The organism is Oscillochloris sp. ZM17-4 (genome assembly GCF_019599295.1).
Lineage (GTDB): Bacteria > Chloroflexota > Chloroflexia > Chloroflexales > Chloroflexaceae > Oscillochloris.
This window is the reverse complement of sequence record NZ_JAIEWN010000037.1, coordinates 1-55,205: the sequence shown is the minus strand read 5'-3', so window position 1 is coordinate 55,205 and position 55,205 is coordinate 1. Positions and strand designations below refer to the sequence as shown.

35 protein-coding genes and 2 pseudogenes are annotated in these 55,205 nt (G+C 64.5%); 29 read left to right on the top strand and 8 right to left on the bottom strand.

What is annotated here, in order from left to right:
- Window positions 1-188 precede the first annotated feature (188 nt).
- The 13 genes from K2Z83_RS30110 (at window position 189) to K2Z83_RS21180 (ending at window position 26,749) form a co-directional block, all read left to right on the top strand.
- Complete coding sequence (locus tag K2Z83_RS30110; RefSeq protein ID WP_370650244.1) at window positions 189-1,490, top strand: DEAD/DEAH box helicase; 1,302 nt, start codon at window positions 189-191, stop codon at window positions 1,488-1,490.
- Window positions 1,491-2,212: 722 nt separating this feature from the next.
- Complete coding sequence (locus tag K2Z83_RS21230) at window positions 2,213-5,251, top strand: helicase-related protein (RefSeq protein WP_370650246.1); 3,039 nt, start codon at window positions 2,213-2,215, stop codon at window positions 5,249-5,251.
- 3 nt (window positions 5,252-5,254) lie between these two features.
- Window positions 5,255-8,131 (top strand): helicase-related protein, encoded by a 2,877-nt coding sequence (locus K2Z83_RS21225; RefSeq protein WP_220597191.1) that lies wholly within the window; start codon window positions 5,255-5,257, stop codon window positions 8,129-8,131.
- A 79-nt stretch (window positions 8,132-8,210) separates the two neighbouring features.
- Entirely contained in the window at window positions 8,211-9,245 is a 1,035-nt protein-coding gene (locus tag K2Z83_RS29275; RefSeq protein ID WP_255604375.1) for an ATP-binding protein, read from the top strand.
- 131 nt (window positions 9,246-9,376) lie between these two features.
- Entirely contained in the window at window positions 9,377-10,801 is a 1,425-nt protein-coding gene (locus K2Z83_RS30105) for a tetratricopeptide repeat protein (RefSeq protein ID WP_370650245.1), read from the top strand.
- Window positions 10,798-12,972 carry an AAA family ATPase gene (locus K2Z83_RS21215; protein ID WP_220597189.1) on the top strand — a complete coding sequence of 725 codons (2,175 nt, stop codon included), beginning with the start codon at window positions 10,798-10,800 and terminating at the stop codon, window positions 12,970-12,972. Before K2Z83_RS30105 ends, K2Z83_RS21215 begins: the two co-directional genes overlap by 4 nt.
- A 12-nt stretch (window positions 12,973-12,984) precedes the next feature.
- Window positions 12,985-14,628, top strand: a complete 1,644-nt coding sequence (locus K2Z83_RS21210) for a hypothetical protein (RefSeq protein ID WP_220597188.1) — start codon at window positions 12,985-12,987, stop codon at window positions 14,626-14,628.
- The gene (locus K2Z83_RS21205; protein ID WP_220597187.1) at window positions 14,625-15,998 is read left to right on the top strand and encodes a hypothetical protein; all 1,374 of its coding nucleotides are present in this window, start codon (window positions 14,625-14,627) and stop codon (window positions 15,996-15,998) included. The genes K2Z83_RS21210 and K2Z83_RS21205 overlap by 4 nt, the downstream gene beginning before the upstream one ends.
- 1 nt (window position 15,999) lies before the next feature.
- The gene (locus K2Z83_RS21200; RefSeq protein WP_220597186.1) at window positions 16,000-18,513 is read left to right on the top strand and encodes a hypothetical protein; all 2,514 of its coding nucleotides are present in this window, start codon (window positions 16,000-16,002) and stop codon (window positions 18,511-18,513) included.
- 15 nt (window positions 18,514-18,528) lie between these two features.
- Window positions 18,529-21,681 (top strand): P-loop NTPase fold protein, encoded by a 3,153-nt coding sequence (locus tag K2Z83_RS21195; RefSeq protein ID WP_220597185.1) that lies wholly within the window; start codon window positions 18,529-18,531, stop codon window positions 21,679-21,681.
- A 37-nt stretch (window positions 21,682-21,718) separates the two neighbouring features.
- Complete coding sequence (locus K2Z83_RS21190; RefSeq protein ID WP_255604378.1) at window positions 21,719-25,123, top strand: GAF domain-containing protein; 3,405 nt, start codon at window positions 21,719-21,721, stop codon at window positions 25,121-25,123.
- A 121-nt stretch (window positions 25,124-25,244) separates the two neighbouring features.
- Window positions 25,245-25,418 (top strand): hypothetical protein, encoded by a 174-nt coding sequence (locus K2Z83_RS21185; RefSeq protein ID WP_220597183.1) that lies wholly within the window; start codon window positions 25,245-25,247, stop codon window positions 25,416-25,418.
- Between the two features lie 17 nt (window positions 25,419-25,435).
- Complete coding sequence (locus K2Z83_RS21180) at window positions 25,436-26,749, top strand: nuclease-related domain-containing protein (protein WP_220597182.1); 1,314 nt, start codon at window positions 25,436-25,438, stop codon at window positions 26,747-26,749.
- Between the two features lie 28 nt (window positions 26,750-26,777).
- Here the strand turns inward: K2Z83_RS21180 and K2Z83_RS21175 are convergent, their stop codons facing one another.
- The 4 genes from K2Z83_RS21175 to K2Z83_RS21160 all read right to left on the bottom strand — a co-directional run bounded on the left by K2Z83_RS21175 (window position 26,778) and on the right by K2Z83_RS21160 (window position 29,313).
- Window positions 26,778-27,215: an aspartyl protease family protein gene (locus K2Z83_RS21175; RefSeq protein WP_220597181.1), complete on the bottom strand. Its 438-nt coding sequence runs from the start codon at window positions 27,213-27,215 to the stop codon at window positions 26,778-26,780.
- Entirely contained in the window at window positions 27,205-27,486 is a 282-nt protein-coding gene (locus K2Z83_RS21170) for a hypothetical protein (protein ID WP_220597180.1), read from the bottom strand. Before K2Z83_RS21170 ends, K2Z83_RS21175 begins: the two co-directional genes overlap by 11 nt.
- A 170-nt stretch (window positions 27,487-27,656) precedes the next feature.
- Window positions 27,657-28,097 (bottom strand): zinc ribbon domain-containing protein, encoded by a 441-nt coding sequence (locus K2Z83_RS30100; protein ID WP_370650242.1) that lies wholly within the window; start codon window positions 28,095-28,097, stop codon window positions 27,657-27,659.
- On the bottom strand, window positions 28,051-29,313 hold the full coding sequence (locus tag K2Z83_RS21160; protein ID WP_220597178.1) for an ISL3 family transposase: 1,263 nt from the start codon (window positions 29,311-29,313) through the stop codon (window positions 28,051-28,053). Before K2Z83_RS21160 ends, K2Z83_RS30100 begins: the two co-directional genes overlap by 47 nt.
- Before the next feature lie 100 nt (window positions 29,314-29,413).
- Between K2Z83_RS21160 and K2Z83_RS21155 the strand changes: the two genes are divergently transcribed.
- The 8 genes and pseudogenes from K2Z83_RS21155 (at window position 29,414) to K2Z83_RS30090 (ending at window position 40,270) form a co-directional block, all read left to right on the top strand.
- Window positions 29,414-30,664 carry a hypothetical protein gene (locus K2Z83_RS21155; RefSeq protein ID WP_220597177.1) on the top strand — a complete coding sequence of 417 codons (1,251 nt, stop codon included), beginning with the start codon at window positions 29,414-29,416 and terminating at the stop codon, window positions 30,662-30,664.
- Window positions 30,665-30,812: 148 nt separating this feature from the next.
- Window positions 30,813-31,931, top strand: a complete 1,119-nt coding sequence (locus K2Z83_RS21150) for a PglZ domain-containing protein (protein ID WP_220597176.1) — start codon at window positions 30,813-30,815, stop codon at window positions 31,929-31,931.
- Window positions 31,932-31,998: 67 nt separating this feature from the next.
- Window positions 31,999-33,677: pseudogene (brxL, locus tag K2Z83_RS21145) on the top strand (BREX system Lon protease-like protein BrxL); the annotation flags it as partial.
- A gap of 554 nt (window positions 33,678-34,231) precedes the next feature.
- Window positions 34,232-36,004: an AAA family ATPase gene (locus K2Z83_RS21140; RefSeq protein ID WP_220597175.1), complete on the top strand. Its 1,773-nt coding sequence runs from the start codon at window positions 34,232-34,234 to the stop codon at window positions 36,002-36,004.
- Window positions 36,005-36,048: 44 nt separating this feature from the next.
- On the top strand, window positions 36,049-36,426 hold the full coding sequence (locus K2Z83_RS21135) for a four helix bundle protein (protein WP_220597174.1): 378 nt from the start codon (window positions 36,049-36,051) through the stop codon (window positions 36,424-36,426).
- Entirely contained in the window at window positions 36,419-38,791 is a 2,373-nt protein-coding gene (locus K2Z83_RS21130) for a hypothetical protein (RefSeq protein WP_220597173.1), read from the top strand. The genes K2Z83_RS21135 and K2Z83_RS21130 overlap by 8 nt, the downstream gene beginning before the upstream one ends.
- Window positions 38,724-39,599 carry a DUF2726 domain-containing protein gene (locus tag K2Z83_RS30095; protein WP_370650241.1) on the top strand — a complete coding sequence of 292 codons (876 nt, stop codon included), beginning with the start codon at window positions 38,724-38,726 and terminating at the stop codon, window positions 39,597-39,599. The genes K2Z83_RS21130 and K2Z83_RS30095 overlap by 68 nt, the downstream gene beginning before the upstream one ends.
- Entirely contained in the window at window positions 39,566-40,270 is a 705-nt protein-coding gene (locus K2Z83_RS30090) for a hypothetical protein (RefSeq protein WP_220597171.1), read from the top strand. The genes K2Z83_RS30095 and K2Z83_RS30090 overlap by 34 nt, the downstream gene beginning before the upstream one ends.
- Here K2Z83_RS30090 and K2Z83_RS21115 read toward each other — a convergent pair.
- Complete coding sequence (locus tag K2Z83_RS21115; RefSeq protein WP_220597196.1) at window positions 40,223-40,456, bottom strand: hypothetical protein; 234 nt, start codon at window positions 40,454-40,456, stop codon at window positions 40,223-40,225. The genes K2Z83_RS30090 and K2Z83_RS21115 overlap by 48 nt on opposite strands.
- Before the next feature lie 478 nt (window positions 40,457-40,934).
- On the opposite strand from K2Z83_RS21115, the gene K2Z83_RS21110 reads away from it, so the two are divergent.
- The 7 genes from K2Z83_RS21110 (at window position 40,935) to K2Z83_RS21080 (ending at window position 51,533) form a co-directional block, all read left to right on the top strand.
- On the top strand, window positions 40,935-42,263 hold the full coding sequence (locus K2Z83_RS21110; RefSeq protein ID WP_220597170.1) for an ATP/GTP-binding protein: 1,329 nt from the start codon (window positions 40,935-40,937) through the stop codon (window positions 42,261-42,263).
- A 141-nt stretch (window positions 42,264-42,404) separates the two neighbouring features.
- Window positions 42,405-45,206, top strand: a complete 2,802-nt coding sequence (locus tag K2Z83_RS21105) for an AAA family ATPase (RefSeq protein ID WP_220597169.1) — start codon at window positions 42,405-42,407, stop codon at window positions 45,204-45,206.
- 47 nt (window positions 45,207-45,253) lie between these two features.
- Complete coding sequence (locus K2Z83_RS21100) at window positions 45,254-45,628, top strand: four helix bundle protein (RefSeq protein WP_220597168.1); 375 nt, start codon at window positions 45,254-45,256, stop codon at window positions 45,626-45,628.
- Between the two features lie 65 nt (window positions 45,629-45,693).
- The gene (locus K2Z83_RS21095; RefSeq protein ID WP_220597167.1) at window positions 45,694-47,952 is read left to right on the top strand and encodes a hypothetical protein; all 2,259 of its coding nucleotides are present in this window, start codon (window positions 45,694-45,696) and stop codon (window positions 47,950-47,952) included.
- Between the two features lie 297 nt (window positions 47,953-48,249).
- Window positions 48,250-50,139, top strand: coding sequence for a hypothetical protein (locus K2Z83_RS21090; protein ID WP_220597166.1), 1,890 nt, complete (start codon window positions 48,250-48,252; stop codon window positions 50,137-50,139).
- A gap of 57 nt (window positions 50,140-50,196) precedes the next feature.
- Entirely contained in the window at window positions 50,197-50,838 is a 642-nt protein-coding gene (locus tag K2Z83_RS21085) for a hypothetical protein (protein ID WP_220597165.1), read from the top strand.
- 131 nt (window positions 50,839-50,969) lie between these two features.
- Window positions 50,970-51,533, top strand: coding sequence for a hypothetical protein (locus K2Z83_RS21080; protein ID WP_220597164.1), 564 nt, complete (start codon window positions 50,970-50,972; stop codon window positions 51,531-51,533).
- Window positions 51,534-51,669: 136 nt separating this feature from the next.
- Here K2Z83_RS21080 and K2Z83_RS21075 read toward each other — a convergent pair whose 3' ends face one another.
- From K2Z83_RS21075 to K2Z83_RS21065, 3 genes are all read right to left on the bottom strand, one after another.
- Window positions 51,670-52,215 carry a hypothetical protein gene (locus K2Z83_RS21075; RefSeq protein ID WP_220597163.1) on the bottom strand — a complete coding sequence of 182 codons (546 nt, stop codon included), beginning with the start codon at window positions 52,213-52,215 and terminating at the stop codon, window positions 51,670-51,672.
- 93 nt (window positions 52,216-52,308) lie between these two features.
- A complete protein-coding gene (locus K2Z83_RS21070) occupies window positions 52,309-52,581 on the bottom strand; it encodes a hypothetical protein (protein ID WP_220597162.1) in 273 nt (90 codons plus the stop codon).
- An 89-nt stretch (window positions 52,582-52,670) separates the two neighbouring features.
- Window positions 52,671-53,153, bottom strand: a complete 483-nt coding sequence (locus tag K2Z83_RS21065) for a hypothetical protein (RefSeq protein ID WP_220597161.1) — start codon at window positions 53,151-53,153, stop codon at window positions 52,671-52,673.
- Window positions 53,154-53,357: 204 nt separating this feature from the next.
- Between K2Z83_RS21065 and K2Z83_RS21060 the strand changes: the two are divergent.
- Window positions 53,358-55,205: pseudogene (locus tag K2Z83_RS21060) on the top strand (hypothetical protein); the annotation flags it as partial.

The window sequence follows — 55,205 nt, the reverse complement described above, 5'->3', positions numbered from 1 at the left end:
TGGCGCGGTAGTCCCCAGGACGTAACGGCCTCCACACAATCAATGCGTAATTCATATCGGCGTGTTATACTTCCGGCAATCCGCTATCACCATTGCATTCACTCCCTATCATCCCCCAGATGTGGTGCGTATCGGCGGTAGTGGTGTGATCAGTCTCGACTCTGCCGCGTTATCTGGAAAGCACACCCGTGGATGTCTTTCAGCTTCGCTCACACATCGTCGACACCTACGCGGCCTACACCACGAGTTTCCTTACTATCGCCGACCTCACGATGCGCGCCTATGTTCAGGAGCGGCTGGAGGCTGGTGAGCTCTGGCCCGACGCACTGATCCAGCTCTCCCCAGCCTACGCCGCCGACCAGACCGTCGTGCAGTTGGCCCAGAGCCACGTTCTCCATCCGCTCTGCGCCAAGATCTTTGGCTGGAAGAAGGACGACTCTTTCAGCTCGCTCCGGCTCTATCGCCACCAGCGCGATGCGATCACCTTGGCACAGCAGCGGCGGCACTATGTGGTTACCACTGGTACCGGATCGGGCAAGAGCCTGACCTACGTGGTGCCGATCGTTGATCACATTCTGCGCGATGAGCCCGAGCGTGGCCAGGTGCGGGCGATCTTGGTCTACCCGATGAATGCGCTGATCAACTCGCAGGAATTGGGAATCAACGCCTTCCTTGATACCCTGCCGCCTGAGGATCGCCACCTGGTGCAGGTGCGGCGCTACACCGGTCAGGAAAGCGAGAGTCAGAAGCGTGAGATCCAAGAACATCCGCCGCACATCCTGCTGACCAACTATGTGATGCTGGAGCTGATGCTGACCCGGCCCGCCGAGTTTCGGTTCGTCGAGGCGGGGATGACTGGGCTCCAGTTTGTCGTGCTCGATGAGCTCCATACCTATCGCGGCCGCCAGGGCGCCGATGTGGCGATGCTGCTGCGCCGCCTGCGCGAGCGCTGCGGCAACCCGAACCTGACGTGCATTGGCACCAGCGCGACGATGATCTCGGCCGAGGGCGGCAGCGACCCCGGTGTGGCGGTCGCCCGGGTGGCCAGTACGATCTTCGGGGCTGAGCTTGGTGTCGATCAGGTGATCGGTGAGACGCTGCACCGGGCGATCCTGCGCTCCCCTCGCCCGACGGCCGACCAGCTGGCCGCGATGCTCACTGCGGAGCTGCCCGAGACACTCAGCTTCACCGCATTCCAGCAGCATCCGCTGGCGGCATGGATCGAGGACACCTACAGCCTGCAGGTTGACCCGCGTACAAATACGCTCATCCGGGCCCGGCCGCTGAGCTTACGCGAGGTGCGGCGAAGCTGGCCGCGTTCACCGGGGTGGATCTGGATCGCTGCGAAGCTGCCATCCAGCACTTCTTCCGGCTGGGCACGCGCAAAGACCCGACCACGAAAGCGCCCTTCGCCTTCAAGCTGCACCAGTTTATCTCACAGGGCGGGGCGCTCTACGCCACCGCCGCGTCGCCGCCGCGCCGTGAGCTGACCCTGGAGGGGCAGCACGCCCTCGGCGGCCCCGGCGAGCGACGCCTGCTTTACCCGCAGGTCTTCTGCCGCGAGTGCGGCCAGCACTACGCGCTCTGCGCGCTCGACCCGGCGCAAGATCGGCTGGAGCCGCGCCATCCGCTCTCGCGGGGTGAGGATGTGGAAGCCCCGGCGACGGCTGGCTATCTCCTGGTCGGTGACGAGGCCTGGACCGAGGATGATATCGACCGCCTGCCTGATACCTGGTTCCGCATCACCCGCCGCGGCCGCAGCATCCTCAAGGAGTACAAGCCGTATGTGCCGCGCCGCCTGTTTGTGCGGCCCGACGGCAGCCTGGCCGAGCGCAGCGACGATGGCGAGTCTTGTTGGTTCATCCCGGCACCGTTTCTGACCTGCCTGCGCTGCGGGGTGGTCTACACCCGCCGCGAGGACGATTTCCGCAAGCTGGCCCGCCTGAGCAGCGAGGGCCGGAGCACCGCGACGACTCTCCTCTCGGTGGCGACGATCGACGAGCTGCGCCGCTCGGATCTGGATCGCCAGGCCCAGAAGCTGCTGAGCTTCACCGATAACCGCCAGGATGCCTCGCTCCAGGCTGGCCACTTCAACGACTTTGCGACCGTGGCCACCCTGCGCTCAGCGATTGCGCGCACGATCACGGCCCGCGCCCCAGACGATCCGCTTGACCATGCGGCAATCGCCCGCGCAGTCTGCGCGACCCTTGCGATGCCTCAGGAGATCTATGCGAAAGACCCCGCCGACACGCCTGGGGCCACTCGGCGCAACGCCGAGGCGCTGACTCTGTTGCTGGAGTACCGCATCTACGAGGACCTGCGCCGCAGCTGGCGGGTGACCCAGCCGAACCTGGAGCAGTGTGGCCTGTTGGCCATCGACTACCTGGATCTCCACGAGATCTGTCAACTCCCGCGCTCCTGGGAGGGCCACGACATGCTGAAGCAGTCGTCGCCAGTGGTGCGCGAGCACACCATTCGGGCGCTGCTCGACCATATGCGTCGCGAGTTGGCAATCGACGCTCCCTGCCTCGATCCCGACCAGCAATCGGTCTGGGTGAGCCGCTTTAACGCGCGGGTAAATGATGACTGGCAGCTCGACGAAGCCGAGATCTATGCGTTGCGCAAGGCCAGCTGCTTTGTGTTACCCGGCGATGAGGCGCTGCCGCCTGGTGGGCGCAGTCTCTCGGTGCAGACGGCGGTTGGGCGCTTTCTGCGCTCGCCGCAGGCGTGGCCATCCCAGGAGGGCCGGCTCCGTGATGCAGACTACGAGGAGTTGCTCAAGGTGCTGCTGCAGGTGCTCGTCAGGGCGAATATTCTCACCGGGGAGTACACCGCCGACGGCGCGCTGCGGGCGGTGCAGATCCGCCACGATGCGATCCTGTGGTACCACGGTGCGGATCGGACGCCTGCGCCCGACCCGATCCGCTCGCGACGCCTGGCGGGTAGCACGCCGCTCGGCTTGCCGGTCAACACGTTCTTCCGTGACTTCTACCTGGGTGCGGCTGAGCGCCTGACGGCGGTGCAGGGCCGTGAGCACACCGGCCAGGTCGCGCAAGCTGATCGCATCAAGCGCGAGCAACTCTTTCGCGACGGCGATCTGAAAGTGCTCTACTGCTCGCCGACGATGGAGCTGGGCATCGATATCGCCGACCTGAACGTGGTTCACATGCGCAATGTGCCGCCCACGCCGGCCAACTACGCCCAGCGCTCGGGCCGGGCCGGGCGCAGCGGCCAGGCCGCCCTGGTGATGACCTACTGCTCGATGGGCAGCGGCCACGACCAGTATTTTTTCCAGCGGCCGAAAGACATGGTCGCCGGCGCGGTGGCAGCGCCGCAGATCGAGCTGGCGAATGAAGATCTGGTGCGGGCCCACGTCCACGCGATCTGGCTGTCGGCCACCCGCGTCGATCTCGAGTCGTCGCTGCTGAGCGTGATTGACACCGATGATGCGGAGTTGCCACTCCACAACGAGCTGCGGCGCCGGCTTACGCTCGACGCTGAGGCGGCCCGGCGCTGCCGGGAGGTCTGTGAGCGGGCGCTCGCAACGGTGATGCCGGCCCTGAGGGCAGTACGCTGGTTCGACGCCGACTGGCTCGACAACCAGCTGGCCGCAGCCTTGGACGTCTTCGATCATGCCTTCGACCGCTGGCGCGACCTGTATCGCCTGGCCGACCTGCAGCTCCAGGAGGCAATCGCGCAGCGCAGCCGCACCCACCGCCGCGGCTCGCTCTCACGCACCGAGATCGATGAGGCAGACCGCCGACACCGCGACGCGCTTAATCAGAAAGATCTGCTCTGCAACGTGCGGAACAACCGCACCAGCGAGGCTGAGTTCTACCCCTACCGCTACCTGGCCAGCGAGGGCTTTCTGCCGGGCTATAACTTCCCGCGCCTGCCGGTGCGGGCATTCCTCCACACCGGCGGGGACGATGGGGTCTACCTAGCTCGTCCGCGTTTCCTGGCGCTCAGCGAGTTCGGCCCGCAGAATATCATCTACCACGAGGGGCGTAAGTATCAGGTGGTACGCTCGCTCCTGCCTGCCGGCGGCGCTGCCCGCCAGCTACGTGCGGCCAAAATCTGCGCCCGCTGCGGCTACTTCCACGAGGGCCTTGGTAATGATCTCTGCGCTCAGTGTCGCGCGCCGCTCGATGCGCCGCCGGCCCTGCGCCTGGAGAACCTTTTCGAGATGACCACCGTGCGCACGCGGCGGATCGAGCGGATCACCTCCGAGGAGGAGGAGCGCCGACGCAAGGGCTACCGGATCAGCACGCACTACCGCTTCGCGACGGCGGGCGGCGAGTTGCGCCGCCTCTATGGTACCGTTCACGGCGCGGATCTGCCGCCGCTGGCCCTCAGCTACGGTGCCCAGGCCACGATCTGGCGCATCAACCACGGCTGGCGCGGCAGCAAGGAGCAGGGCTTCCGGCTCGACCTGCAGGGCGGCTGGTGGAACCGCGACCCGCAGGACGCCACCGAGGAGACGCTCGCACCCGAGGGTGGCGAGATCCAGCGCAATGTGCAGATCGTGGTTCACGACACCCGCAACATCCTGCTGCTCCAGTGCGACCCGCAGCTGGCAGCCGACGACGAGCAGATCATGAGCCTGCAAAACGCGCTCCAGCGCGGGGTGAAGGAGTACTTCCAGCTCGAAGACCAGGAACTACAGTCGGAGCTGATTGGCGAGGGTGGGCTGCGTCAGATCCTGCTCTGGGAGGCTTCCGAGGGTGGTGCTGGTGTGCTGCGCCGCCTGGTTGAGGAGCCGCAGGCCCTGGCCCAGGTGGCCCGCACGGCCCTGGAGATTTGTCACTTCGACCCAGCGACTGGGGCGGCCCTTCCGGCGGGTGACGCCTGTGCGCGGGCCTGCTATCGCTGCCTGCTCACCTATGCCAACCAGATGCAGCACGCGCGGTTGAATCGCTATACGGTACGCGACCTCCTGCTGGGCCTGAGTGCCGCTCAGGTTCGGCAGGTGATTGCGACGCCTTCGGCTGACGAAGCTGATCTGCGCCCGCAGCTCCAGCACGTGCGGGAGGTGATTCGGACCAACGGCGGGCGCGAGCCGAGCGTCGAGGGCGATGGAGCCGGGCGCTATCTGCGCTTCGGCCGCACCTGCCTGCTTTGCCCGGCCCCCGGCGAGGATGTGGCCGCCCTACGCACGCGCCTGGCCGAGCTCGGGCGGATCATCCACGTGATCGATCCTGAGCGTGATGTCCTGGAACAGCTCGCTGCCCATACCTTCTGGAAAGGCTGAGTGATGCCCCGATTCGAGGTTGGCTCCCTGGTCAGCTGTCGCGAGCGCGAGTGGGTGGTGCTCCCGTCGGAGCACCCCGATCTGCTGATGCTCCGTCCGCTTGGCGGCACGGAGGCAGAGGTCTGCGGCATCTACCTGCCGGTCGAGGGGGATGGCGTTGGGTCAGCTGAGTTCCAGCTGCCCGACCCGGCGACCTCGGGCGACTTCGCCTCGGGGCAGCTGCTGCGCGACGCCGCCCGCCTGAGCCTGCGCAGCGGTGCCGGGCCGTTCCGCTCGCTGGGGCGGATTGGCGTGCGCCCGCGCTCGTACCAGCTGGTGCCGCTGCTGATGGCCCTGCGCCTGGAGACGGTGCGCCTGCTGATCGCCGATGATGTCGGCATCGGCAAGACGGTCGAGGCCGGCCTGATCGCCCGCGAGCTGTACGACCGGGGCGAGATTCGTCGGCTGACCGTGCTCTGCCCGCCGCACCTCTGCGACCAGTGGCGGCGCGAGCTGAGTGAGAAGTTTGCGCTGGAGGCGGTGGTGGTGCGCTCTAGCACGGCAGCGGGCCTGGAGCGCGGCCTGCCGCGCGGCGATGTGAGCCTCTGGGAGCACTATCCGATCACCGTCGCCAGTATCGACTACGTGAAGAGCGAGCGGCGTCGCGACAACTTTTTACGTGCCGCCCCCGACCTGATCATCGTCGATGAGGCCCATACCGCCACCGACTCGGGCGGGCGCGGCGCAAGCCAGCAGCAGCGCTACGACCTCGTGCGGGCCGTGGCGTCGCAAAAAGATCGGCACCTGCTCCTGATCACGGCCACGCCGCACTCGGGCATTGAGGACGCCTTCCGGAGCCTGCTCGGCCTGCTCGATCCGCGCTTCGCCGCGCTGAGCCTGGAGCGGCTGGCTGAGCGCGAGCGCGATGACCTCGCGCGCCACTTTGTGCAGCGCCGCCGCGCCGACGTACGCCACTGGCTGAACGAGGACACACCGTTCCCGGCCCGTGAGTCGGCGGAGGTGACGTACTCATTCGCCCGCGCCGCCGGCTATCGGAAGCTGTTCGACGATGTGTTTGAGTTTACCCGCGAGCTGGTGCGCGAGAGCGCCGATGCCGGCGTGACGCGGGTGCGCCAGCGCGCGCGCTACTGGGCGGCCCTGGCACTGCTGCGCTGCGTGATGAGCAGCCCGGCCGCGGCCGAGAAGGCGCTGCGCGTGCGCGCCGCCGGCGAGGCGAGCCTGGAGCTGGAGGCTGATACCGCGGCGAGCGACGATCTCTTGAGTGGCTATGTGGCCGATCCTACCGACCAGGAGCATGTGCAGGATCTTGAGCCGGTCGCCGTCGTCGAGCAGGGCAGCCCCGACAGTGAGCGCGCCCGCCTCATCCGCTTTGCGGCCCGCGCCGCCGCACTGCAGGGCAAGGACGACCCGAAGCTCCAGGCGCTCATCCCACTGCTCGCTGAGCTGCTGCGCGCTGGGTTCAACCCAATCGTCTACTGCCGCTACATCGCCACCGCCACCTACCTTGCCCAGCAACTGAGTGGTCAGCTCAAGGTGAGCGGCGGCGAGCTGCGGGTGCTCGCGGTGACGGGCGAGCGATCAGAGGAGGAGCGCGAGGTGCTGATTGACGAGCTGAGCCGCAGCCCGCGCCGCCTGCTCGTCGCCACGGACTGTCTGAGCGAGGGCATCAACCTCCAGCACGCCTTCGACGCCGTGATCCACTACGACCTGCCATGGAACCCCAATCGGCTGGAGCAGCGCGAGGGCCGGGTGGATCGCTACGGCCAGCGGGCGCAGACCGTGCGGACGGCGCTGATCTACGGCAAGGATAACCCGATGGACGAGGCGGTGATGAAGGTGCTGCTGCGCAAGGCGGTCAGTATTCATCGCAGCCTCGGCATCAGTGTGCCGCTGCCCGTGGACACCCACACGATGGTCAACGCCCTGATCTCCTCGCTCTTCGGCACCAGCACGCGCCAGCTGAGCCTCTTCGACGGTGAGCCGCAGGGCGAGCAGGCGGCCGCCGACGAGCAGCTGCGGGCGATCGAGCATCGCTGGGATGATGCGGTGGCCCGTGAGAAGGAGAGCCGCACCCGCTTCGCGCAGCGCCGCATCCGGCCCGAGGAGGTCGCCCAGGAGCTGGAAGAGAGCGACGCGGTGCTCGGCGACCCCGCTGCCGTCGAGGGGTTCGTGCGCGCCGCCTGTGTGCGCCTGAGCGCGCCGCTAGTCGCGCTGCCCCCAGCGACGAAGGGCGCGCCGACCACCCTCCGCCTGACGCCGAGCCAGCTCCCGCCGCCCGTGCGCGAGCGTGTGGCGCACCTGGCCGATAAGCGTGGCGACCTGAGCCTAACGTTCGCGGCGGCCGCGCCAGCCAACATCGAGAGCGTCGGCCGGAACCACCCGCTGACCGCCGCCCTCGCCGACTATGTGCTGGAGACGGCGCTCGTGCCCGGCGATGAGCGCCCGCTCGCGGCGCGCAGCGGCCTGATCATCACCGATGTGGTTGAGCGGGCGACCGTGCTGCTGCTCCTGCGCGTCCGCGCCCTGATCGAGAGCCCGCGCCAGGCCGCCCCGGCACTCGCCGAGGAGCTGGTGGTCAGCGGCTATACCCGCGAGGATGGGGTGATCCGCTGGCTTGACGAGGCGGACGCCCTGGACCTGCTGCGCCGCGCGCAGCCCCGCGAGAATGTGAGCGCCGCCGAGCGCACCCAGGGTATCGCCGACGCCCTGGCGCTGCTCCCCGGACTGCGCGGCGACCTCAAGGCGGTCGCCGAGTCCCGCGCCGGTCGCCTGCGCGAGTCACACCAGCGCGTCCGCGCCCAGACCGGCGGCGGGCGCGTGACCGTGCGCCCCTCCGGCCCGCCCGATGTCCTGGGCTTCTATATACTCTGGCCGCTCTGAGGTGCATCATGACGACACCGCTGGCCCGTAGATCAGACAGCGTATCACTCCCCATGTGCCGTCGCATAGGAGCTTGCTGATGATCGAGTTCTTTGTTGGTTCCCTCTCCAATGCGATCGGCGAGTTGCTGGCCGACCAGTTCGGCGAGACGCTGAACGCCTGGTCGGAGCGCCGCGCGCTGAGCCGGGCGGTCGACGCGGCGGTTTCAAAGGCCGAGCGCCAGTTTGTCGCCGACTATCGCTCGCGCGACCCTGAGCTGGTCGCGGCGCTCACCCACGACACCCGCTTCGCCGACCTGCCCAGCGTGCGGGCCGCCCTGCGGGCCATGCTCACCCAGCCCTTCCACGACCCCTCTGGCGAGGTGGATGCCCTGCGCCAGTCATTCACGGACGTGCTGCCTGGGACCGTCGATCGTGAGCGGGTCGACGCGCTGGTGCGGGCCTTCCTGAGCGCCCTCGGTCAGGAGGTGCTCTACATCCCGCAGCTGCGCGAGCTCTACGCCCTCAGCTTCCAGAAGGTGAGCGCCGAGAGTGGGCGGGCCACCGCCGCCAACACCGCCGCAGCCGCCAGTCACCTGGCTACCGTCGCCGAGGGAATCCGTGCGATGCAGGCGCAGCTCCAGCAGATCGCCGCCGCGCCTGAGCCGCGCCTACTAGCTGCGCCGACACCATCCGCCCCGGCCCGCCCGCGGCCATGGCACAACCTGCCCCAGCGCACCTATAGCGCGTTCATCGGCCGCCGTGAGGAGCTGGCCCAGCTGACCCGCCTGCTGCTGCCGCACCCGCGCTCGCGCCACTTCGTGGTCACCATCGATGGGATCGGCGGGGTGGGCAAGAGCGCGCTGGCCCTGGAGCTGGCCTACGGCTATCGCGACCACGCCGCCGCGCTGCTCGAGGCCGAGCGCTTCGCCGCGATCGTCTCGTCTGGGTGTCGGCCAAGCGCACCCTGCTCACCGCCGGCGGCATCCAGCAGCGCCGCCAGGCCTTCACCACCCTCGACGACCTCTTCCGCGAGCTGGCCACCGTGCTGGAGCAGCCGTCCATCCTGCAGGCCGCCCCCGCCGAGCGGCGCGGCCTGGTCGAGCGCGCCCTGTCCGCCCAGCGCACCCTGCTGATCATCGACAACCTGGAGACGGTCGACGACGAGGAGCTGCTCAGCTTTCTGCGCGAGCTGCCCGACCCGACCAAGGCGATCATCACCACCCGCCACCGCATCGACATCGCCTATGCTATCCGGCTGACCGGCATGCCACAGGCCGACGCGCTCAAGCTGATGGCGGTCGAGGCCCAGGCCAAGGGCATAACCCTGACCCCGGCCGAGATGGGCGACCTGGAGCGGCGCACGGGTGGCGTGCCGCTGGCCATCCAGTGGAGCATCGGCCTGATGAGCCTGGGCCACAGTGTCGAGGGCGTGCTGCGCCGGCTGGGCAGTGGACAGAGCGACATCGCTCGCTTCTGCTTTGCCGAGAGCGTGGCCAGCATCCGTGGGCGCGACGCCCACCGCCTGCTGCTGGCCCTGGCCCTCTTCGAGCGCAGCGTCAGCCGGGCCATGCTCGGCGAGGTGGCCGGCCTGGGGGCCGACCCGGTCGGTCGCGACGATGGCCTGGCCGAGCTGCTGCGCCTCTCGCTGGTCAACCAGAAGGCTGACCGCTTCACGCTCCTGCCGCTGACCCACGCCTTCGCCCGCGACGAGCTAATCCAGCACCCGGAGCTAGCGCGCGAGCTGCGCGAGCGCTGGCTCGCGCGGCTGGTGGCCCTGGCTGTGCCCTACAACGCCGTCCACTGGCAGCAGCCCGACCGCAGCCTACTGCGCCGCGAGGGCGAGCATGTCGAGACGCTGGCCCTCTGGGCCGAGGCGCAAGAGCGCCCGGAGCTGTTGCTACAGATTGCCCCTGCATTGAGCGGCTACTACGATGCGGTTGGTCGCTGGCGCGATATGGTTGACCTCGACCAGAAAAGTATTGAATATGCGCGGCTACTCGATCGGCGAGCCGACCTACGGAATGGGCTCAACTGGTGGGGATGGACGATTGGTCAGCAGGGGCGTTACGCCGAGGCTGAACAGGCCTTTGCTGAAGCGTATGCTATCGCGATAACGACCCCTGATCCGGTCTGGCAGTCGGAGATTCTGGTGAACATGGCCCAGCTCGCCCGGCGCCAGGGCCAGATCGATCTGGCCCGCCAGCGCTGCGCCGAGGCGCTTCAGATTGTGCAGCAGGTTGATGCGGCGCAGCAGCGATTTATCCGCGCCGATATCGTGATCGAGCAGGGCAAGATCGCCCGTGATTGCGGCGACTTGGCCGAGGCAGAGCAACACTTTCAGGCGGCGCGCGATGTCTTCCAGATCACCCAGGAGAACCCCGGCTTCAACCTGGAGCGGGCCTGGGGTGCCTACAGCCACTTTGCACACATCAAGCACCAGCGCGGCAGCCTGGACGAGGCCGCCCCGATGTATCGCGAGTCGGTCGAGGCACTGCGCGAGCTCGGCAGCCGGGCTTACCTGGCGACCGTGCTGGTGCGCTTCGCGACACTGGAGGAGCAGCGCGGCAATCGCCAGGAGGCGCTCGGCTATGCCCGCGAGGCACTGGAGTTGAGCCGGACGATGGGCCTCGTGCCTGAGCAAGATCAGGCCGCCGATCTGGTAGCGCGATTGAGTGGAGCCACGCCATGACCCACGAGGAGCGCGCCCACATCGAGCGGCTGCTGAGCATCCACCGGGCCAGCCTGCGCGAGCTGGAGGCGCAGGCGGCCACCTTTGGCGACCTGCACGTGCCGGTGCATGTGAAGCACCAGATCGCCGAGCACCAAGGCAAGATTACTGAGCTGGAGGCGCGTATGGCTGAGCTGCTGCCCCTGCACAACCTGCCCCCGCGCGACTACGAGCGCTTCGTCGGACGTCAGCGTGAGCTAGCCGAGTTGCGTCGCCTGCTCAGCCCGCGCAGCCGGGCCTTTGTGATCACCATCGACGGCATCGGCGGGATCGGCAAGAGCGCCCTGGCCCTGGAGGCCGCCTATAGCTACTGCGACGGCTATGTGGCGCTGCCCGAGGCCGAGCGCTTCGATGCGATCGTCTGGGTCTCGGCCAAGCGCAGCTACCTGACCGCCGACGGCATCCTGGAGCGGCGCCAGGCCTTCCGCACCCTCGACGATCTTTATGCCGCCATCGCTCAGGTGCTCGACTACCCGGCGATCACGCGCGCCCGCGCCGAGGAGCAGCGGGCGATTGTCGAGCAGGTGCTGGGTGAGCAGCGCACGCTGCTTATTCTCGACAACCTGGAGACGGTGGATGACGAGGATCTGCTGGTCTTCCTGCGCGAGCTGCCCGACCCGACCAAGGCAGTGGTCACCACCCGCCACCGCATCGATGTGGCCCACCCGATACGCCTGACCGGCATGCCCCACGAGGATGCGCTCAATCTGATCGACCAGGAGGCGGCCCGCAAGGTGGTGACGCTGACTGAGGACGAGCGCGAGGGACTCTGGCAGCGTACCGGCGGCGTGCCCCTGGCAGTTGTCTGGAGTATTGGCCTGATGGGACTCGGCGGCTCGGCCGAGAGCGTATTGCGCCGGCTGGGCAGTGGCCAGAGCGATATCGCCCGCTTCTGCTTTGCTGAGAGTGTCGCCCATATCAAAGGCCGGGATACCTACTGGCTCCTGTTGGCCCTCACTTTTTTCGCCACCGACGCCAGCCGCGAGGCGCTCGGCGTGGTTGCCGGGCTGGGCGAGGATACCTTTGGGCGGGATGTTGGGTTGGAGGAGTTGCTGCGGCTATCACTGGTGAATAAGGACGGTGATCGCTTTAGTTTGCTGCCACTGACGAGAAGCTTTGTGCAGAGCGAGGCGATCGCAGCATCTGAATGGATAGATGGTGCGCAAGCGCGCCTACAAGCATACTTCTTTGCGTTCGCGGACACCTATGGTGGGTGGACATTAGACTGGCAAGGTCATGATCGCATTGAGCGCGATCTGCCAAATATGTTGGCGGTGATAGATGTGCTCATTGGTAAGTTTCACCTGAACGAGGCACCCCGAGAGACACAACCACTGACAGCCGAAGTGGAACAACTTACACGCCAGATCAGTAGCTTTATCCCCAAGGTGAGCCGTGTCTGTCGCCTACGCGGGTATTGGAGCGAGAGCGACCGCCTGTCATATCTCGGGGTTCAGGTATGTCGCTTGTTGGGAGATCTGGACGAACTGGGCTGGCGTTACTATTACCTCTGCTGGATTAGCTATACGCGGGGAGAACTCATACAGGCGCAGCACTGGGCGACCGATGCTCGAACGGCGTGGGAGCAATGCCAGTCCGATACAATGTGTTATGCAGACCGCATCCTTGGCCTGACTTCACTGACCGAGGGGAAGCTTGATCAAGCAGAGCAGCTACTAACCGCTGCATTCGAGGGTTATGGCGCTGAGCGTGTAGGATATGCGTCGGCAGATTTTATTTCGGCTATAGGTCAACTCTACGCGGCAAAGGGAGACCCAGCGGTTGCACTCGATTGGTTCCGCCAGGCGGTCGATCATGCCCGAAAGGCTGATAATATCCCCTCCCTTACCTCACATCTCCTTTCGTTGGGTATGGCCCAACTTCAGTGTGGCGAGATTGTCGACGCGAAACAATACCTTAAAGAATCCCTTGCACTCGCCCATCAGTGCAGCCGTACTGATGCGATTGCCCAGACCTTCTATGGTCTCGCTCTGCTCGATAATCACGAGGGCCAGTATCAATCGGCAATTAGTAACGCCCGCCAGGCCCTCGACCTCTTCCGCCGCCTCGGCATGCGCCGCGAGCAGGCCGAGGCCGAGGATCTGCTGCGCCAGCTTGGCGAGTCTGCATAGGTACAGGAAGCAATGCCCTACTCCACCATCACAACTGAGGGCGGGCTCATCCCCGCCGACATCCTCGACGCGATCGCCCAGGAGGAGCTGAGCGGTCAGCGCCCCGAGGACTTCGGCCTGGAGCGCGCGCGCAACCTCTCCGACCGCATCAGCGCGGCCTGGCAGGCGGCGCGCGGCCAGTGGGCGCTGTTCCAGTCCTACCTGGAGGATCTCGGCGCGGGCGAGACGGCTACCTCCGAGACCCGCGAGCAATGGGTCATCCCGCTGCTGCGCGTGCTCGGCTACCGGCTGGGCCGCAATCGCGCCGCCTATGTGGTCGAGGGCCGCACCTACGCGATCTCGCACCGCGCTGGCGACGACGAGGACTCGCCGCCGGTGCATATCGAGGGCATCCGGGCCAGCCTCGACGCGCGGCCCTCCTCGGGCCGCCCGCGCCTCTCGCCGCACGCCCTGATGCAGGAGTACCTTAACGGCACCGAGCAGCTCTGGGGCATCGTCACCAACGGCGAGCGGCTGCGCCTGCTGCGCGACTCGGCCCGCTTCACCCGCCCGGCCTACGTCGAGTTCGACCTGCGCACGATGCTGGAGGGCGAGCAGTTTGCCGAGTTCGCTATCCTCTACCGGCTGCTCCACCGCTCGCGGTTGCCGGGCAGTTCACCACAGAGGCACAGAGACACAGAGGTTTCGAAAGGAGAAAAACAGACAGAAGAATCTCTGCGCCTCAGTGCCTCTGTGGTGAAACCGGAAGACTGCTGGCTTGAGCGCTATCACCAGCAGGCGGTCGAGGCCGGCGGGCGGGTGCGCGAGGGCCTGCGCGACGGCGTCGAGGGCGCGCTGAAGCTGCTCGGCAACGGCCTGCTGGCCCACCCGGCCAACGCCCGGCTGCGCGCCAAGCTCGCCGAGGGCCAGCTCTCCCCGCTGGAGTACTACCGCCAGCTGCTGCGCCTGGTCTACCGACTGCTCTTCCTGATGGTGGCCGAGGAGCGCAACCTGGTGGCCGCCGAGGAGGACGAGAGCGACCCGCTCTCGCCCCTGGCCTACCGGCCCCGCGCCGACCTGCGCCTACAGATCTACCGCGAGAACTATAGCGTCAGCCGCCTGCGCCGCCTCGCCGAGTCCTCCGGCGCCGGGCGTGGCCCCTTCGGCGACCTCTGGCTGAGCCTGCTGACCACCTTCCGCCTCTTCGAGGGCAGCGACGAGGAGGCCCCGCGCCGCCTCGGCCTAGCACCGCTCGACGGCGACCTGTTCAGCGACGCCGCCTGTGGCGACCTCACCAGCAACACCCAGCTGCGCAACGCCGACCTGCTCGCCGCCGTGCGCAAGCTCTCGCTCTACCGCGAGAAGGAGAGCAAGGGGCTGCGCCGGGTCAACTACGGCGCCCTGGACGTGGAGGAGCTTGGCAGCGTCTACGAGTCCCTGCTCGACTTCCGCCCCGTTGTGAAGGATGAAGGCGGAAGGATGAAGGATGAAACCGCTACATCGCCTGCATCAGGATCTTCATCCTTCATCCTTCATCCTTCATCCTTCGACCTCGTCTCGGGAACCGAGCGCAAGACGACCGGCAGCTACTACACCCGCCCCGAGCTGGTGCAGGAGCTGATCAAGAGCGCCCCTCTTCCAAAGCCCTCGAAGACGCAATTCTATCCATTAGGGTGATCGACCCGGCCTGCGGATCGGGGGCCTTCTTGCTCGCCGCCGCGCGCCGCCTCGGGCGCGAGCTGGCCCGCGTGCGCGCCGGTGAGGACCAGCCCTCGCCCACGCAGTTCCGCCGCGCCGTGCGCGATGTGATCCGGCGCTGCATCTTCGGCGTCGACCTCAACCCGCTCGCGGTGGACCTCTGCAAGCTGGCGCTGTGGATCGAGGGCCACGCCGCCGGCCTGCCGCTCAGCTTCCTCGACCACCACATCCGCCAGGGCAACAGCCTGGTCGGCGCGACCCGCGCCCTGGTGGAGCAGGGCATCCCCGACGACGCCTACAAGGCCGTGACCGGCGACGACAAGCCGACGGCGAGCAGCGCCAGGAAGCGCAATAAGCAGGAGCGCGACCTTTACCAGAAGCAGGGCATGGTTCAGCAGGATCTCTTCGCCGCCCAGTCCCACGCCGGCGACGATATGGCCGCCGCCCTGCGCGCCCTCGACGAGGCCGCCGACGACAGCGTGCCCGCCGTGCGTGCCCGCACCGCCCGCTACGCCGCCCTGCGCCGCCAGGCCGACGCCGAGCGCGCCAAGTTCGACCTCTGGACCGCCGCGTTCTTCCAGCCGCTCACGCCAACCAATGCCCGCTATGTGCCAACGACGAAGGATCTGATCGACTTCCAGCCCGCCGGCGAGAAGGCCCTCATGGCCGCGCCCCTGGCCGATGACGTGGGCTTCTTCCACTGGGAGCTGGAGTTTCCCCAGGTATTCACCACGCCTCAGCCCTCAGCCCTCAGCCCTCAGCCCTCAGAAGGCTTCGACGTGGTGCTGGGAAACCCGCCCTGGGAGCGGATCAAGCTCCAGGAGCAGGAGCACTTCGTGGATGTGCCCTCCATCGCCGGGGCCGCCAACAAGGCTGCCAGAGAGAAGATGATCGCCGCATGGCGCGGCGGCGACGAGCGCCAGCGCGCCCGCATCGCGCAGTTCGACGCCGCCAAGTACCGCGCCGAGGCCGAGAGCCGCTTCGTGCGCGCCTCCGGGCGATTCCCGCTGACCGCTGTGGGTGATGTGAACACCTATGCGTTGTTTGCCGAACAGGTCCGTACCGTGTTATCCCCTGCGGGGCGGGCGGGCATCATTGTGCCCACGGGCATCGCGACGGACGATAGCACCAAGGATTTCTTTGGCGATCTCAGCGTGCGGCGACAGCTTGTAAGCCTCTACGATTTTGAAAACCGCGAGGCAATCTTTCCGGGCGTGCATCGAAGCTACAAGTTTTGCCTGCTCACCACAGGTGCAACGAGGGAGCCAACCCAGTTTATTTTCTTTGCGGCCAATGTTACGGTAGCACTACAGGACGGCGTGGAGTCGGGGAGCAATTCTATCCATTAGGGTGATCGACCCGGCCTGCGGCTCGGGCGCTTTCCTGCTCGCCGCCGCCCGGCGCATCGGGCGCGAGCTGGCCAAGGTGCGCGCCGGCGAGGACCAGCCCACCCCCGCCGCCTTCCGCCACGCCGTGCGCGACGTGATCCAGCGCTGCATCTTCGGCGTGGACCTCAACCCGCTGGCGACCGACCTGTGCAAGCTGGCCCTGTGGATCGAGGGCCACTGCGCCGGCATGCCGCTGAGCTTCCTCGACCACCACATCAAGCGCGGCAACAGCCTGATCGGCGCGACCCGCGCGCTGGTGGAGGCGGGCGTGCCCGACGACGCCTACAAGGCGGTGACGGGCGACGACAAGGGCGTGGCCCGCGAGGTGAAGAAGCGCAATAAGCAGGAGCGCGAGCTGGCGCTCAAGCAGGGCATGGTGCAGCGCGGCCTCTTCGACGCCGGAGGGGCGTCGGGGCCTGACCTGGCCGGTGAGCTGCGCGCCCTCGACGAGGCCGCCGACGACAGTGTGGCCGCCGTGCGGGCCAAGGCCCGCCGCCTGGTCGCCCTGCGCGAGCGGGCCAACCCCGACAAGGTGCAGTTCGACCTTTGGACGGCCGCCTTCTTCCAGCCGCTCACCCCCGCGAACGCGCCCAACGTGCCGACGAGCAAGGACGTGCTCGACCCCAAGCTGGGCGAGATCAGGGCGATCCATGCCGAGGCCATGGCCGACGAGGTCGGCTTCTTCCACTGGGAGCTAGAGTTCCCGCAGGTGTTTGCACCACAGAGGCACAGAGGCACAGAGGATGGAAAAGAAGAATCTCTGCGCCTCCGTACCTCTGTGGTGAATATGTCCGGCTTCGATGTTGTCCTCGGCAACCCGCCCTGGGAGCGAATCAAGCTCCAGGAGCAGGAGCACTTCGTGGACGTGCCGGAGATCTCCCAGGCCGCTAACAAGTCCGCCCGCGAGAAGATGATCGCCGCCTGGCGCGGCGGCGACGAGCGCCAGCGCGCCCGCATCGCCGAGTTCGACGCCGCCAAGTACCGCGCCGAGGCCGAGAGCCGCTTTGTGCGCGCCTCCGAGCGCTTCCCGCTGACGGCGGTGGGCGACGTGAACACCTATGCGTTGTTTGCCGAACAGGTCCGTACCGTGCTATCCCCTGCGGGGCGGGCGGGCATTATTGTGCCCACGGGCATCGCGACGGACGATAGCACCAAGGCTTTTTTCGGAGATCTCAGTACGCGGCAACAACTTGTGAGCCTCTACGACTTTGAGAACCGCGAGAAGATTTTCGCCGAGGTTGATAGTCGGTATAAATTTAGCCTGCTCACTGTAGGCGTAACGCGGGAGCCAACCCAGTTCATCTTCTTTGCCGCCAATGTGACCCAGCTAACCGACAAACAGCGTGTCTTCACCCTCACCCCCGAAGAGATCACCCTGATCAACCCAAACACCCGCACCGCACCAGTCTTCCGCACCCGCCAGGATGCCGAGCTAACCAAGAAGATCTATCGCCGCGCCCCGGTGCTGGTGAATGAGCTTACTGAGGCAAACCCTTGGGGTGTACACTTTATGGCCATGTTCCACATGTCCAACGATAGCCATCTCTTTCAAAGCGCATCGGGCGAAGGATATCTACCACTGTACGAAGGCAAGATGGTGCAAGCATATAATCATCGAGCAGCCAGCGTTGTCACCAATATTAACAACCTCAAACGACCGGGACAGCCTGATGAAACTACTGAAGCGCAGCTTCAAGATCCGAGGTTTCAGGTTAACCCTCAGTATACGATTACGCAAGAGAATCTACTTGAAAAACTAGGAGGACAGAAGTGTCAATCAGGTTTTATCGCCTATAAAAGTGTAAGCAGCGTTACTAACGAGCGATCAATGATTGCGGCATGGCTTCCGCCAGTAGCAGTTGCTCACTCAATGAATTTGATCTTACCAGACACTAAAATTACCTCGCAAATTAGTTTACTAAGCGTCTTGAATTCTGTGGTCTTGGATTATGTGATTCGGCAAAAAATGGGTGGAGTCAATCTTAGTTTCTTCATCATCAACCAGCTCCCCGTCCTCCTGCCCTCCTCGTTCACCCCCGCCGACATCGCCTACATCGTCCCGCGCGTGGTCGAGCTGGTCTACACCGCCTGGGACATCAGGGCCTTCGCCGAGGACGTGTGGGCGGAGGGCGACGAGGCGCTGCGGGCGGAGCTGCTGCGGCGCAGCGCGGCGTGCAACGCGGGCGCGCCGGCGGAGCTGTTCAGCCCGCGCGAGGGATTCCCGCTGCCGCCCTACCGCTGGGACGAGGGCCGCCGCGCCCTGGCCCGCGCCGAGCTCGACGCGCGCATCGCCCGGCTCTACGGCCTCACCCGCGACGAGCTGCGCTACATCCTCGACCCGGCCGACGTGTACGGCCCCGACTTCCCCGGCGAGACGTTCCGCGTGCTCAAGGAGAAGGAGACCAAGCTCTACGGCGAGTACCGGACGCGACGGATGGTGCTGGAGGCGTGGGATGGGGGAGAAGTGAGAAGTTGAGGAGTGAGGCCTTGAATGACAAATGACGTTGCAGGCTATTCCCTTTTTGAGCTAAGTCTTACTCGCTCTAACTCAGATTCGACCTATCGTGCTGAAGCACGCTTCACAGCTCTTGGCAACGCTGTGTCTGCTGTGCTTGCAAATGAAGCTATTGTTACTCTTGACGTTCATGTTTTGTTACTCCTCACAGATAACAATAAGGGATATGGATCAGCCCTAGCTTCGATGCTATTTGCCGATCCCTCCATGCAGAAAGCATGGTCGCAGGCCGGAGCTGCTACTGACGCCGTTGGGCAAGGTTTGCGCTTTGTATTGCGAATCGATGTCCGCGACTCGGTGCTGAACACTATCCGTTGGGAATTGCTGTGCGATCCTGAAGACAATAGCTTTATCTTTACAAACGAAGGTGTTATTGGATCACGTCTCCTGGAAAGCGCAGATCTTGCACCTGTGAAGTTGCGTGTAAAAGAGGACTTGCGCGCACTTGTTATCGTTGCCAGCCCATCTGATTTAGAACAATTTAAACTTGCGCCGATTGACACCCAAGTAGAGGTAGATCGCATACGGACGGCTTTAGGAGTGATCTATACAAAGGTCATTAGTAGTGACGGCAGCCTACGCCCAAGTCTAGTAAACATTATGAATGAGCTTCGCGAGGGTTATGACATTGTCTATATGCTTAACCATGGCACTGCCCACCAGGGCGAACTTGTTTTTTGGCTTGAGGAAGATGATGGTACGAGCGATAGGGTACTTAGCTCGGAACTTGCCGAAATTGTAAGGAACACACCCCAACGGCCATTGTTAATGGTATTAGCGGTACCTCAAAGCCTGGGATCGAATTACCCCAACACATCAACTGCGGCCCCTTGGTTTATTGCGGCAGGAGTACCAGCGGTTCTTGGCATACAGGGAAATGTCAGTCTAGATACTATTGTCGGTTTCATGCCAGCGTTCTTCCGAGAACTGCAGCGTGATGGGCAGGTTGATCGTGCTGTAGCTGCAGCGCGCGGTAACATACGTCAAAGCCCGGATTGGTGGAGAATCGTTCTTTTCTTACGGCTGCCCGGAGGCCGAATATGGAGCAACTCAACTGAGAAGATAACAGGGCAAGGTCGAACAACCCTTGATCCAGTATCTCGCGTCGCAAAAGGAACCGTGCAGCCTTCAGGTAGTGTTGTTGTAGCACCTGGGGCTGCGACAGCGTATGCCGAAGCTTCCGGGCCTTCGGTTACTGTTACTGGCGCTACTCAGGATAATACAGACAAAGCACCTCATACTGATAATCAGTTACTCCAAGAGTTGCTCCAAGCAGAGGCCCCTGAGCTGGGTGTTCGTCATGGTGCCTTCAATGACGAAATTGCGAAAGAAGATCACCTGGATGTCGCCAGCTATATAGTCGCTTTTGCCGATCTTATAGAATCGCGGGATACCGAGCCGCCGCTTACAATCGGAGTATATGGTTCATGGGGGATGGGAAAGTCCTTTCTTCTCGAAGGAATTGCTCGCGAAATTGAGCAGCGCTGGGAGAAGCGTGAGCGAGATCGTCAAGAACAAGTGGTGCGGGAGACTACCGAGCAACGAGCAAAGCCATGGAGTAGAGAGCAACTTAAGGGCCAGACGCGTGAAGAGGCAGAACTTCTTGCAAATACCAAATCGCCGCTGCCGCCTCACATGAAACGAGTGCATGTCATTTCCTTTAACGCTTGGGAATACAGCGCTAATGAGGTAGTTTGGCCTGGCTTGGTGCGAGCAATCATGGATCGGCTTGAGCGGGAAACATCAAACCAGCTCTACGGCTTAATCGGGCTCAGGTTCTGGCGTAGCTTCATTCGGCAGATGCGTAAGGAGCGTAGCCGGATCATCCTCGTTGTCTCACTTGTTCTGACCGTCGCAGGATACTTCTTTTTTATACTGCGTTTTGATGTCCGTCTTGTCGCAGGCGCGCTTGCCGGGTTAGGGGTTGTCGGTTTAGCCAAGCTCATCGGAGATACTATGGCCGAGCCGCTGAGCAAATGGATCGCGACCTTATTTCAAGAAGAAGAATACGGAAAACAAATCGGCTACATGAGCCAGATCCGTGATGATATCCAGGCGCTAGAAAAGCGTCTCGCCGAGCAGGATAGTCGAATTCTCGTGACAATTGATGATTTGGATCGCTGCGAGCCGGACAAGGCAGTTGCGGTACTCCAAGCAGTCAAGCTGCTACTAAATTTTAATAGTTTTGTTGTCTGTATTGGCATCGACACTCGAATTATCGCTCGTGCAATTGAAAAGCATTACGAGAGCTTACTTGGCGAAGTTGGGGCTTCAGGTTACGAATACCTCGATAAAATTGTTCAGATTCCGTTCCAGATCCCCCGTCCTACGCCATCAATTATCAGGGAGTTCTTTGCGCGCCAGATGGCTGTAGCCCGAGTTGTTTCGGCAGTTGGGGTATCTCGGGGCGAGGCAACAGCTAACGCCGTGGGAGTCGCATTGTCAGATGGAGAGGTTGATGTAAGCAACATCCCGCACTACTCTACTGAACCAGAGTCCGATGAACTGACTGTGCCAGTATCTGTAGAAGCTCCAGTGCTACCTCCTGTTGCCTTTACCGCAGCCGATCTAGAGGCTTTTCAAGCTGTAGCAGATGCCTTACGCCCCAATCCACGCTACCTCAAGCGCCTTATCAATGTATACTGGCTGGTTCGCACCCTTGCACAGTATCGAGATGATCAGGTCATTCTGCGCAACCCAGCTGCCGTCGTCTGCTGGCTAACTATCAGTGCCCAATGGCCCTGTGTCGCCTATGCCATGCTATGGCAATTTGACAATCTTCTCGAAAAGTCTGCCGACATGAGCAAGCCAGATTTTCCTTCTCAGTCGGCGCTTCCCTGGTTGCTGAACAGCGCCTGCGAGACTATCCAACGCGAGGAGCAGTGGCGAAAGCTACAGTATCAACTCGATGACGATATTAGCGATCTTCATCGGCTCATTCGACACCCGAGCGCCCAGATTTCCTGGTCGAACCTTGATGCGATCCGCCGCTACACAATCCACTTCAACCCAGCTGTCGAAGCTGAGCTACGCTTCTCGGAACCGGCCGCTGAAGTGACGAAGCCATCCCAGAACGGCGCAGTTCAAAACACAGAAGTGAAGCCATCGCGAATTGGTGATAATCAGTAGTGATACAAGAGCGACCAAGGAGAGAGTTGTGCCTACAATGAGATCTACACCTACCAATAATACAGAACACTCGGGCGTTATCTTCATCGACCGCTCTACCTCAAACGACGATTACCGCGACATCCATCAGCAAGCTATCAAGTTGCTCCGCGCGAACTCGACATTCAATCTCAGAGTCGTCTCATCCTTTAATCAGGCTGCCATGCTCTTCAATAAAGAGGCTGACTCTATTTTTAGCGTCGTGGTGCTCTGGCTTAACAAGGAATATCGCGAAGAGTGGCGACAACTCTTTCTCTTATTAGAGACGGTCGAGCACGATGTAGGAGTCATCATCGTCTTTGGCTTCGATGATGATATTCAGGAGATCGCCCGCGAGATAATGATACGAGACGCATACGCATTTGCATGCCCATTTAATCCAGCAGTGCTCAGTGCCTATATTGAAGCAAATGACTTGTTCATTCAGAGTAACGTACAACTCGACCAGATCGAAAAACGCCTGTGGCTTGAGGGTAATTCGATCAATGAAATTCTTCAAATCACGCTTGATGAACTGCGCACCCACCCGTTTATTGGTTATGAGCGCATAACATTTGACCTGATCGACTCTACTAATGGCGACCGCTATGCACTGGTTCGTGAGAATTACCCTAATCCGAATCGCGACATTCCGCAGAATATTCGCGAGGACTACCTTATTCAACGAGTTCAGGACGATGGAGTAATCATACTCAGCGACCTCTCTCGGCTACGTGATCAAACTGATCAACTAAAGAATTTTGGATGGAAGGACACCAGATCTACCGAAGATATTTGCTCCTGGGCCGCCATGATCCTTGAGCATCAAGGTGACACGATTGGCCTCATTACCCTCGACCATACCTCGGCGGGTCACTACGGCCGTTATGGTGACCGAACGCTGCATTACTTGGACGGTCTTCGACGCATCGTGGGCGAAGTCATTGGTAACTATTACCAGCAGCGTAACGAGCGCATTATAGCTGCAACAATCCGCGCGGTCAGTGAAGTACTTGAGGGGCGCGAGCTCTTGAGAGCGATGCTACGGGTCATTCAGGATGGGATTGGCGCGAACAACTGTACATTTTTTCGCACTGAGTCTTCGATCGATAATACCGATACCTTTGTACGGGCCTGGGTAAGTGCGAATGATCCGCCATATCCACCAGAGCCAAGCGAAGGGCGCATTTTTCACAAGGGTGAAGGCCTCGCGGGGTGTACTCTCGCTGATGGCAAAAGCCGGATTGTCCCACATGCCCTGGAGGATAAGGAGTTTCGCGCAACTCCTTCGAAGGCGGGCACGGACTTATCAATGCTCGTAGTACCGATGCTCCTGCCCAGTCCCGACCCTAAAGATTCGCAAATTGTAGGTGTCATCTCCGCGTATACCACCGGCCGAATCAATGCCTTTACTCCGTCTGACCGCGATCTTGTAGAGGATATTGCTCGTCAGATGACGCTTACAATCCAACGCTCACTTATTCTAGAAAACATTGCTGCGGTAAGTGATGAGATCAATCGCTTTTTGCTTGCCGGAGATGCGGAGAAGATCCTTCGCAATATCTGTACTCACGCTCTAAGAGCAACGACAGCGACCGAAGCAGTGATTCATCGGCTCCAACAACCCTCAATAACGAACAACCGACTTGAGCCGACAATTGTCATCGGCAACTACTGGTTTCCTGAAAATAGCTTTCGTAAGCCTCCGCGCCTCGATGGCACCGGTGCGACAGATGAAGTTCTTCGGCATACAACACCAACCCAATTCTCAGTTATTGCCGGCAAGAACGATAAGCTTGCTCCGGAGTTGATAGAGCGTGGCGTACAACACGTTTTGGGTATTCCGCTCCATATTTACAAAGGCGATGAGAAAGAGGATGTCGGCGTCCTCTTCTTGAACAAGTACGCCCCTACGCAATTCACTGCTGTAGAGCAGTTCGCGGTTAGTCTCTTTGCAAGCCAGGCTGCGAATGCTATTCACACCCTTGAGATATGGTCTGGCCTTCGCATCTGGTCGCGGGGAAACGAGAGCCTGATTAAGGCGATCCGAAGCATCACTGATACACGTACCCGCGGACAGATCCTGCACAATATTGTGGTGCAGGCCCACACATTAGTCGATGCTAGCTTTAGTTATATTACGCTGCGAAATGATGCAGGGATTTTCGAATTCCAAGCTGCCTGGCCACCCAACGTTGATGCTGAGCTACGCGAAAAAGTTGGCCACTTTGATTATATTCACGGTACCCCGAAACAGAAGAGGCTTAAGGGTGTGACTGGACTTGCTGCTCGCGACAAAAAGTCGATCCTCATTAATGACATTACTCAGGAAACGCAAGACCCAAGTAGCGAGATAGGTCGTGAATATATTGATTTTGAGCTCTCAAGCCGCTCTGAACTCGCGGTACCCATTATGATCGGAGATGTTGTTTTGGGCGTGATTAACGTTGAGCATAAAGAAATCCATGCTTTTACGGAAATCCATGTGAGTGTTGTGGAGTTATTTGCCGAGCAAGCGGCCATCGCGCTTCAAAAGAACGAGATACTTGCGACGCATCAAGAACAAAATCATCGACTTGAACGACTACTTGGCACGCTTCAGGATATTATGCGCTCAGAGCCTGATGAAATACTGGTTAAAGCATTGAGCCTTACACCGCAGGCAGTAGGAGCCGAAGCCGTGATTTGGATACCTATAACGATTCCTGCAAAATCCAATCGTGATAAGCAGGAATTATCATCGAATGATATCAGTGCTACAGCTCGAATTCGCATCGATAAGGACGGAATTGCATCGAACACAATGTACTATCAGGCGCGACGCAATCGTATTGCTCAAGGTGATCCGACTACAGAGAGCGTTTATAGGAATCGACGTAGCGTAAACCTTCCCAAGAGTTCTGAGCAGCAGGAAGAGGCACAGGAAGAATTTACTCTCCCACCTTTCCTCCGCGAACATGGTACACAACACGCACTATGCTTACCTCTCTTATCACGACAAGACTGCCTTGGAGTTATCTGGTTTGATTTTGGTGGCAACCAGCCTAGAATTCCTGTCACTCCAGAGATGACTGCAGTCTTTCAAACATATGTCAATCAAATAGCCCTTGCCTACTCGAACGCGGAGCAAGCTAAACGTTTGCGGCAGAGTCTTCAGGAAGCACAGACTGGAATCACCCGCCAGATAGATAAGCACTATGCTGAGGTTCGCTTACAGTCTCTGCTATACTTTGGCGTTGCGCTGCTTTCGTCAGTAGCAGGTGCTGTAGCAGTGTTTTACGGTGGTTGGCAATTCTTTGTTAAGACAAGGTTCGTAGGCGATTTACAGTTTGCGAGGCTCGTAGTGGGCGCTTCAGCGCGCCAGATGGGCCACAGGGGGCTGAAGCCCACACTACGAACTGTTACCCTGACTCGGCCCTTCTGAAACCTTGTCTAACGGAATAACTATCAGTGACTGGACGGCGGCGCTCTCAGCGGTCGCCGGGGTTATTACAGAAGCTATTGGTATATTCGTATACACCCAGGCGAGAGCAGCACATGAGCGAATGGATCGCTATCACCAGGAACTCTACCGCCTGCGCCAGTTTGATATCCTGCTTCTTGCCACTGAGCAATTACACCCAGATGCGGAGGCCGAAGCTAAGCATGCCATCATCGATGGGGCTCTACGCTATTGGTTAGAGGCTCACCCTTCGGGCAACCCTTCACCTAATGCTTGATATGCGGTACATAATCGATGAACGCTGACGAACAACCTCAACCCGACCTCCTCCTCCAATCCGCCGCAGCCCGCAAGGCTGGCGACGATGCCGCCAGCTGTGCGCTGCTGCGCGAGTACCTGCTGCGCGAGCGGGCGCTGCTCTGGCTGGCCAGGCAGTCGGCGAGCCCCGCCGAGGCCCTGGCCGCCGCTGAGCTGGCCTACCAGCTGGCCCCCGGCGACGAGGTCGTCCAGCGGGCGATCATCGCCGTCCGCGAGCGCGCCGGGGCGCTGCCCACGCCGGCGCAGAGCCAGGCCAGCCTGAGCGGCGCCGTCGCCCTCAGCACCGGGATGACCCTGGGCGAGGCGAGTGCGGTGATCTGGCCGTTCAAGGGCATCAACCGGCCGATCGGCGACGCATTGGACGACGGCACGATTGTGCTGCACGATCTTGCCTACGGAGTAGAGAAGGCGCGGGATCGCCGCGTGCGCGATGCGGCGCGGACAATCCTCTACAGCACGATCGTCGGCGCTGAGCCGGAGCGCGGGGCCCGCCCGCTGCGCGTGATCAAGGGCGGGCGCTACGCCGAGCGTAAGGAGCGACAGGCGCTGCTCTTCGCCGGGATGATTGGCGCAGTCGGCCTCATGCTCTGGGCCGGCCTGATGGTTGCCAGCATTGTCAATCTATGGCTCAGGTCGGGCTGGCTTATCTCACTGCTCATCCTGGTGCTATTTGGTGTCGTGATCGGCCTCCAGCGTCTGCTTGATCGCTTTGTCGAGGAGTCACGCTCCTACCGCTTGGGCCGCTGGGGCGAGGAGCGGGCCGCCGACTCGCTGCGCGGGCTGCTCAGCGACGAGTGGACCCTGGTGCAGAACTTTAGCTTCCCCAACCGGGCATGGGGCGATATCGACCTGCTGCTGGTCGGCCCCGGCGGCATCTGGGCGCTTGAGGTCAAGGCTTACTCGGGGGCGATCCGCAACCTCGGCGACACCTGGGAGCGCCTGCACAAGGGCACGTGGCGGCGGCTCCAGGCGCACCCGGGCAAGCAGGCACGGCGCAACGCGGTGAACCTAAAGACATACCTCGACCAGCAGGGCGTCGCCGTGAAGTGGGTCGAGGCGGTAGTCGTCTGGGCGGGCGACGAGGATGACGGCGACGAGACGGGCTCACTCAGTGTCAAAGACCCGGACACCAGAGTCTGGCGGGCCAACAGCCTGGCCGAGGATGGCGAGGAACTCTTCCAGCCAAAGCACGGGCTGAGCCCGGAGCAGGTTGAGGCGGCGCTGGCGGTGCTGCGTAAGGCCGTCGACGAAGCCAGGCAGGCCGAGTACGGCCAGACGAAGCAGGGGTAACGAGCGAAGGTGGCATAGCAAGCTACGCCTACGGGATAAGCGTAAAGTTGTCGGGCGGTGTGAGCAGCAGGAGCGTGTTTTGAGGCTGGGAGTAAATCAGCGTGAACTGGTCGAGCAGATTTCGCCCAATAACCGACAGCTCCAGTGAGCCCGGCTCCAAAATAACTGGCAGCGGCCCGCGAATACGCGCCCGCTGTCCGGTCGTCGTCGGCAGCAACAGATCGACCGCAAGCTCGTATACCTGCTGCGTCCCACCGACGCCGCCCACGACCGTTTCGGTTGGAGTAGGTTGGATGCTGTCCGCCAATTGCTCAGCCACAGCTGGGGCGAGCACAGTGAGATCAGCGCCAGTGTCGATCAGCATTGATACCGCCAGCTGTACGCCGCCTGGCGTGGCAATCACCCCATCAAAGACGGGGCGTTCGACGCCATCGGTGCCGGCGAGCCAGCGACCCTCAATGCGCATCGGCGGATCCTTCCGGGGCCGGCTCAAAGGTGACATGGAGGGGGCGCACCGTTCCGCTGATAATCGTTGGCGAGGGCATCAGCGCGCGGGCCTGGGGCAGGCGCGGCGCCTCAGCCGTCTCGATCTCTACGATCTCGGCCGCCCCCGCCAGGGTGGTCAGGCCGACCGTCAGCGCCTGCGCGCCGAGCGCCTCAATCGACACGCCGCGCTGAGTCGCCAGGTCGCGCAGCAGCTCTGCCAGCTGGTCGGAGATGTCAAGGGTGACACTCATCGTGGGAGCCCTTTTGTATCAGCCAATACGCACCTCTCGCCGGTATCATACCATGGCGGTCGGATGTGCGGATGCGAAGATAACGAATTACACGCTGCCCGACGCCCTCACCTATCTGGAGCCTGAGCGGCTGTGAAATACCCAAGGCTAAAGCGCTTGGGCTTCCTGCTTCATCGACCCGTGCCAATCCTGACGATTGGGCTTACCAAGTCTCCACAGGCGTTTTGTGTCTCGGCGTCTCCCGCCGCGACCCTCACATCAAACAGGCGCTTGCCCTCACGGTCAATGTTTCGTGCGGCGTTCAGATCACGGTCATGATGCACGCCGCACGCAGGATTGAGGCAATCCCACTCGCGCATGGAGAGATTCAATTCGTGTATCCAGCCACACGCGCCACACATTTTCGAGGAGGCAAAGAAGCGCCCGATGGCCACCACATGGGGATTAGTCCCTACCGCGTATCGGTCTCTTGGAACTATATATACTCTCTCGTTGTCGTGTTCATCGTCAACTACATGGGCACGACTCAGGGCTCTTTGGGAATTCCCGTGAACCCTACTACATCTAGTGGGGGGCCATGCAGCGCGTGACGGCAGCCGCACCTTCGACATCAAGCGTCAAGCGTTGGAAGAAATGACGGAGATTGAAGATGCCATAGCAGCGGCGGGTGAGGACACGGGCTTTGGTATTGATGCCCTCGACGAAGCCACTATTGGCACGATGGTGAAAATAGTTGGTAATGCCATCAAGATGGGTGGTGAGCATCGCCAGAAAGCGATCAAAAGCATCCATCCCGCTCTCCTGAACGCGTTGCATCCAGGCCTGCAATTGCCGGGTTGCTTCCTCTTTGGTGAGAGGTGCATCAAATATGGCGGTGAGCGCATTGCGCAGGTCATAGGCCTGTTTCACGGATGGTGCGGCCGCAAACACGCAGGCGAGGACATCGGCTTCGGCACGCGTAAGCTCGCTGTGGCGCTTACGAAAGAGCCAATGCGCGCCTTTGAGGAGCCCATAGACCGTTTTGGAATGGGCTTTTTTGAGGCGTTTCATTTCGCTTTTCCGGACATCATCGGCGGCATCGCGGTAGTGGCGCGCCACATGGAAGCGGTCAATCACGATGACGTCGGCGCCAAAGACCGCTTCGATTGCCCCCAAAAAGCCCTCGTACATATCGCTACACGCGGCGGTGACGGTGCGCTGGAGCCGATAGGGGATGTGCTTGAGGAAGGGTTCCACCGTGATCCGCTCGCGGTTGGGGAGCACGGTGATCACCCGCACCTGTCCATCCGGCTGGCGACTGGTGATGAGCACCACAAAGGCCCGGTGCCCTTTGCGGAGCGCAAGTTCGTCGATTCCCAGCGTGTCCAATCGCGCGAAGGAGGCCCAGTCCACCGTGGTGGTCAGATAGTGATCCAGGACCCCTTCGCGCGCATCATACGGGACTCCGGCCCGCAGACAGACATCCACCAGGGTCTGATGGACACATTGCCGCAAGAGATTCTCTTCTAACGCCTTGGTGAAGGGACTCCGCGGGCGGTACCAGGATAATGCTTGCGTGGTCGTCGGTGTATCAGCGCAGAAGAAACACCGAAAGCGTTTCGGTCGCAGCTGGAGAAACACGCGGTGCCCGAGGATCGGCAGGTGTGGCAGAGTCACCCAGTCATCAGACGCGTGTGGGGTGGTGATCCGGCGCCCACATTTGCGGCAAGTCGTGGACGGTAAGGTACTCTCGATCGTGATACGATAACTGCCGTCGGTTGTTTGTTCCACCTTGGTCACCCGTACGTGCGGCAGGTCAAGGAGTTGTTCCATCGCGGATTCGAGCATCACGCCACCTCCACCACGCGCCAATGATCACGGCGTGAGTATACACCTCCCCCCACGAGATGTAGTGTCGTCCACGGGAATTCCCAAAGAGCCACAATCTATGAGCATCGCCGACTTCATCCAATCCTCCATCCTCCTGCCACGCCTGCAGCAGCACGGCGCGCTGGTGGTCTACGACCCCGAGCGGCGCTACCGCGAGCTGTGCTTGGATCTCGCCTCAGATGCGCTGCGGGTGGTCGACGCTAGCGAGGGCAGCATCGCGAGCCGCGAGGCCGCGCTGGCCGCGCTCCAGGAGCTTGGCGCGCCGGGTGGCCCGCTGACCGGCCTGCTGGTCTACGTGCCGGCCGCGCCCCCGTTGAGCGACGAGGAGTGCCAGCGCGACCCCTTCGCGCTCTACGGCGCCCTCGGCTCGGTCTTCCCCGCCGGCGACGGCGACAGCTACCTGAGCCTGTGCCTGCGCGCCGACTACAGCACCGAGATCCGCCGCATCTTCGACCAGGATTCTAGCCCCTCGTTCGCGGTGATCGACGCGGTCGGCGGCGGGATGGGCTGGCCCAATCTGCGGGCGACCCTGGGCGTCGAGTCGGCCCGCGAGATCCTGGCCGCCCTGCTGGCACCATCCGAGCATCAGCTGGCCGCGCTCAAGGCCCAGGAGGCCTGGGCCGGCGAGGCCCGCGAGCTGCTCCAGCGCAGCCTGGGGCTGAAGCTGGCCACGCGCGGCAAGACCTGGGCGTCGATCGCCGAGGAGCTCTGGCGCTTCCTGCTTTTCAGCGAGTTCGCCTTCGACCTGCCGACCGAGCTGCCGGCCGGCCTGGCCGATGTGCCGCGCGCCCCCGACGCCGCCCGACCGCTGGTCGAGGATCTCTGCGAGCGCCTGCGCAGCGACCGGCGCACCCAGCCGCTCTATATCGAGCGGGCCGAGGTGATCGAGACGGCCATGGGCCTGCCAGAGGCCTGCGCCCAGATTGGCGACCTGGGCATCCGCGACACCTTCCCCTTCGAGGAGCGCACCTTCTTCGCCCAGGCGGTCGAGGCGCTGCGCCGCGACAACGTCGATGCCCTGCGCCAGCAGCTCAGCCGCCACGCCCACTCGATCTGGACCGGGCGCGGCGAGAACCAGGCCCAGTGGCAGATCCTGCAGGCGGCGGCGGCCCTGGTCGAGGCCTGCGAGGACGCCGAGCGCCAGCTGCCCGATCACGTGCGCAGCCAGGGCGACCTGATCGACTTCTACCTGGGCGCCATGCGTGAGGCCGACCGGCTTCAGCGCGAGTTTGAGCAGGCCGCCGGCGACTACCTGGGCGGCGACGTCCAGCTAACCGCCGTCGGCGAGCGCGCCCGCCGGGCCTACTAGAAGCTGACCAACCGCGCCCAGGGCGTCTTCGTGCGCCAGCTGGAGCAGGCCGGCTGGCCGCCGCCCGGCCGCCTGGCCAATGCCGACGTCTTCGACCGCGTAGTCGCCCCGCTGCTCCAGGAGAGCGGCCGGCGGGTGGCTCTGCTGCTTGATCGACGCTCTGCGCTTCGAGCTCGGTGTCGAGCTGCAGAAGCAGCTCAACGAGAGCGGCCAGGCCGAGCTGCAGGCCGCCTACGCCGCGCTGCCCAGCGTCACCCCGGTGGGCATGGCCAGCCTGCTGCCCGGCGCCGGCCAGCAGCTGCGCCTGACCAGCAAGGGCGACGAGCCCCTGCCGAGCCTGGGCGACCAGCCTCTCGCCGGCGTCGCCCAGCGCATGGAGCTGCTGCGCAAGCGCTACGGCCAGCGCTTCCACGAGCTGCCGCTGGTCGACTTCGTGCGCGGCAACAACCCTGTGCCCGAGGCGGTTGAGCTGCTGGTACTGCGCAGCAACGACATGGACAGCGACTTCGAGCACAACCCCGACGCCGCGCCAGGCCTGATCAGTCGCACCTTCCAGCGCATCGGCGCCGCTATTCACAAGCTGCGCGGGGCGGGCTTCCAGGACGCGATCATCCTCACCGACCACGGCTTCTACCTCAACACCGCCGCCGGAGCGGGCGACGTTTGCGCGCGGCCAGCCGGGCGCTGGGTCAGCGCCCACGAGCGTATGCTACTCGGCAGCGGCGCGGGCGACTCAGGCAGCGTCGTGCTGCCGGCCGACAGCCTGGGCATCAAGGGCGACTTCGCCCAGGTGGCCCTGCCGCGAGCGATGGTCGCCTACCGCGCCGGCCTGAGCTACTTCCACGGCGGGGCCTCGCTCCAGGAGGCAGTCGTCCCGGTGATCAGCGTGCGGCTCCAGCCGCTCGCGCCGAAGGTCAGCCGCCAGCCCAGCGTCACCCTGAGCTACAAGCGCGGCGCGAAGAAGATTACCACCCGCATGCCGGTGATCGAGGTCGAGGTCGGCCATGGCGACCTGTTCTCCATGGACAGCCCGGTGGAGATTCTGATCGAGGCCTACGACCGCCAGGGCGCGGTGGTCGGCGTCCCCCGGCCGGGCGGCGCGGTCAGCCCGGCGGCGAACACGATCAGCCTGCAGCCCGGCCAGTCCGCCCAGGTGACGATCCGCATGCAGCTGGAGTTCGAGGGCAGGTTCACGATCAAGGCCCTCGACCCGGCGACCCAGACCACCTACGGCAAGCTCGACCTGGAGACCGACTACACCGTATAGGCCGCGCAGGCGGCCTTCGTAACCCAGAGCCGGAGCCTTCAGGCTCCCGGCCTGCGAGATAGGCCCCATGGACACCCTCGACACCAAGCTGATCGCGGCCTTCGACGGCAAGGTGGTGCCAAAGACCTGCTGCACCGTATCAAGAAGGGCACCAACGTCCCCACTTTTGTGCTGGAGTTCCTGCTCGCCCGCTACTGCGCCAGTGACGAGCAGGCTGAGATCGACGCCGGGATGGAGGCGGTGCTGGCCACCCTGCAAGACAACTACGTCAAGCCGGACGAGGCCAACGCTGCCCAGTCGAAGGTAGCGACAAAGGGCAAGCACCGCTTCATCGACAAGGTCCACGTGCGCTACGTCGAGAAGGAGCGCCGCCACTGGGCGGCCCTGGAGAACTTCAACTCGCAGCGCATCGCCGTCGCCGAGCGATTCTACCGCGACAACCACCGGTTGTTGGAGGGCGGGATATGGGCTGAGGTAACGCTAGCCTATAACGAGATCGACGACGACGACTACGCCTTCTCCATCGAGGAGCTGCGGCCCATCCAGCTGAGCCGCTTCGACTTCGCCGGCTACTGTGAGGGCCGCCAGGCCTTCAGCCGCGACGAGTGGCTGGACATCGTGATGCGCTCGGTCGGCCTGGAGCCGGCCAAGCTCACCCCGCGCCAGAAGCTGCACTACGTCGCCCGGCTGGCCCCGCTGGTCGAGCAGAACTTCAACTTCATCGAGCTCGGCCCGCGCGGCACCGGTAAATCCTACTTCTTCAGCGAGTTCTCGCCCTACGCCACCCTGGTCAGCGGTGGACAGGCCACCAAGGCGACCCTGTTCTACAACAATGCCCGCAAGCGGATCGGCCTGGTCGGCTTCTGGGACACTGTGGCCTTCGACGAGGTCGGCGGGATCAAGATCAACGACCCCGACACGCTGCAGATCATGAAGGACTTCATGGCCAACGGGCGCTTCTCGCGCGGGGTCGAGGTGATCGCCGACGCCAGCCTGGCCTTCGTCGGCAACATCGACCAGTCGGTCGAGCAGATCGTCAACTCGCCCGAGCACGACCTGTTCCTGCCGCTGGCCAAAGAGTTCGACCTGGCCATCCTCGACCGCTTCGCTTGCTACCTGCCCGGCTGGGAGATGCCGAAGAACAGCAGCGAGTATCTGACCAGCGCCTACGGCTTCATCACCGACTATTTGGCTGAGGCCTTCCACCATCAGTTCGCCCACACCAACCGCTACGAGGAGGTCAGCCGGCGCATCCGGCTCGGTCCGGCGGTCGAGGGCCGCGATGAGAAGGGTATCAAGAAGACCGTCGCCGCCTTCCTGAAGATCCTGCACCCCGACGGGCCGCCGAGCGACGCTGCGTTCGAGGAATATGTGGCTTACGCAGTCGAGTGCCGCCGACGAATCAAAGAGCAGATAAACAAGCGCAAGCCCGACGACGAGTTCGCGTGCATCGAGCTCTCCTACTACGCCGCCGATGGCCGCGAGGTGATCGTCGCCTGCCCCGAGTCGCGCGGTGCCCAGGCGACCCAGGCGCCGACCCGCCACACCCTCGGCGAGCGCGGCAAGCGAATTGCCACGAAGGCCGTATCAGAGACGCCGGTAGAGCCCGTGCCCACGCCCGAGCCGGTGGCGATTGCGCCCACGCCGCTGCGCGAGCCCGAGCCGAAGGAGCAGCACTACACGATCTTTTATGGTGCGACCGGCTACAGCTACGAGGCGATCTTTGGCCCCTACCTGCGTGGCGCCAACAGCTACGCCGGCGGCGCTCACAGCAAGCTCACGGCGGCAGCACAGGCCTGGCGTGACAGTGGCACGCCGCTCTACCTGATCATCTACCGCCCCGCCCCCGACTACGCGTTCGTCGGCTGGGGCCGGGTGATCAACCTCGCCGAGTCGGCTGGGGCGCAGACGAATGAAGAGCGCTATGTGTTGAGCTACGAGTGGCATCCCTTCCCGGTGCCAGTCAGCGCGCGCACGATGACAACCCGCATCTCCTGGCTCAGCAAAGGCCTGGCCGTGGCCTTCCGTGGCATAAGCATCCGCCAAGTATCGGCCGACGATGTGCGCACGATAGCGAAGCAGGCCTACCCGCATAGCTCTACGTTGACCATCGCTTCGACGCCGCGGCCCTGCTGACCGCAGCCCGCGCAATTGACCCGCCCGCCGATAGCCCGCTGGACGCCGACGACCTGCTGGCCGAGTTGCTCCAGCTGCGCCTGATTGAGACGCTCGACGCTAGCACATCTCGCGTTCGTGAGTATGTCATCGGCGACGAGACAGCCCTGCTACGACTCTGCGCTGTGGCTCTGCTTGTCCCGGCCGAAGGCAGCGCCGACCAGTACAGCCTCCCGACGCGCGCAATTCTCCCGCGCCTTCAAGATACCGCCGAGCCGCATCCGGTTGAGGAATTCGTCCCCGAGCTCGGCAAAGCCGACTCGGTGACCCTGGCCGGCTGGTACGCCGAGGCCGGCCTGATCGATGTCGATGGCGACACCTGGCGACCTGTCAGCGGCGCCCTCGCCCCCCCCCCTGGCGACGACCCGGCCAGCACCATGTACAACCAGTTTCTGGCCACCTTGCGCGCCGATCTCGCCGGCGCATTGGTGAGCGATCTGGATCCGGTGTTACTTGATGCGCCGCTGCCTGAAGTTGAAAATCTGGCCGAGCGGCTGCGCGAGCTGGGCAATGAGCTGCTCTTCGACAGCGCGGTGGTGCGGCGGGTCTACCGCTCGCTGCTCGCCGGGCGCCACGTGGTGCTCAGCGGGCCGCCCGGCACCGGCAAGACCGAGCTGGCCCGGCTGCTGCCCTCCCTACTGTGGCGCGAGGCCTCGCAGACCTTTAGCCGGCTCACCCGCAGCCCCGAGCAGCCGCCGGTCGAGACGATCACCGAGCAGCGCCACGGCTACGCCTCGGTCATCGTCACCGCCACCGAGGACTGGGGCGTGCGCGATGTGGTCGGCGGGATCGGGCCGCGCCTGGACGGCCAGAGCGGCGCGCTGAGCTACACCATCGAGTATGGCGCGCTGACCCGCACGCTGCTGCTGCACTACGACGGCACGGGCGGCGGGAAGCGCCTGCCGCCGGCCGGCGCGCCGGCGCGCCGAGACCACCACGACGGGAAGGATCGCCGCCGCGGGGCCTGGCTGGTGATCGACGAGTTCACCCGCGCCCCGATCGATGCGGCCTTCGGCAGCCTGCTGACCACGCTCAGCGGCGGCGAGCGGGCTAGCCTGGCCGTGCCGACCGCCTCGGGCGAGCAGCGCGAGCTGCCGCTGCCGCGCGACTTCCGGATCATCGGCACGCTCAACAGCTTCGACCGCCACTTCCTCAACCAGATCTCCGAGGCCATGAAGCGGCGCTTCGACTTCATCGACGTGCTGCCGCCCCCGCCGAGCCTGGCCGACTTCGAGCAGGGCATCGCCGCCATGCAGGCCCTGCGCCGGCTCCTGCGCGATGGCCGCAAGCAGATTGTGGCCGACGGTGACCCGCTCACCTACCGCTGGCCGGATGTGCTGCGGGCCGAGCCAACCGCTGACGCCGAGGGGCTCCGCCGGTATCGCGTCGTCGCCGAGTCAGACGACGCCAGGGCGGCGCTCGGCTCGTTCTGGCGGATCTTCAGCGCCATCCGCACCTTCCGCCAGCTCGGCACCGCCCAGATCGTCGCGATCTACACCAACCTGCTCGCCGGCAGGCTGGTGGGCATGGGCTGGGACGAGGCCCTGGACACCGCGCTGGCCGACGCGCTGGCCGACCAGCTCCAGGTGCTCAGCCGCGACGAGCAGCGCACGATCGACGCGCTGCTGGAGCACGCCGGCCAGCCGGAGGGCTTCACCGCCGCGCTGCGCGCCATCCTGCGCGACCTGCCGCCGGGCCGGCGCGAGGGCTACCTGCACGCCCTGCGCGAGCGCGACGCCGCAGCCAATGGCTCAAGCGACATCGCCGTCCGTGAGGATTCCCAGCTGAGCGACACCCAGATCCTGCGCGTCTTCGCCGCCGCCACACCCCTATCCCTGCCGACCCTCGGCGCCTTCCGCCGCCGCCTGCGCGACCTGATCGGCGAGCGGGGGCTGTAGGAAGGGTTGAAGGCTGAGGGTTGAAGGCTGAGGGGTAGGCGAGGATGCGTGAACAAGAGTCACCATTGCGGATGCGAACGAAGGCCTATGCGCTGCGGATCATCAAGCTCTATGGAGCGTTGCCAAAGACGGCTGAGGCGCAGGTTATTGGACAGCAGTTGCTGCGATCGGGAACATCTGTCGGCGCGAACTATCGCGAAGGGAGCCGTGGGCGCAGCAACGCCGAGATGGCGGCAAAGTTTGACTTGTGCATCCAGGAGCTTGATGAGACCGCCTACTGGCTTGAACTGCTGATCGAAGCAGGACTTGTCGCTGAGTCGCTCCTCGCACCACTGCTGGATGAGACGAGTCAACTGATCGCGATGTTCACCTCCGCAGTGCGCAAGCTGCGGCGAAAAGGGGCCGCCCCAAACCATGACTGATACCCCCACATCAGCCCTCAGCCCTCAACCCTCAGCCATCGAACGCGAAGCGTTCGCCTACCTTCAGGGGCGCATGGTCGAGCTGCTGCTGCGCCACGACGTGCGCCGGCTGGGCGGCAGCTTCGCCACACGCCTGGGCGCGCTCTTCGATGACGAGCGCCACGCCGCACTGCGGCCCTACCGGGAGCTGGCGGTGCTGCTCTACCTGCGCGATGAGCTGCTCGACTCGATCCTGCCGCGGATCAAGCGCCGGCTGAGCTTCCTGGCCCCGCGCGAGCTGGTGGCCGAGGGCCTGCCGCCGCGCGGGCGGATCGACTGGCCGCGCACCATGGCCGCCGGGCTGCGCGACCGGCCCGGCGAGCCGCCGCTGGATGTGCGCACCCGCCAGCGCCGCCGCCACTTTGCGACCCCCGAGAACCTGCTCACCGTCGCGACGATCATCGAGTATCGGGACGCCATCCAGAGCCGCCTGGACGCTGAGCGCGCCGAGACCGGGGCGCGCGCACTGCGCCACCCGCTGCGCGAGGTGGTCGAGCGCTGCACGCGCGAGCTGGCCTTCCCCCAGTTCACCGGCCTGGTCCGTGACGGCGAGCGGATCGTCGCCGGGTACGCCGACACGACCACCGCCGATCTGGAGCAGGCGGTGGATGCGCACCTGCTGCCCGGCCACAACAGCGCCTACGATGACCTGCTGGCCTGGCGGCGGCGACTGGCCGCGCTGCGCATGCTCGACCGCGACACCGCTGCCGACGCGCCGCAGATGCTTGGGGCCGACCCGGCCCGCGACAACTACCTCTACCAGATCTGGCTCTACTACGAGCTCGCCGAGCTGCTCGACCGGCGCGGCCTGCTCGAGCCCGCGGCCTGGGAGGTCGGCAAGATGCGGCTGCGCTTCCGCTGGGGCGCGCCGGGCGCCGAGACAGTCTATCAGCTCAAGCATGACCAGGCGATCGACCAGCACTGGCGGAACGCGCCCGGCGTGCGGCCGGACCTCTACATCGAGCGGGCTACCCGGGCCGAGGTGCGCCACAACGGTGCGCTGATCTGGCGCGAGCCGGGCTACGTGCTCGACGCCAAGTACTACAAGCCGCGCGACAGCGCCCGCGCCCCGGCGGGCACGGTCAAGCGCATGATCGCCGACCTGCACCTGACCGGCGAGCGCCACGGGGCGCTGCTGTTCGCCTTCCAGAGCGGCGAGCGCCCGGCCGACGCCGACGCCGCCGATCTGCTCGACACGCCGCTGGAGACGACGCTCATCGGCCCGCTCTACCGGGTCACCCCCGAGACGGCGGCGGCCCAGGTGGCCCGCCCCGACGCTGCGGTAGCCGTGTGGCGCACCCGACCACGCATCGACGGGATTGGCACCATTCAGGCGATCCTGAGCGCATTACTTGACGAGGTGCACGTGGCGCTCCAGGCGCCGGCGCCGGTGGCCTGCCATGGCATCTTCATCGACTCGCTCAGCGCGGGCGACACCCTGGGCGCGATCGCAGCCCCAACCCTGCTCAGCGGCGACGGTCAGGCGCTGCGCGATCCGGCCGACATCCTGATCTGCCCGAAGCCCCACATCGGCCCCTGGCGGGCCGACCTGGTGAGCCGCGCGCGCACCTGCTGCCAGGACGGGCGGCTCTGCCACATCGCCGGCCAGGCCGGGGCGCGCCCGCCGGTGCGCCCGCCGCGCAGCGCCGAGGATCTGCTGGGCGAGCTCCAGCACCTCTTCGAGCGCGGCGACCCCGAGCAGCGTGACGATGTTGCCGTGAGCGCGGTGGCCCGGCGGGTCGAGGCGCTGACCCGCCGCTTCGCCGAGATCAGCGGCGCCTACCGGCGGATCGAGGTCTACTACCACCGGCTGCGCGACATGGGCCTGCAGAGCAGCTTCGATCAGCTCGCCGCCGCGGAGCAAGAGTCGCTGGCCCTGGCGGTCTTTCTGGTCGAGCAGCTCGACAGCGTAGGCGCCCACGACTTCTCGGCGCCGGCGATCCACGTCTCCAGCGTGCTGGAGGTCGAGCTGGCCCGGCGGGTTGAGGCCATCCCGGGGCTGAGCGAAGGCGCGCTCCCCGGCGGCCACGCCACGCTCGGCACCCTGATGGGCATCCGGCGCAAACGGCCCGATGACTGGGCCCGCATCCGATCGCATCTCCGCGATCGCTGGCGCGGCGCGGTCGACCCGGACGACCCGCAATATGTGCTCGGCCTGGACAGCTTTGTTGAGGCGGTCTGGGAGATCCGGCATGTGCGCAACGACGCCGCGCACACCAGCCCGGTGCCGCGCGAGACCTACAGCAGACTCTTTCGCAATGTCTGCCAGGCCGGCCCGCTGCGCATCGGCGCGCTGCGCGCCCTCCTGGCCGCCTGGCCGGTATAATCCGTTTCGCTCACGCATCCTGATCAAGGTTCTCATGACAACGCCATTTATTTCGTCACTCATCGGCGCAGCGCTCTGCCTCTCGGCGCTCCTGCTCGGCGCATACGTGACTCTCCAAGCCAGACGTCGGCGCGCACGACCCACCCAGTCACGCGCCAACGACTATGACGCAGTCCCAGTTCCTACGCGCCGCGCCGGCGAGGGGCCGCTGTTTGCGCACCCGCCAACCCACCCCGATGCTGCTCCGCAGGTGGCGTCGTCCACGCCGGCACCCGCTGCCCTGCCCTACACCCGCAAGCACTCCCTACTCACCCAGGCCGAGCGCGACTTCTTCGCTGTGCTCCAGGAGGCCGCCCCGCCGGGCTGGCACATTTTTCCGCAGGTGCGGCTGAATGGCTTGCTTGTTATTCGTGCGCCGGAGCGCAGCCGCATGTGGTGGGCGCACTTCAACTGGGTTTCGGCCAAGTCGGTCGACTTCGTGCTCTGCGACGGAGCTGACATTAGCCCACAGCTCGTGGTCGAGCTCGACGACTCCTCACACCGTCGCCCGGACCGCCAGGAACGCGACGCCTTTGTCGACGCGGCGCTCGCCAGCGCCGGCCTGCGCAGAACCCGTTCCGTGCGCGTCACGGTGCGGGTCTCTTTGCGGGTCAGGAACCAGACCCCGGCGTCGGTCAACTGGTCAAAGCGGGCGAAGTTCAGAAAGCCCAGGTCAAAGATGACCAGCATCCCGCGTTCCAGCCCCGCCAGGATGCGATCCCAGAAGCGTTGGTCGTGGGCCTGGGCATCCTCCTCATACCAGACCTGACGCGGCAGGCGGGTGATCACATCCAGCAGTCCGGCCATCCGCCCGGCGAGCACCCCGCCCTGGTCATCGCGCAGCAGCCCCGTTTTGTGCAGCAGCGCGTCCAGGGTCGAGCCATCCACCGCGACGGTGGCCGTGAAGTGATCCTGTGCCCACTGCAACGCCGGTGGCAACGGGCGCGTGCGGGCCTGCCAGCGGGCCGCCATCAGCGGCAGAATCTCGTCCAGCACCCGCTGGAACAAGCTGGCGGGCAGGCTGCTGAAGCGTTGTTCGATGGCTTGTTGCGAGACCTGGCGTTCGTCGACCCACAGCAATCCCTCGCGATTGAGGGTGCGGACGGCTTCGGTGACCGACCCAAGCTGACGCCAGATCAGGCTCAGCACGAACGCCATCATCACCGGCAGGTTCAGGGTCCGTTCGCGCAACCCCAGGGCATGGAAGTGGGCGACCTGATTCAAGGTTGCCGGATGGACGATGTCCTCCAGCCGCTGTTCGATGATCACGTCGGGTGCCGCCGTGTTCGGGCGCTTGGTACGGTCACGCTGGATCGCCCGCGTATGCCGTACACTGCTCTTCTTCGGTTTTTTGTCGCTCATGCCTCCAGTCTAGCCACGCGGATGCGGGTGTCAAATGACGATAGCGATATATCGATATGCTGGTACGTCGACATTTGACACATACGCCGAAACCTTAACTTGTGACCAATGGCCTAACGACACGATCATCGCAACATTCACTCCAGCTAGCAGTGGAATGTCAAGCCCAAATGCGGCTACTGTTGCCATAAACCCAGAGATCGCCGCTGCGCCTACAGATGCGGCATGAATGATCATGGCCGCCTGGTTCTTTCTGGGATCCATACGTTGGCTCCTTCCAAAGGTCTCAAGCACACTTTTAGCCAGGGCCTGTTACCTGTCAAAACTCCACCTTACCTGATAGTACTTGTAATTTCTATGCTCATCTAGGATAGCCTTTTCAACTTCAAGTAGAGATTTATAAGCACAAACTTCTAAACTTTTATTCATATTCTTTTGGCGAGCTGTGATACATTAGTAGCTAGAGAAATCGAGATGATGCCAGAAGCTGCTAACGAGCAACGGTGCCCCGCCTCACCACCCCCGCCGCCGCCCAGCGCTTGATCGATAGCGTCGTGCGCGCTGATGGCTCGCTCTTCACGCTAGGTGCGCTGGTCTAGGTGCCGACAAGTCTGGATCAGCTATGTGCTCAGTGCCTTCCGGGTGTACCTGTTCAGATATTGACACGGCACACGTTCTGCATATACAATGATAGCGTGTGAAAATTCCACACGCAGGCGCGTTTTTTGCGGAGATTTCCGCCATGTTTATCGAGTTCAGCGTCGGAAACTTTCGGTCGTTCAAGGATACGGTCACGCTGAGCGCCGTCGCCGCGACGATCCGCTCACAGCCCCCAGAGCTCGACACCGAGAATGTCTTTGTCGTCGACGACCAGCTCTCGCTCCTCAAAAGCGTTGCCGTGTATGGCGCGAACGCGAGCGGCAAGAGCAACATCATCGCCGCGCTGCGCTTCATGCGCTTCTTCGTGCTCAACTCGCTGCGCGAGCTGCGCGTCTCCCATCCCCTCACCGTCGAGCCGTTCCGGCTCAGCACCGAGATGCTGGGGCAGCCCTCGCACTTTGAGGTGGTGGTGCGCCTTGATGGGGTGATCTACCGCTACGGCTTTGAGATTACGGCGGAGCAGATTACCAGCGAGTGGCTCTTCCACTCCACTGGCAAGCGCGAGGCATACCTGTTTAAGCGCGACGCGACGGGCATCAGCGTGAACCAGCGCACCTTTCGCGAGGGGCAGGGGCTTGAGCCGCGCACCCGCGCCGATGCCCTGTTTCTCTCGGTCGCGGCCCAGTTTAACAGCGAGCTGGCCCTGCGCCTGATCGCCTGGTTCAGCGAGTTAATGATCAACCTGGGGGTCGATGATCCTGCCGCGCTGCGCACTGCGCGCCAGCAGTTTAGTCGCCTTGAGGATCGCCAGGCGATTGTCGCGTTCATCAAGCAGCTCGATCTCGGCATCGAGGATCTCGCCCCTGACCGACAGCTCGTCGAGCAGCTGGAGCTGCCGACTGACGACCTTGAGCCCACTCCGCTCTCGCGCAGAGCACGCGGGACGACGCCACGGATCAAGACCTTCCACCAGCGCTACGATGGTGCGGGGAACCTCGTTGATCTTGAGCCGCTGGATCTGGATGACAACGAGTCGCAAGGGACGCAGCGCCTCTTCATCCTGGCCCAGCCGCTGCTGCACGCCCTGCGGGTCGGCGGGATGATCGCCATTGACGAGATCGACGCCCGGCTCCACCCGCTGCTGACCCGCGCGATCATGCGGCTGTTTAATGCGCGCGAGACCAACCCGCGTAACGCGCAGCTCATCTGCACCACTCACGACACCAACCTGCTGGATGCCCGCCTGCTGCGGCGCGACCAGATCTGGTTCGTAGAGAAATCCCGGCGCGGCGTCTCGGATCTCTACTCGCTGGTCGAGTACCGCGTGGATAAGCGCATCGTGCGCAACGACGCGTCCTTTGAGAAAGACTACATCGCCGGGCGCTATGGTGCGATCCCCTACCTCGGCAGCCTTGCCAGCGTTCTAGGAACTATCGACGATGAGACCCAGGAAACCGAATCCGAGAACTGAGCGCGGCTTTCGCCCCCTGCAGATCACATGATGCTGGAGAACCGCTAACCACAGAGGCACAGAGACACAGAGGCCGGACATCATAAAAAGCTCTGTGCCTCTGTGCCTCTGTGGTGCATACGAACAAGTCTGGAGCACTGCATGGCCCGCGTTCTCCTGCCCACCTCCCAGCCCTTCTATGACGCCGCGAAATCTTTCGTCGAGCGATGCCTGCGCCAGGATCGCTCGCTATTCACCCCAGGGGTGGCGATCTGGACGAAGGATAACCTTGACGAGCTGCACCGCCGCTTCAACAGCAGCCCCGACGAGAGCGGCGACTCCTTCGAGCACAAGTTCCAGCGCCAGCTCGCCGGTGCAACCCCGGAGATCTACCAGCTCGCCGGCGAGCTGATCTATGTCCACCTGCTGATCGCCACCGGCAATATTGGCGGCGGGGCCAAGCGCACGCTCATCCACCGTGTGCTCGGCTGGTCGCCACGCGGCGTGGCCATCCCCAAAGAGCTCGACGCCGCGCTCGACACCGGGCTGGCCCGGGTAGGCACCGCCTTCCTGACCTACCGGCCCTTCCAGCTCTGGTTCCTGATCGACTTCGCCCGCGCATGGAAAGGTCTGCCGACCGCCGAGCAGGAGCGACTGCTCGCCGACCCCTGGGCGTTTAAGGCCATGGTCTTCGCGCTGCCGATCAGCCGAGCCTACGCCCAGCGCGAGGCCCTGCTGCACATCGTCTACCCTGACACCTTCGAAGCGATCGTCTCGCGGGAGCACAAGCGCGAGTATGCCAACCTCTTCCGCGACCTGATCGCCACGCCCTCGGGCGACGTGGACCGGGACCTAAAGCAGATCCGCACCGTGCTTGATGCACGCTACGGGCCTGGCCACGGCCTCTACGCGATCCGTGACGGCAACGTCAACCCGCTGCCGCCGGCCGGCCCGCTTCCGCGCAGCCTCGGCACCGCGCTGAAACCCTATGTGCGCCTCATCGCGCTGCTCGACGAGCCGAGCTACACGCCCACCCAGATCGTCGAGCGGTTTGGTCGCGTCAGCCCGCCCATCGCGAACCTGGCCGCCCCGCCCGACCCCGATGCACTGGTCGGCGACCTGCTGCGCTTGCGCCTGCTTGAGTCGCTTGCGCCCGACGGCACCTACCGCCGCTGGGCACACCTCAACAGCGCCATCGAGAGCCAGGTGCTGCGCTACGCCGCGCTGACCCTGCTCGTCCCGCTGGGCGACGGCAGCCACGAGCTCCCGGCGCTGCGCGCGCCCCTTGACGGCGATCCGCATCCCGCCGCCGCCTGTCCATACCCCGATGTGCTCCTACCCTGGTATGCTGAGGCTGGCCTCGCGCGGCAGATCGAAGATGGGCGCTGGCAGGCCAGCCCGGACGCGCTCAGCCCCATGACGGCGACCAACGACTGCGCCCGCGCACTGAACACCTTCCTCGGCTACCTCACGCACGCCCGAGCGGGGCAGGCCGAACTCCCGCCCATCACCGACGATGCGCTGCCGCCCCTCGACCCGACCGTGCTCGACGAGCGCATCGCTGAGATCCAGCGCGAGCTGCTGATCGACCGCAGCACCATCCTGCGCATCTACCGCGCCCTCGTATCGGGGAACCACGTCATCCTCAGCGGCCCACCGGGCACCGGCAAAACCCATCTGGCGAAGCTGCTGCCCCGCGTGCTCTGGCGCGACGCCGAGCCAGTCCTCCAGCTCACCCTCACCACCGATCCGCGTCGCTCGCCCACCGATCCGCCGACCGAGCGCCAAGTCTTCCGCGACGGCTATGTGGCCGAGGTGGTCACCGCCACCGAGGACTGGGGCGTGCGCAATGTGATCGGCGGGATCGTGCCGCAGCTGGTGCGCGATGGTGACCGGCGGGCACTCGCCTACCAGATCCGGCACGGCTACCTCACGCGGGCCGTTCTTAGCAACTACACCGGCTATGACGGGGTCGCCCCGCCCGCGACCTTCCAGCGCCAGGAGGTGCAGGACGGCACCGCGCGCTGCCGCGGGCGCTGGCTGGTGATCGACGAGTTCACGCGGGCGCCCATCGACGCCGCCTTCGGCAGCCTGCTGACGACCCTGGGCGGTCAGCGCAGCCCGCTGGCCGTGCCCACAGACGATGGCGAGGTTCAGGTACCCCTCCCGCGCGACTTCCGCATCATCGGCACGCTCAACAGCTTCGACCGGCACTTCCTCAACCAGATCAGCGAAGCGATGAAGCGGCGCTTTACCTTCATTGACGTGCTGCCGCCAGGGCTGGCCCTCGCCGACGCAGAGCGTGGGGCGGCGGCCACGCGCGCGCTGCGCAGCCTGAATGCGCAAGGCCTCCTTGATATCACCGAGGATACGGCTGAGGGCCGGCTGATCTGGGAGGATGTGGTCACGATCACGCGGGCCGAACATGCGGAAGGCGAAGCCCCCAGCTACACCCTGGACTGGGACGACGCGGACGGGAAGGCAGCCTTGGACTCCTTCTGGCGGATCTTCGGTGCGATCCGCGTCTACCGCAAGTTGGGCACGGCCCAGGCCGAGACCATGTGCAGCGCACTGTTCAGCGGCCACATGATTGGGATGTCCTGGGCCGAGGCCCTCGACTCCGGCCTCGCTGACACCTTGGCCGACCAGCTCCAGGTCATCGCCCGCGACGAGCAGCGCGTGCTCCTGGCCTACCTCGATCAGGCGGGCAACCCAGAGCGCTTCGTCGAGCGGGTGCGGCAGATCCTCGGCGGGCTGCCCGCCGCCCGCCAGATCGCCCACCTGACCCACCTGCAGAGCGCCGACCATCATCCGGGCAGCGATGTGATCGACGACATTGACGCCACGAAGCTGAGCAAGGATCAGCTCGGGCGCATCTTCACCCTCGACAGCCCCCTCACGATAAGCGGGCGTGGCCTGTTCGCGCAGCGCCTGCGGTCGTTCGTCGGCGAGCGAGGACTGTAGGAAGGGCTGAGGGCTGAGGGCTGAGGGCTGAGGGCTGAGGGCTAAAGATGAGCGAGCAAGAATCCCCGCTGCGGCCACGAACGAAAGCCTATGCGCTACGCATCATTAAGCTGTATGGCGCGCTGCCGAAGACACCTGAGGCGCAGGTTATTGGACAGCAGTTGCTGCGATCAGGCACATCAGTCGGTGCGAACTATCGCGAAGGGAGCCGCGGACGCAGTAACGCTGAGATGGCTGCGAAGTTCGATCTGTGCATCCAGGAACTGGATGAGACAGGCTACTGGATCGAGCTGCTGATCGAATCGGGGCTGGTCGCCGAGTCCCTCCTTGTCCCATTGCTGGACGAAACGAACCAGTTGATCGCTATGTTCACATCGGCGGTTCGCAAACTCCGGCGCAAAGGGGACACCCAAAAACCATGACGCCCCCCCCAACCTCAGCCCTCAGCCCTCAGCCCTCAGCCCTCGAACGCGAAGCGTTCGGCGCGATGCAGGCACGGCTCGTCGCCCTGCTCCTCCGCTACGACGAGCGCGGCTTTGGTCGGATGATCGGAGCGCGGACGCGCCAGGCATCTGAGCAGGATACGCTGGCGCTCCGGCGCTACCGCGACCTGGGTGCCGTCTTCGTGCTGCGCGACGACCTGTTCGAGGATATCCTGCCGCGCATTGTCCGCCGGCTGAGCTTCGAGTCACCGCGCGCCATGGTCATCGAGGAGCCGCCCGCGCGCGGCCGCGTCGACTGGGGGCGCACCATCGACGCGGCCTGGGCCGAGCGCCCTGGCGAGACGCCACTGCTCCTCCACACGCGCCAGCAACGCCGCACCTTTGCGACGCCGGAAAACCTCCTCGCCGTGCTCACCCTGCTGGAGTATCAGGCCGAGGTGCAGCGGCTGCTTTGGGATGAGCAGATCACCGCCGGCAGCGCGGCCCTACAGCATCCGCTCAACGAGATCAGCGAGCGCTGCGATCGGGAACTGGCCTTCCCCCAGTTCGCCGGCATCAGGGGAACGGCCCAGCAGATCCTCACGGGGGAAGACGGCGACCCCGAAACGCTGGAGCACCAGGTACGCGAGCGGCTCATCCCCGGCAGCAATAGTGCCTACGAGGATCTGCTCGCCTGGCGGGCGCGGCTCCACGCCGTGCGCCTGCTGCGGCGCAGCCCAGCCGACCCGGACGACGTGCTCGGCGCGAACCCAGATCGCGACAACTACCTGTATCAGATCTGGATCTTCTACGAGCTCGCGGATCTGCTGCGCGCGCGGGCGTGCCTCGATCATATCGACCCCCGCCAGGGCCAGATGCACATCCGCTTCCGCTGGGGCGAGGGCGACGACGCGCGCGGCTACGAGCTTCGCCACGACCAAGGCGTGCCGATCCCGCCCGCGCGCTGGGGGGCCGAACCCCTGCGACGCCACGCAGTGCCCGGCGTGCGGCCCGACTTCTACCTCTGGCGCGTCAGCCCTGCGGCTATGCGGGTCGAGCACCACGGAAAGCTCTTCTGGCGCGAGCCTGGCGTGGTCTGGGACGCCAAGTACTACCGCGAGCGAGAGACATCCGCAGCGCCATCATCGCCGGTCAAGCGCATGATCGCCGACCTCACGCTGCTTGGTGAGCGGCACGGCACCCTGCTCTTCGCGTTCCTGGCAGGAGGGGCCACGACCACAAGCCAGGGGCGGAGCTATCGCCTCCGCCCCGCGGATCGCGATCAGAGTATCGTCCCCGATCAGCAGGTGGCCGTCCAGCCGCTCTGCCCAGACACGGATCTACACGCGGTGCAGACGACTCTGACAGCCTTGCTCAATGTGGCCCATGCACGGCTGCGCGAGCCGCGCATACCGCGCTGCCAGGGCGTATTCCTCGACACCTTGAGCGTAGCCGAGCGCGGCGCGCTGCTTGGGCGCGATGGGGAGATCCTCGCCCCAGACCTGGTCTGCCCCAAGCCCCACATCGGCCCGTGGCGCGTCGACCTCGTGAACCGTGACGCGCACTGCTGCCGTGACGGGCGGCTCTGCCACATCATCAGCCAGCCGGGGTCGGCCCCACCGGTGCGGCCCCCGCGCAATGCGCGCGAGCTGCTCGCGGAGCTTGAGCGACTCTTCGAGGCGGGCGATCTCGACACGCTCGATGAGGAGGCCGTCGAGCGCGTCATGAGCCGCATCGAGGCCCTGACCCGCCGTTTCGTCGAGATCACCGGGGCGCTGAAGGATTTGAGACGCTACGAAGCCAAGCTGGGCGACATCGGGCTTGACCGCACGCTACACCTGCTGGGAGCCACCGAGCGCGAGTCGCTTGCCCTGGCGATCTACCTGCGCGACCAGCTCGACGAGGTCGGGGCGAACGATTACTCCGCCTCGATCATCCACGTCGCGCGCGTGCTGGAGCGCGAGCTGCAGCGCCGCATCCTGGCCGTCCCCGGCGTCAGCGGTGCCGACTTCCCGCACGGGAAGCCGACACTGGGTACGCTCGGGGGAGTGTACCGGAGAAACCCAGCCCTCTGGGGCACGATCACGGCGCACCTGAGTCAGGTCTGGGTGAGCCGCGTGGATCCCGACGACTCCACGTTTGCCGTCAGTGTGGAGCAGCTGATTATGGAGGTCGAGCAGCTGGTGCGGGTGCGCAACGAGGCTGCCCACACCACGCCGATCCCCCGCGACCGCTTCCGCACCATCCTGCGGGCGCTGTGCGATGGCGGCCCACTGCGCGTCGGCGCGCTCAACGTGCTGCTTACCGCCTGGCCCCTCTCTTAGCGCGCATGTGCGCGCCGGCACGGGGCTACACTGAGGGGAGCAGAACCGCCCCAAAAACCGCAGCAGAGCAGGAGAGAAGTTTGTGGAGCGGGGGATGCTGGACGAGACGGCAGGGCGTAGGCTGCCGGTGTGATACCTACGCGGAAGGGGAGCAGGCTACGCAGCTTGCCGAGAGGCTGCGCACCTCGCAGCCGATGAACACAGGTTGGTACAGCGATGCAGGCAACCACACAACCACGACGCTGGAGGCACGATCCGCAGACTGCTCTGTTTCGTCCCGTTGCACTCTTGTGCGTCTTGACCTTGCTGCTCATAAGCACCTCAGCGCGGGCAGACATCCACACGACGGACGCCACGCCCAACCTTAGCATCCAGATCGGCCCAGTCGAGGTCATCCGTGGGCCAGATGACACGACCGACAACCCCTTCTCCACGCTGATGGGCGATACCGCACTCCATGCATACGTAGGCAATGCAGCGACCGTGGGCTATACCGGTGGCTCATTAGAGACACTGCGCCCAATGAGCGGCAACGTCATCGAGGGGGGGACGGGGATGACCTTCGACTCGTGTGGTGCCTGGCTCAACAGCGTCTGGCAGGATGGTGCGCTGATTCGTGGCTGGTATCACGCAGAAACGGCGTGCAACTACCCGGAAACCCATAAGTCCGTTGCGTATGCGGAGTCCTACGATGGTGGACAGACCTTCCTCAAGCCCAACTACCCGAACAATCAGGTCATCACATCCCCGGCCACCTATACCGACCCCAACGCAGACGACGAAGGCGATCAGCACGTCATCCAGATTGGCGATTACCTCTACCTCTATTTCCTCTCCACGCATCAACCTAGCTGGCAAATAGGGGTGGCGCGCTCGTCTGTTGCGGACAAAGGCGTACCAGGCACCTGGCAAAAATACAACAACGGAGCCTTTACCCAGGCCGGCCTTGGCGGCGAGTCGTCACCAATTGCCTCCTGGACGAACCTGTCCACATCGTGGGTTTCCTACAACACATCCCTCAACACCTATATCGGCTTCAGCGGCGTCTGGGACCCTGTCGCCAATCGGCAGAAGGGCTTCGGGCTATCTGCCTCATCCGACGGCCTCAGCGACTGGACGACCCGCATAAACCCGGTGACCGGCCAGCCCTATGTGCTGCTTTCGTATGAGGGGGGATGGACGAGGCCAGGCGACCCGCACGATCTCATCGCGTATCCGAGCTTCGTATCGACCTACGGCGATAGCAATACCGTTGGCGATGTGTTCTGGCTCTACGCGATGGCGATTAACCCAGGGGAGGGCTTTGACCAACGCTACCTTATCCGGCGCAAGATTCGCGTCACACCCACCGCCTCATCCGCGCCGGTGGATCTCGTCCCTCGGATTGCGCTCTCAAAGTATCAGAACCTCGACGACACATGGTTTACGACGACCACCACCGATCCGGGGTACCAGGTGCAAGAAACCATCGGGTATCTCTTCACCGACCAGGTGGCGAACTCGATAGCCGTCTACGATTGCTATATCGAATCCTGGCATGATCACATGCTCGTGCCAAACGACAGCACCTGCGCGGGAGGGAACGTCAGCTACCTGCGGCAGATCGGGTGGATCTCGACCGTGCCCTTCACGAACTCGATCCAGGTCTATCGCTGCTGGGATGCCGCGATCACCAATCACTTTATCTCAACCGATCCCGCCTGCGCGGGCAAGCAGACCGAGTGGCCCATGGGCTACCTTGCGACCATGCCCCCGTTGCCGCACAACCAGTTTGTGGCTCTCTCGACCTACGATCATATAGGCCAGCAAGACACCTGGGCAACGACCGCGAACACGCCCCCAGCATATGCGTTCCAGTCACGTTTGGGGTATCTCTTTGCCGAGCAGCAACCAAATAGCGTTCCCGTCTATGACTGCTACATCGACTTCTGGGATGACCATATGCTTGTTCCCGGCGATGCAACATGTGACCAGAATCAAAGCCTGGGGCTGATGGGCTATCTCTCCTCGGTACCGTTTTCCGGCGCACGACCCATCTATCGCTGTTTCGATGCGCCAGCGACAAATCATTTCATGTCGCTTGATGCGAGCTGTGGCGGCAAAACATTCGAGTGGTTAGCGGGCTACATTGCCGCGCAGCCCTCCACGATACTCTATTCGGTGTATATGCCAGCGCTGCGCAGGTGAGCATAGCACGCCTCTACCTCAGGGTCGATCAGGCCGGTTCGCTGAGGAGAACCACCAATGCTACACGATGATCGTGCCCCTACGCCGACGACAGGGGCCATCCTGTTCACCATCCCCGCCCCCGCCGTGGCGGCCTACCGCACATGGCGGGCCTCCGCCGATCTGGACTACCTGCGCGGCTTTATCGAGCGGCAGGGATGGGCCTGGGTTGTCCGCATGGGCGACGGAGAGTGGGGGATGCGCCGCATCGAGACGCTGCCCGAGCTGGGCGTGGCGCGGCCGCGCTACGGGACCATCGGCGGCGGGTTTCCCTTCATCTTCCGCCCTCACCGCGGCGGCTGCACCCTCACCGTGGAGGCACCGTCCCTGTTCATCCTCTCGCTCCCGCCCGACCAGATGGTAATCCCGACCGTCACCGCCCCGTTCGCGATCGCCATCGACCCCATCGCGATCCTCGATGAGCCACTCAGCATCCGCGACTCGCGCGGGATCCTCGACGAGATGCCCGATGAGCCCGATCAGCCCTGGCGCTTCGGCCTGGCCGGGGAGGCGCTCAGGGAGCTGCTCGGCTGGGGCTGGGATCGGGCGGTGCCCGGCGCCTACCGCTACATCTTCATGCCAACCGATGTCGGCTGCGCGGCCCGCGTGGCCGACGGGTATGGCGGCGAGATCGACGTGACCGGGGACATGAACATGTAGGAGCAAGGCAACCAAGTGAACACCACGCGATCCCACGCCGGCCTGGAGCTAACCCTCCGTGCGGCTGGAGACACGAATCGCGGGGCATTCATTATGTCGAGCTCATAGTTATGTGGAACACATCTGCGGCTATGTTCCACATACGCCGCTTTATCGAGCCCTGCGCCGCAGCGCAGCGCCCGAACGACCCGCCGCACAAACGGCGTCACACATGGGGCGACGAGGGGGGCGGCGCTCACACCGCGCCCCGCCGCCCGTGGTACGATGGCCCCATGGAGAAGTCGAACAGCGGGGGCGCGGCGATGAGCGAGGGCGGGCGTGGCGGCGTGGCGGATCTGATCGCGGAGCTGGCGAGCGAGCTGGGGCGGCCGCCGGAGGGCTGCGGGCGGGCGATGGCGCTGGTGGTGGGGCTGGGCGGTGCCGACCACCTGGGGCTGCTGGTCGGCGGGCGGCCGTCGCCGGGCGGGCTGGATCTGCTGGCCAGCGTCATCCCCTCCCGAGCTCGACCGCAGGCCACGCTGCTGCTGGAGTGGGTGAGCGCGGGCGAGCGGCGGCGCTACCTCGGGTGGGCGGTGGAGTTTGAGGCGACGCGGTTCATCTGGCGGCGGATGAGCGCGGAGGATTTGCGCGCGGTGGCCGACCCGCGCACGCGGCGCCCGCTGGGCGAGGAGGCCGGCGCGACGTTTGAGGGGTGAGTGTCGAGCGGTGCGCAGGGGGGGCCGGGGCGGATCTTCGCTCCGGCCTTTCTGATGGCCGAGGCGGCTACGGGTTCCTGATATAGGTGGTTTTTGCACGACCCGCGTGCCGGCGATTTGGCACGCCCCAACCGTATCACTCCTGCCGCTCTTCCTGCAGGACGAGGTGACGACCCAGGAAGGCGAAGCCGAGCAGCACCACACCCGTCACCCAGCCGCCCAGACTGAACAGCGGCGGCCCGTAGACCCCCAGCCCGGCCCCCGCCACGACCAGCACAATGGCGAGTGCCCCGAACATGCGCATGCCGTAGAGCGTGATGAAGGGCAGGTAGTGGACGCCGACCACGATCATCGCTGCCGGGAAGAACCAGTGCGTCTGGGAAAGCGTGGCCGCGCCGACGAGCAGGAAGCTCGGCGGCACGGTGAAGGCCGTCTGGGTCCCGAGACCCCAGAGCCCATTCGTCGGGCGTACCGCACCAGGACGACCCAGCAGCCGGACGACGAGTTGGGTCAGCGGGAAGATCGCCATGCTCCCGAAGAAGAGCGCCGCCATGCCGTAGATCGGGGCGAACCAACGCCCCAGGGCTGCGGCGGCCAGCCAGATCAGCCCGGCGACGAGCTGACCACCGAAGCCGCCCAGGAAGGCCGTGCGCATTTCACGCTGGGCTGCGTCAATGGTCATCCCAGTGGGCGCATGCGATGGCGTAGTGGTCGTATGGTGAAGTTTGCTCATGACCTCAGAATTGATGTGATCGGGATTGCTGGGATGTGTCGATCAGAGCAGCACCATCAGGCGGTTGAGCAGGCGGAAGCCCTGGCGCAGGGCGCGCTCGATCCGGTCACGCATGTTAAGGTGCGCTTTTGAGCGGAAGAGCTCGTTATCGTAGGCGACGATGCCAATGGCGACAACCGCGAGTACCAGCGTCTGGATGCATTTGGTTGTCTGGGCAACCGCGAACGTCTCCTGGGCGATATTGATCAGGAAGTGAACGAGCACCGCCGCCAGGATGCTCTTGCCGCTCTTGATGCAGATCCAGCTGACGATCACGCCCAGCGGGATGAAGGCGACAACGTAGTTCAGGGCGAACCAGATATTCTGCTGCCAGAGCTCATTGGCGTACTGGCCCTCGGCGAGGATCAGCGGCTGCCCGGCACCGCGATCTTGAGCGCGTTTGGGGCGGTGGCGACGCTAGAGGCGTAGACCGCCAACGTGCCGGGGCTCTGCGCGGCGCTGAGCACCAGGCGGTAGTCGCCCGGGGGCAGCACCTCCTCCCAGTCGGCGCCGCCATCCTTGCTGGTGCGCAGGCCCTCGGCCCGCATGACGGCGCGGCGGACACCTGCCTCGCTCTGCAGGCTGAGTTCGAGGGATGGGGTGTCGATCTGGCGGAGGGCGAGCCGCAGCTTGAGTGACACGGTCTCGGTCAGCGCCAGATGCGCCAGCACCACCTCGTCGAACGGGCCCTCCGCGAGGTCGACGGTTGCCACCAGCTGGAGTCCCGGCGCTGGATCGAGCCGCCGCTCCCCTGCCCGCACGGCGGCGACCAGGATCACGGCGATCAGTGGCAGCAGGGCGCCGATAACCGACCAGCGCCGGCGGGAAATAGCGCTATCATCTATCATGCTCTCGCTCCTTTCGCGATACGTCTCGGCCATCAGCCGATCAAATAGCTCGGCTTCCTCCCAGGCACAGTTGTACATCTGCGGCGCGCGGATGTGGCCTATCGAAAGGTAGGTTGGGGGGTAGGGAAGGGTGGAGGCGAGGATAGGGGCGACAGGCGGGGCGATTGCGCGGGGCTGGTATACTCAGGGGCGGGAGGGGAGCCGATGAGCGACGAACTGCGCGCGCCGAACCGACAACCTGCCGCCGACGTAGGCGCCGTGCTGATGACCAAGCTGACGCCACCGCCGGTGCGCGTCGGCCTGGTGCCCCGGGCGCGGATCGCCGCCATGCTTGATGCGGGGTTGCGCCAGGGCCACCGGCTCCTGCTGATCTCGGCCCCGGCCGGCTCCGGCAAGACGACGCTGCTGACAAGCTGGCTCGCCGGAATGGCTGAGGGCGGAAGGCTGAGGGCTGATGTGCCAGAAGTTCAGCCCTCAGCCCTCAGCCCTCAGCCTTCCGCCCGCGCCTGGCTCTCCCTCGACGCGGGCGACAACGACCCGCAGCGCTTCTTCGCCTCCCTGCTCGCGGCCCTGCGCCGGGCCGACCCGGGGCTCGGCGCGGCGACCGCCAGCCTGCTCGGCGGGCCGGCCCTGCCCGCCGTGGAGGGTCTGGTCATCCCGCTGCTCAACGAGCTCGCCGCCGCCGCGCGCCCCGTCCTCCTGGTTCTCGACGACTACCACCTGATCGAGACGCCCGCGATCCACGACGCGGTCGCGCTGCTGGTCGATCGCCAGCCGCCGCAGCTGCGTCTCGCCCTGGTGACCCGCGCCGACCCGCCGCTGCCGTTGCCCCGCCTGCGGGCCGGCGGCCAGATCACCGAGGTGCGCGCCGCCGACCTGCGCTTCACCGCCGATGAGATCGCCGCGTTCTTTCGGCAGACGACGCCGACCCCGCTGGACGCGCCGGCGCTCCAGATCATCGGCGCGCACACCGAGGGCTGGGCCGCCGGGCTCCAGCTGGCCGGGCTGTCGCTGCGCGACCGCAGTGCCGAGGAGTGCGCCGCCTTCGTCCGCCGCTTCGGCAGCAGCTCGCAGTATGTGATCGACTACCTGGCCGATGAGGTGCTGGCCGGTCTCGCGCCGCACCATAAGGCGTTCCTGCTCCAGACCGCCATCCTCGACCGGCTCTGCGGCCCGCTGTGCGACGCCCTGCTCCTGGGCGCCGATGATCGGGATGGGGCGGATACGGCGCAGCCCCCGACTCCCGACTCCCAACTCCTGACCCCCGACTCCTACAGCCAGATCATCCTCGAGGAGCTTGAGCGCGCCAACCTCTTTCTGATCTCGCTCGACCCGCAGCGGCGCTGGTATCGCTACCACCACCTCTTCGCCGAGGCGCTGCGCGCCCAGCTTGATGCCGAGCCGGGGGCGCGGGCGCGGCTGCACCGCCGCGCAGCCGGCTGGTTCGCGGCGCAGGGCGCGTGGGAGGATGGCGTACACCACGCCATCCTCGCCGACGACCGTGAGCTGGCGGGCCAGCTGATCGGGCGGGGCGGCGATGATCTGCTGCGGCGCGGCGAGCTTCAGATGCTTGGCGGGTGGCTGGCCGCCCTGCCGGAGCCCTTCGTGGCCGCGCGGCCCGAGCTGGCCTGCCTGCACGCATGGGTCGCCTACGCCACCGGCCAGATCGATCTGTGCGCGCGGATGCTCGCCGCGCTCGCCGCGCAGCCGCCGGAGCAGCTCGACCCGCGCATCCGCGGGCGGATGTGGAGCCTTCAGGCCATGGAGGCGAACGCCGCCGGCTCGCCAGAGGCGATCCCGCTGGCGACGCAGGCCATCGCGCTGCTCGGCGAGGACCCCCTGTTCTGCCAGGCCGCCATGCTCGCTCTCGGGAACGCGCAGCGCCTCGCTGGCGAGACAAGCGCCGCCGGCGACACCTACCGCGCCGCGATCGGGCTGGGGCGCGGGAATCAGTCGCCCTATATCACCATCGATCTGCTCAACAGCCTGGCGGTGAACCTGAACGAGCAGGGACGGCGGGGCGAGGCGCTCCAGCGGTGCGCAGCGGCGCGG

What these genes read in the sequence shown, in the direction of transcription:
- K2Z83_RS21230 (WP_370650246.1), top strand. Translation starts at nt 2,213, where the DNA reads ATGCCTCAGGAGATCTATGCGAAAGACCCCGCCGACACGCCTGGGGCC.
- K2Z83_RS21225 (WP_220597191.1), top strand. Translation starts at nt 5,255, where the DNA reads ATGCCCCGATTCGAGGTTGGCTCCCTGGTCAGCTGTCGCGAGCGCGAG.
- K2Z83_RS29275 (WP_255604375.1), top strand. Translation starts at nt 8,211, where the DNA reads ATGATCGAGTTCTTTGTTGGTTCCCTCTCCAATGCGATCGGCGAGTTG.
- K2Z83_RS30105 (WP_370650245.1), top strand. Translation starts at nt 9,377, where the DNA reads ATGCCACAGGCCGACGCGCTCAAGCTGATGGCGGTCGAGGCCCAGGCC.
- K2Z83_RS21215 (WP_220597189.1), top strand. Translation starts at nt 10,798, where the DNA reads ATGACCCACGAGGAGCGCGCCCACATCGAGCGGCTGCTGAGCATCCAC.
- K2Z83_RS21210 (WP_220597188.1), top strand. Translation starts at nt 12,985, where the DNA reads ATGCCCTACTCCACCATCACAACTGAGGGCGGGCTCATCCCCGCCGAC.
- K2Z83_RS21195 (WP_220597185.1), top strand. Translation starts at nt 18,529, where the DNA reads ATGACAAATGACGTTGCAGGCTATTCCCTTTTTGAGCTAAGTCTTACT.
- K2Z83_RS21190 (WP_255604378.1), top strand. Translation starts at nt 21,719, where the DNA reads ATGAGATCTACACCTACCAATAATACAGAACACTCGGGCGTTATCTTC.
- K2Z83_RS21185 (WP_220597183.1), top strand. Translation starts at nt 25,245, where the DNA reads ATGGATCGCTATCACCAGGAACTCTACCGCCTGCGCCAGTTTGATATC.
- K2Z83_RS21180 (WP_220597182.1), top strand. Translation starts at nt 25,436, where the DNA reads ATGAACGCTGACGAACAACCTCAACCCGACCTCCTCCTCCAATCCGCC.
- K2Z83_RS21175 (WP_220597181.1), bottom strand. Translation starts at nt 27,215, where the DNA reads ATGCGCATTGAGGGTCGCTGGCTCGCCGGCACCGATGGCGTCGAACGC.
- K2Z83_RS21170 (WP_220597180.1), bottom strand. Translation starts at nt 27,486, where the DNA reads ATGAGTGTCACCCTTGACATCTCCGACCAGCTGGCAGAGCTGCTGCGC.
- K2Z83_RS30100 (WP_370650242.1), bottom strand. Translation starts at nt 28,097, where the DNA reads ATGTCGAAGGTGCGGCTGCCGTCACGCGCTGCATGGCCCCCCACTAGA.
- K2Z83_RS21160 (WP_220597178.1), bottom strand. Translation starts at nt 29,313, where the DNA reads ATGCTCGAATCCGCGATGGAACAACTCCTTGACCTGCCGCACGTACGG.
- K2Z83_RS21155 (WP_220597177.1), top strand. Translation starts at nt 29,414, where the DNA reads ATGAGCATCGCCGACTTCATCCAATCCTCCATCCTCCTGCCACGCCTG.
- K2Z83_RS21135 (WP_220597174.1), top strand. Translation starts at nt 36,049, where the DNA reads ATGCGTGAACAAGAGTCACCATTGCGGATGCGAACGAAGGCCTATGCG.
- K2Z83_RS21130 (WP_220597173.1), top strand. Translation starts at nt 36,419, where the DNA reads ATGACTGATACCCCCACATCAGCCCTCAGCCCTCAACCCTCAGCCATC.
- K2Z83_RS30095 (WP_370650241.1), top strand. Translation starts at nt 38,724, where the DNA reads ATGTCTGCCAGGCCGGCCCGCTGCGCATCGGCGCGCTGCGCGCCCTCC.
- K2Z83_RS21115 (WP_220597196.1), bottom strand. Translation starts at nt 40,456, where the DNA reads ATGGATCCCAGAAAGAACCAGGCGGCCATGATCATTCATGCCGCATCT.
- K2Z83_RS21110 (WP_220597170.1), top strand. Translation starts at nt 40,935, where the DNA reads ATGTTTATCGAGTTCAGCGTCGGAAACTTTCGGTCGTTCAAGGATACG.
- K2Z83_RS21105 (WP_220597169.1), top strand. Translation starts at nt 42,405, where the DNA reads ATGGCCCGCGTTCTCCTGCCCACCTCCCAGCCCTTCTATGACGCCGCG.
- K2Z83_RS21100 (WP_220597168.1), top strand. Translation starts at nt 45,254, where the DNA reads ATGAGCGAGCAAGAATCCCCGCTGCGGCCACGAACGAAAGCCTATGCG.
- K2Z83_RS21095 (WP_220597167.1), top strand. Translation starts at nt 45,694, where the DNA reads ATGCAGGCACGGCTCGTCGCCCTGCTCCTCCGCTACGACGAGCGCGGC.
- K2Z83_RS21085 (WP_220597165.1), top strand. Translation starts at nt 50,197, where the DNA reads ATGCTACACGATGATCGTGCCCCTACGCCGACGACAGGGGCCATCCTG.
- K2Z83_RS21080 (WP_220597164.1), top strand. Translation starts at nt 50,970, where the DNA reads ATGTTCCACATACGCCGCTTTATCGAGCCCTGCGCCGCAGCGCAGCGC.
- K2Z83_RS21075 (WP_220597163.1), bottom strand. Translation starts at nt 52,215, where the DNA reads ATGACCATTGACGCAGCCCAGCGTGAAATGCGCACGGCCTTCCTGGGC.
- K2Z83_RS21065 (WP_220597161.1), bottom strand. Translation starts at nt 53,153, where the DNA reads ATGATAGATGATAGCGCTATTTCCCGCCGGCGCTGGTCGGTTATCGGC.